The following is a 57671-nucleotide window of genomic DNA, read 5'->3' on the forward strand; positions in this document are numbered from 1 at the left end:
AAATATAACAAGAAGAAAGGCGCGATATACTAAAGGTGTAGGAAGGCAATGTAAAGATAATGAAAACTATTCTCATTATCTTGTCGGGATATAACTTATTTGTAGTGTCGCTTGCACCAGAACCAGATCCCTGAGCCGGTAAAAAAAGCTGGCAACAGAGCAACAAAGAACCATAGGAACTGAACCACAGGGCCGGCAAAATCGCCGGTATGAAACTTATATTTGAAATTCCAGACCTGCGTGGCAACGTTTGCCGAAGAGGCATCGTAACGTCCGGTTTCCTGCCCCGTCACCGAGTGAGCCCATACCCAGCTGTAAGCATGAGACTCGCCGGGATTTTGCATTCTGAAACCAATATGTTCACCGGCTTTCAGAGGGAAATAGATGCGGAATAACCGGGCATCAGGGAATATTGTTGTTGCCCGGTCATAAGCGATATCGATGGCGGCAGGCAATAACGATTCAGACGCTGTTAGCCGCGCGGGTACGGGTCGGGTTTCCACCTCTGAAAAAGTGATGGTTTCGACGACCTGTTGCGTTGGCTTTTTCCAGTTGAAGGCCATGCCGGTAAACGCAATTAAGAGCAGTGGTACCAATAAGTAGACACCCAGCACCGTATGAAGCTGATACATCAGGATGCGTAACTTTGCGCGGCGTTTGATTACCAGCCGCTTTAACCTGTTTTTCGGTTTCACCCACAGGTAAAAACCCAGTAAAAGCTCGAAGATAAGTACCAGTGCGCTTATCGAGACCCAGTTACGTAACGGCTTGCCCTTCTCTCCGCCCTCATACAATAGCCAGCGATGCAAAGCCATCGTGAAGCCGTAGATAGTGGTGTAGTAGTCATACCGGTAGACAACGCCACCGGTATAAGGATTGACACTGACATACTCATCGTTCGCCAGCTTTCCCTGCCAGGCAAGCTGTGGATCCGTTTCCGGCATCAACATGGCAAAAGGCTGCCCGGTTTCCGTTTCAACGGCGGACATCAGGCGTGAAAGAGGAAGTACTTCATCCTGTGATGACACCTGCCATTTATCAGGTTGTGAAAGAATCTGGATATCTTTGGCGTAAACCAGCAGCGCTCCGGTCACACTCAGACAGGTAATAAACAGTCCTGAAATCAGCGCCAGCACAAGGTGTAGTCTTCTAAGCCAAAGTTTCAAATGAGCAATCCCGAGTGTCCGTTCAAAGGTATGATTTTGAAGGAAGATTTTTTCTGACATGTTAGCAGGAAAGCCATAACAATCTAGCTGCGTTAAGTTGTATATAGTTGTTAATTTACCAGACTGCCCGTCCAGTTAGTTACACTTTTGTTTTAAACTTGTAAAAAATGAAATACAATCGGAAAACTTTAACAGTTAAGCTTTAAATTTTGAAAATCCCGTGAGAATCAAAAATGACGGCAACTTAAACGATAAAGACAACGATAACAAAAATTTTCAGTCTTTATATGAAAGTTTAAGCCAAAGAATGAAAACGTACGCTAAACGGTTTCTGGCACGTAGTCAGGACAGAGAAGATGTTGTTCAGGAAGCATTCAAAAAAGCTTTAGAAGCAAGGCATTTACAAAAAACAGATGTCTCAGCTTCCTATGTTTATCGAACCATCCGAAACTTATCATTAAACCATCTGCAAAAAGCTGAAACAAAGCACGCTGTTACAGGTGACAACCTCGACTATTTTGAGTTTCATCAAAGTGAATTGGATGAGTTGTTAAATTCGCATCGTCAGCTAGAAAAAGTCGCCGCTGTTGTGCAAAAACTACCGCCAAAATGCCAACAAGTATTCGTTATGAAGAAAGTGTATGGCTATACTAATAAAGAGATTGCAGCGCGTTTGAAAGTAAGTATAAAAACCGTGGAGTCTCACATGACAAAAGCCATTATTTTGTGTGGCGAGTCTCTTAGCTCAAGTAACAAAAAAGCGGCGCACTGTGATACAGTACATACGCATAAGTCTGCAAGTCGCTTTTAGTCATGAAAAATATTGTTACCCTTCCCGATAGAAAAAGCGTTCAACAAGAAGCAGCAACCTGGATAATGCGGCTTGATGAGGGGCCACTTTTAGCTGCAGAAGAAACCGAACTGCAACAGTGGGTTTCTCAGTCTCACTTGCATTATCAGATGCTGATGGAGCAGGCTGAGGCCTGGGCTCAGGCTGACGTGCTTGAACATCTTCGCGAACACATGCCTCACAAAGCTGAATTCCTCAAAAAAAAGACGGTTGCAGATCGTTCTCGTACTACCGTACTAAAGCCGGTTTGGCTAACCGTTTTCGTTTTCTTTGGTTTTTTTCTTGGCGTCAGTTTAGTTGATTACCGTTCTGCGCCTGATGTACGTGAAGTCAGTACCAGAGTGGGAGAGGTCAAAGAAGTGGTGTTAGCCGACCAAAGCATCATTACCCTCAATACCAATAGTAGAGTTCTTGTTCAATACGCAAAAAATCAACGCAAGGTTACTTTATTAAACGGGGAAGCAAGTTTTAATGTTGCCAAGAACCCTGAGGTTCCTTTTGTTGTTTATGCCGGCAAAGGCATATCCTGGGCGGTTGGAACAGAGTTTGTTGTGCGCAAATATCCGAAGAGTGTAGAAATTGTGGTAACCGAAGGTGAAGTGAAAGTATTTTCAAATCTCGATTCTGTTAAAAAAGAACACCTTTCACTTTCTTTACCTTTGGCGAAGGTTCAGTCAGAGGCCTTTATAACCGGTGGCCAAAAAATACGTTATAACGAAAACCTCGATGCAGTTGAAACGCTTGATCCAGAATCAATAGAACAGGAAGTCGCCTGGAAGCAAAGTGCCTTAATTTTTCGTGGCGAAACACTTGAAGAAGCAATTGAGGAGATTCAGCGGTATGTTGCAAAAGAAATCATCGTTTCAGATCCAGAACTGCTGAAGAAAAGAGTGGGTGGTCGATTTAAATTTGAGAATATTGATAACTTACTGTTGGCAATTGAGTCAGGATGGGGGCTGCAAATGCGAGAAACCAATGACGTTATTATTTTAGCCAGCAACCAGCTGTCTGGAGAGGAGATATAATTTAAACGTAAATTTTTTAGGGGTAAAAAGTCTCTCAACTGTTAACAACATTAAGGTTGAAAAGAGTGGTAAGCAAATCATTTGGCACACAACGAAAGCACATAAACATCATTTTATTATGTTTATTTACGTTGTGGACAATGCCGCTGTTTGCAAATGAAAACGTGTCAACACGTTTCGATATTCCCTCTCTCACAGCCTCCGATGCCCTGCCGCTCTTTGGCTCACAAGCAGATGTCATGGTGATTTATGATTATGATGACGTATCGACTCAGAGGTTAAGCGCTTTACATGGGAGTTATTCCTTAAAAAGCGGACTCGACATTATGTTGTCAAACACCTCTTTGACGTATGAGTTGAAAAAAAGCGGGGCAATTATTGTTGTTAAAAACAGTAGAGAGAAAATAATGAAATTGCCTACAGCTAAAAAGAATAAAATTGCAACCGCAATAGCCGTGCCTCTGGCTGTTATGTCTGCCAACGCCGCTGCGCAAGAGAAAGAATCTGCACAGAATGATCCTAACTATGAAGTGATTTCAATTACGTCACAGAAACGTGATGAAGATGTCATGACGACCCCCGTAACCGGAGACTTTCTAACCGCAGCTGGTCTGGAAAGAAAAAAGGTTATCGATTTAGAAAGTTTGCAGTTTGCTACTCCCAGTTTGTCTATTACTTCAGCGGGTATTACGTCGAATGTTAATATTCGCGGCATTGGCCTGAATGTTACATCTCCTGATGTTGTTCCGGGGGTTGCCATATACCGGGATGGTTTGTTGCAGCCTCCGCTAATGCCTGCTGAGCCCCTCTTTGACATGGACACGGTTGAAGTATTAAGAGGTCCGCAAGGCACATTCACTGGCGCCAGCTCTACTGGCGGCGCGATATTTTTCAGGGGCGCAGCCCCGCAATTGGATGAAACCTCCGGCTCAGCATCGTTATTGCTGGGGAGTTACGACCGGGTTAATTTTCAAGGTGTGTTGAACGCCCCCGTGGCCGAAAACGTAGCCGCTCGTATTGCGGTTAACTTTGATGAACGAGACAGCTATTTCTCATTAAACGGAGAAACCGCAGAGCTGTATCCCGGCAGCCCCGCCAGAACACCCGGTAATAAAAACCAACGAAACATCCGCCTCGGGTTACTGTGGGAGCCTACAGATTCTCTTTCAATACTCTCAACCACGACATTTAATCGCAATAATACCGACGGTTTTGCACTCATTCCCAATTTACTGAATGAGTCATATTCTGGTGTTGAATATCAACTCCAGTACAATACACCTGATACCCAGTATGATGTAGAAGGTTTTAGGCAAGCACTAGAAATCAATTACGAGTTTGATAATGGCGTATCGCTTCGATCTGTGTCTGGATACAATCGCGTTGAATTTATGCAGGTAAGCGATTTAGACTACAGCAGTCTTGAAAGTAATGTGCTTTCTAATCGGGGAACTGAGGAGGTTTTCACTCAGGAAGTAAACCTCATATCGCCGGATGAAGCGGATTTAACCTGGGTGGTAGGTGCATTTTACATGCGTGACATTCCAAAAATAAAGTTGGGTGTAAACCAGTCGCCACCACCAGATGTTGATGCACGCGTAAAAACCACTAAAACCGGTAAAGCTATATTTGGCCACGTCACCTATGATATTTCGACTTCGCTGGAAGTTGAGATGGGGGTTCGTTACACCGATTCGCGCTCTGAGAAAGAAGGGCTGACAGTCTTGTATAACCTGGCTCCTTTCCCCATAGAAGTACCACAGGCAGCGTCGCAGAGTGATGACGCGGTAACCGCGAAGTTTGCTGTGAATTGGCAGGCGTCAAAAGAGCATTATGTTTATGGCTTTTACGCACAGGGGTACAAAGCCGGTGGTGTAAATTCGCCCGGTACACCTGCATTTGAGCCCGAGTCAGTAGATGATTATGAGCTGGGTGTAAAATCGAACTGGCTCGGCGGCAGCCTCCGGACGCAAATTAACGCGTTCTGGATGGAATACGAAGACATGCAACTGGGAACGTATCTGGTGCCCGAGCCCAATACCGAATTCGGCGGTGCTACAGGCATTACCAATGTCGGTGAGGCAACCATTAAAGGGTTAGAACTGCAAGCTCAGTATTACAATCAGGGCTTCAGGTTTGATCTTGGTGTTGGTCTAACCGATTCAGAAGTAGGCAATACCCCTTATATTAATCCGGCCCTGTTACCTGGTGCCGGAAACATTCCTCTGGGGCCAAGTTGTGCGGCGGTCGGGGGTGACAATTGTTTTGATTACAGTGATGCAACCACTAACCTTGCGGGGGTGAATAACGCTTACTCCCCAGACTTAACAGTAACGTTAGGGGCTGAATACACCTTTGAACTGGCCAATGACGGTGCCTTGGTGGTACGGGCAGACTACGCCTATACCGACGAGCAGTGGGCGAGTATTCAACAGAGTGAAAATGATTACCTGGCGAGCCGCAATATTCTCAATGCATCGTTAACTTATCTCTATGAAGACTGGAGCTTAGAAGCTTTTGTCACCAATTTAACCGACGAAACGTACATTTCTGGTCAGGACGGTACAGGCTGGTTCCTTGGTCGTCCCCGGGAAGTTGCGGTTAAAGCCACTTTCTCATTCTAATTTTTGCCCTGTGATGTCTGTTGATATCACAGGGAGTCAAATCACAAGGATTACACAAAATGAAAAAAGCGATGGCTTTTTTACTCACAACAGTGCTGCTGACAATCATGCAAACAGGTAATGCGGAAGACGCTATTTCTGGTTTGGCGCTATCTAAAAAAGCATTCACGCCTTCTTCGGAAGCCCCCGAAGGAATGCAAGTTATAATGAGCGAGACAGATGCCCCCTTCGTACACTATGAGTCGGGGATTCATTATGCCGATTATGGCGATTTCTCTCCGGAGTTAAGAGTTATGATCCCAGGAGCGATAAAAACGGAGGTGGGGCCGCCCAGCTTCTCTAATCGCGAAGCGCTTCCCTTGGTAGTGTTTGTTCAGGGGTCAGCCTGGTTTGCACAAAACCTGGATGAAAAGATCCCACTGCTGATCGCCTTTGCCGAAAAGTACAATATCGCGGTAGCTACAGTACAATACCGACCATCCACAATGGCGAAATCCCCGGCCCAATTGCAAGATGTTAAATCGGCAATCAGATATCTTAAACTCAACGCTCAGACCTATAATATTGATCAGAGCCGGGTAGGGATTTGGGGAGATTCCTCGGGTGGGCATTTATCTGCATTAGTAGGTGTTACCGGCCACACGTCTCAATTTGACACAAATCAGAATGTTGGAGCCGAATCGACAGTGAAAGCTGTGGTCGATTTTTACGGACCAACAGACTTTGTGGAAATGGGAAAATACCCCAGCATTTTTGATCACAAAGCGCCCAACTCACCCGAATCCATGGTCATTGGTGGACAGCCCCATTTGCCAGAAAATGCACAAAAAGTTAACGAGTTCAATCCAATATCGTATATCTCCACTGAACGCAAGTTACCGCCATTTTTGATTATGCATGCCAACTCAGACCCTGTTGTACCATTTAATCAAAGCGTGCTGTTGTATAAGGCGCTCGAAGATAATAATCAAAATGTCAGGTTCTACAATGTACAGGGCGGAGGACACGGCTATCGTTTTTTCACACCTGCGGTGTTGAATATTGTTGGTGAATTTTTTATGACCTATCTTTAAAAATATAAGCAAACAGCGCAGATGTGTTAACGCTTCTTCCACTAACTCTGCCACGTGTAAAGGATTTTCAATTTCAGAAAAGAGATATTTCTGGCCAATACTTCTTTACAGTAAAATTACACCTGAAGAATAAAAAAGCCGCTTAGTAGCGGCTTTTCAATATAATTTTCAACATTTGTGATTTTGTCTTTGGTCAGAACGGAATATCGTCATCAAAGTCAAAATCAGGCTCGGCCATAGGCGGCTTGTTACCACCTTGCTGGTTTCCGCCCTGATTGCCGCCGCCATAGCCGCCGCCCTGGTTGTTACCCTGTGGACGTTGCTGATAACCGCCGCCCTGGTTGTTGCTGTAACCGCCCTGGTTTCCACCTTGAGGACGTTGCTGGTAGCCACCGCCACCCTGACCGCCCTGACCACCGCCATCGCGGCTGCCAAGCATTTGCATCTGGTCAACAATGATCTCCGTTGTGTAACGGTCCTGACCTTGTTGATCCTGCCATTTACGGGTCTGCAATTTACCTTCAACGTAAATTTGTGAGCCTTTCTTCAGGTATTCACCGGCGATTTCCGCCAGACGACGGTACATAGTTAACCGATGCCATTCTGTACGTTCCTGCATCTGGCCTTGTTGATCCTTCCAGCTTTCACTGGTAGCAAGACTCAGGTTTGCTACGGCGTTTCCATTTGGCATGTAACGAACTTCAGGATCATTCCCGAGGTTACCGACCAATATGACTTTGTTGACGCCTTTCGTTGCCATCGATGTCTCCTGTTAACTCTGTCTTTGTCTGTGACTTATGAATTCACAGCCACCCGCCCCGCACGCTTTTTGCGGATTTCTGGCGGATTTAACGTTGCTGCTCAACGTTGTTCCCTGCCCGTGCAGTCGCTGTAAATTTTGTGATAGTGGGTCAGTATACCTGATTTTTTTCTCTGGCTAAGGGAATATTTTCGTAAATAAAAGCTGAGGCTGCCAGTTAATTGTCGTACAAGGTTTTTTCCGGATTTATACACCCGCAGCACCAACCTGTATCTGTGCTGAGTCAAAATTTATCACACGCGGAAACGCTGTCGAGCTGTACTGACGGTCCGTTTATTACCTGACCAGTCGCGGTCATACTTCATCCCCACTTTGTATCAGCGCTATGTGTCTGAAGTGGATTTTACCGGCTTGCGGCGTGGCGTCATTGTCGAGAATAAATGTCAGATATTGATAATTACCGGCTTTGAGATACTGACCTACCGGTATAACCAACCGTTGCCAGCCGTCCTGTTCACCCAGATCATCAACAAGATGACCGTATGATTGCGAACCACCGAAGCTTAATATCACGCCGGGTCCCTGCTTTAAATTCGTATCCAGGCCTAACGCGGCGATTTCTGCAGTCCCTTCAATTTTAACTGTCGCTACCAGCCGGCTGCCGGCATCGACAGTGAACTGCCCTGCGATTTGTTTCCATGCGTTACCGGATAACGTTAATGTTGAACCATCATCGCTTATAGTCATTCCGCCATTGACGGTGTCATCCTGTTTCGCATCGTAGCTTGCCGGTGCAAACTTATTGAAATTGAGCATTTCCTCAAGTAACACATGGCTGAAAGACAGATAAGGAGCAGCGCCGGTCACCGGGCGGGTTTTTCCAGTGATCAGTGCGCCTGCGAACTTCGAAAAATTAGCAACGGTGAGACCATCAGCTATGTTCAGGGTTTTCGGCGCAGCCTGTTCAGCCAGCGACTGAGCAAAGGCGGTGTTGAGCTTAGTTGAGTCGGCAAAAGGCACAGTTATGTCAGCCTGAAACCGCTCGCTGGCGGTATCCAGATTAAACAGGTAATTACCTGTGAAGAGACTGCGGGTATCGAACTGCTTATCAAGAATGCTGAAGCCGGATACGTCTGTCGCCGGACCGGTGATAATCACATTGTTCACCGCATTTACCCAGAACCCGTCATCACCCTGGACATAGGATGCGGTGATACCGTTTCCTGAAGAATAAACGTAGTTGTTGAACAGGTTAACCTGCCCTTCAGGATTAGATGACACGCCGCCGGCCTTGATAGCTGCCCACATCATACCGCGCTCGTCGCCCATGCTGTGAACGGTGTTATGAAAAATATAAGACGGCCCGCGTCGCACCGGCGCAACACTTATTCCGCCATAACCGTGGGAAAAATCATTGTTGTATACCAGTACGTTGTGCTGACCACCATCCAGTTCGATAATGTCGTCGTTGGCGTAAGCAAACGTATTGTTATATACCGCCGAGTCCCGGATGAAACCGCCATCGCTGTTGAGGTTAAACCGGCTTTCCACCACATCATTAAAGCGCACCTCATCAGTACCGGTGAAGGTATTGTTGCGTAATATGATTTGCCCCTGAAAGGCTTCCTGCGGATGGTTGGCAAAAGCAAGGAAGGCATTGGTGCCTTTGGGGTGGCCGTTACCCCAGTGGTTTGCGCCAAACACCGGGTCGTGCACGTAGCAGTTTTCTACGGTGATCACGCCACTGCGACGCATGAAGAAGGCGGAATCGTAGTTAATCTGCCGGCCCCGGTCGTCATAAGCGATGCCTTTGCGGTACTCTGCCGGGCGTCTTCCCCACTGAGAAATGTCACATCCGTTGACCCAGATATGGTGTGCTTCTTCTGCAAAGAAACCGAGCTGACCGCCCTGCGCTATGGTGATGTCTTCGAAATACACATAACTTTGCGCACCGATGCGGATGGCCGAGAGAGCATCCTCCGGGGCTATGATGGGTGTATTAAGATCGCCTTTAATCATGGCCCATGCACCGGGCGCACCTTCGATACCCAGCGCTTCTACATCCAGCGTGCCGCCCTGATAAATATCTTTCAGATGATATATCTTCTGAGGATCCACCGGCGGCTTGTCAGCCCAGGTATGGAAAGAGTCTGTATACAAACGGGTTCCGGCGTCATCTGTCACACTCAGCTCAATGTCATAGTGTGAAGACGGCCTCAGGTACACTACGGCACCGGATAACGACCCCTTAACAGGGTCAAAGTAAAGCGGGTTAGCATCCAGCCACTGCGTAGTGCCGGTTTCACGGAAACGAAGTGTATTGTCAACATCTGCGGACTGTCCGGGCAGTTCAATCCCCGCTGATTCTATTAATGGCGTGATTGTGAGTTGTTCAGCCAGTGGCTCATCAGCACCGGCGCGGGCACTCAGCACAAAGCCGGTCAGAAAACATAACGTCAGGATACGACACATAATTGCCTCGCAAGTAAGAATAGTCAGGGGAAAACAGAACGTACGAGCAGTACCGGTGACTATGCTACCAGCGGGAAGAGTTATTTACACATTAAACTTGCACAGAAAATAAACAAAAAAACCGCCCGGAGGCGGTTTTCAATTCATACTCACCGGCGATTTATTACCACCAGGTAATGTAGAACGCAGCAGTAACCAGTGTGATTGCAATGGCTGCGATATTGAAGCCGGAGGACGTAGCAAAGCTGACTTCACCCAGTTCAATAGCATTGTCGTGGTTGCCCTTTTTCTCAGACAGAGAAATCAGCACAGCCAGACCCACACACATCAAAAATACAATGCCTACACGGTCAATGAAGGGAACGTCAGGGAAGAACATACGGCCCGCAAGGCTGAAGAAGAACGACCCCAGCGCAGCAACCAGACCACCATTTGCTGTGGTTTTCTTCCAGAACATACCCAGTGCAAACAGGGCAACTATACCCGGCGTGAAGAAGCCGGTGAATTCCTGAATATACTGGAATGCCTGATCAAAGTTACCCAGTAGCGGTTTAGCCACCAGCATAGCAATGATTAACGACACCAGACTGACAATACGGCCCACTTTCACATAGTGATTTTGCGGTTTATCCGGATTTTTAGGCTTGTAGAAATCCATGGTGAAGATGGTAGAGACACTGTTGGTCATTGACGCCAGTGAAGACACGATAGCTGCTACCAGTGCGGCGAAGATTAAACCTTTCAGACCAACCGGCATTAGTGTCATCAGAGACGGGTAAGCCTCATCAGCACGGTTCAGATCCGGCACCAGTATGACCGCAGCAATACCCGGTAACACCACAATCAAAGGCATCAGCAGTTTAAGGAATGCCGCAAACGCGATCCCTTTCTGCGCTTCTTTAACGCTTTTAGCAGCCAGAGTACGCTGGATGATGTACTGGTTAAAGCCCCAGTAAGACAGGTTCATGATCCACATACCGCCAATCAATACAGATATACCCGGCAGGCTCTTATAATGCGGATTATCTTCAGAAAGAATCATATCGAATTTTTCCGGCAGACGGTTTGTGATATCAACAAATCCCTGAATCACACCGTTACCGTCACTGATCAGGTTCAGCGCCGTGTATGACAGGAACAGACCGCCCAGCACTAACAACACTACCTGGATGATATCGGTCATGGCCACAGCCTTCAGGCCGCCGTACAGTGAATAGGCCAGTGAAAACACGCCAAGGAACAACATACCGTACATCATGTCTACGCCGGCGATGGTATTAATAGCCAGCGCACCCAGCCACAATACAGCCGTGAGGTTCACAAATACGTATACTGCCAGCCAGAATACCGCCATTACGACACGCACACGGTGATCATAGCGCTGTTCCAGGAACTGGGGCATGGTGTAAATTTTATGCTTCAGGAAGATTGGCAGGAAGAACTTACCAACAATCAGCAACGTTATGGCTGCCATCCACTCATAAGAAGCTATGGCTAAACCGATGGTATAACCAGAGCCGGACATTCCGATGATTTGTTCAGCGGAAATGTTAGCAGCGATCAATGATGCCCCAATCGCCCACCAGGGCAGGCTTGAGCCAGCAAGGAAGTAATCATTGGTATCCTTCTCATGGCCTTTCTCCTCGCGGGAGACCCACCATGCGATCCCAATAAGCGCGATGACATATATCACAAAGACTGTGATATCCAACGTCTCAATGTTCATATTATTTCCCAACAGAATGTTATTTTTATCAGAATGTCTTATGACAGTCAGGCAAACGCCCCCTGTTCAGCCGAGCAAATGTAAATGTTTTGTTTATACCCGGTTCGCGCATAATAATGTTTATTAACGGCTTCTTCTACCTGGCTCAGCAGATTTTTTGGTACCAGTGCCACGACGCAACCACCGAAGCCGCCGCCGGTCATCCGCACACCGCCCTGCTGTCCGATAACGTCACCGACAATTTCTACCAGCGTATCGATAGGTTTTACCGTGATTTCAAAGTCATCCCGCATGGAGGCATGTGAGGCAGCCATCAACTCACTGACGTCGACGGTGCGATCTTCATTGAGCGCATCAAACATCGCCAGAGTACGGATATTTTCTGTGATGATATGCCGTGCACGGCGGTATACCACTTCTGTCATTTTATCTTTCGCGGCGTCCAGCATGGCCATATCGGCTTCCCGCAGGCTTTTCACACCCAGCGCTTCTGCAGCCGCTTCACACTGCTGACGCCGCACATTGTATTCGCTGTCTACCAGACCGCGTTTCACATTAGAGTTAATGATGACAATGCTGTACTTGTCGGGGATTGGCGTATGCTGAATAGCCAGAGAACGGCAATCAAGTAACATGGCAGAATCTTTCTTGCCCATGGCTGAAATTAACTGGTCCATGATGCCGCATGAGCAACCGACAAAGGTATTTTCCGCCTTCTGGCCGAGTAACGCAGCTTCGACCCCGTTTACGTCGAGGTTGTAAAGTGCCTTGAACATTTTAACAATCGCGACTTCAAATGACGCCGACGAACTTAATCCGGCGCCTTGCGGTACGTTGCCTGTCACCACCACATCAGCCCCTTTTAAATCAGGGTAACGGGTCAGCAGCACCTTACACACACCGCGAATATAGTTCGACCAGGTCGCCTCTTTGACATGCTCAATGTTATCCAGAGAGAAAGTATTACGCTGACCGTCATAATCCAGCGCTACCACATCAATAACACGGTCATTTCTGGGCGAGGCGGTGATCCAGGTACCAAAGTTAATTGCTGCCGGAAATACAAAGCCTTCATTGTAGTCGGTATGTTCGCCTATCAGGTTTACACGGCCGGGGGCCTGTACAGTGACCGCAGGGCTGCTGCCGAAAGCCGCTTCAAAAGCGGAAATAAGTTGAGCGTTATCAGTCATGGCTTCGTGCCTTCTTATAGTGAACTTCCGGTAAATCTTTTAATCGTTGCGCTGCCTGCTCCGGGGTCAGATCCCGCTGGGCTTCAGCCATCATTTCATAACCCACCATGAATTTGCGTACCGATGCAGAACGCAGTAGCGGCGGGAAGAAATGCGCATGCAGTCCCCATTCGCCATGGGCTTTATTATCGAATGGCGCACTGTGCCAGCCCATAGAGTAAGGAAAAGAAGTCTCGAACAGGTTGTCGTAACGGGTGGTAATGTTGCCAATGATTTCAGCAAGGCTATGTTGCTGGCCGGCGGTTAAAGCGAGCAGTGAACTGGCTTCAAAACGGGGTAACAGCAGTGTTTCAAACGGCCACGCTGCCCAGTAGGGTACCACAACAGCCCAGTCATCATTTTTACAAACGACCCGTTCATCAGCCTCTGTTTCGCGCTTCACGTAATCAAGCAATAAACTGGTGCCGTATTTTTCGGTATACGCCGTAAAGCGGGCTTGTTTCTTTTCCGCCAGCGTAGGTAAATGATGCTGTGCCCACACCTGACCATGGGGATGAGGGTTTGAACACCCCATCAGAGCACCTTTGTTTTCAAACACCTGTACCCAGGTGTAATCTGCACCCAGTTCTTCAGTTTGTTTGACCCAGCATTTCACCACGTCAAGACGCTCTGCGTCGCTGAGCTCAGGCAGGGTTTTGCTGTGGTCGGGTGAGAAACAAATAACCCGGCTGCAGCCCTGTTCAGCCTGAAAAGTGAAAAGGGGATCATCGGATGATGCATCCGGCGTATCCTGTTGCAAGGCAGCAAAATCGTTCGTGAATACATAAGTACCGGTATAGGCCGGGTTCAATTCACCGTTCACGCGGGTATTGCCGGGACACAGATAGCAGGTTTCGTCGTATTGCGGACGCTCTTCATTTGAAGGCGGTTCATTCTGGCCCTGCCACGGACGCTTTGCACGGTGGGGAGACACTAACACCCACTCTCCCGTCAGCGGATTAAACCGGCGGTGAGGATGGTCGGTCGGGTCAAATGCTGTTGTCATTGCTTCTCTCATTACTCTGCTACCCTTTTGTGCCCTAAACCCGCACAAATCAGGTAAACGTTTAACCTTTTAAAATAAATATTTCCTGTGTAATCACAAGAAAGAGGATAATTATTGCGTTGAAAAACCGTATTTTATACGCGTTACATGGGCTTCCCCCGGCTCAACCCAGCCAAGCGGAAACGACGGCTGATTAGGCGTATCAGGAAATGCCTGCGGTTCCAGACACAAGGCACCGTCATCGGTAAATGTTGCAGTATCACCGGATGCGCCACTCAATCCATTAGCGCTGTAAAACTGAATGCCCGGCGTGTTAGTCCATAACGTCATCACACGGCCACTGGCTTCATCGACAACCTGCGCTGCAGGCTCATCTTCATCCGCAGGAAAAGTATCGAGCACAAAATTATGGTCGTACCCGCTGCCTGTGCGTATTTGCGCATCATCTGCGCCGATATCCTGACCAACGGGTTTTAATTTCCTGAAATCAAAAGGTGTACCGCTGACTACCTGCAATTCGCCGGTTGGCACAAATTCAGGTCCCACCGGGGTAAATCTGCCGGCATTAATCATCACTTTATGGGCAAGCACATCACCGCTTCCGGCCAGATTGAAGTAGCTGTGACTGGTAAGACTTAACGGCGATTTCGCCGTACTGTTTACTGTCATCGTCAGCAGCACTTCGTTGTCATTATTCAGCGCATAGACAGCTTCAATGTGCCGCGTGCCCGGAAAGCCACCTTCCCCGTCAGCGCAATCCAGCGACAGGGTTAACGTAGCAACCGTATCGTTGCTGTGAGTGGCAGCCTGCCAGAACTTTTTGTTAATACCGGCGCTGGCGCTGTGTAAATTATTTGTGCCTGAATTCTGCTCCAGTTCGTACACCGTGTCGCCAATAGCAAAACGGCCGTTTGCAATGCGGTTAGCGTAAGGCCCGACGAGTGCCCCTAAAAAAGCGCCATCTTTAACGTAGTCGTCAATGCTTTCAAAACCGGCGACAACATTTGCGAAGTTACCGTCTCTGTCCGGCGCCAGAATAGCCGTGACAATGCCGCCATAGTTGGTGATCTTCACGGTCATTCCGTTGGCATTTGTCAGGGTAAACAAGCTGACGGGTTTGTCATTTACTTGTCCGAACGGGGCTTGAGTTATCTTTGGCAAAATCACATTCTCTGAAAATCGTTTCTGTAAGCCCTACTGTGCCTGAAATCCGGTCATTCACACAACGCTTACGTTAAATATTAACACATACGCAACAAATAGGGTATACGTTTTCCCTCTTTTTGAAAAGGCTCTGTTAAAGGATTTTTGCCTTTGTGAAAGCATTCGTCAGGATTTTTTTAATGCAATCGGTTGAAATATTCATAAGATAGACGGCAAATAAATGAAAACATTTACCCTTAATCCGGTGAGCTAAGCGTGATTTAGTAGAACAATTCCGCTGGGCAAACCTGTACAAGGGCCGCACTGGCTACACAATGGCAACTATAAAAGATATCGCTACCGCCGCGGGCGTGTCGCTGGCAACTGTGTCACGGGTTATCAATAACGGCCCCAAAGTAGGCGACGCCACACGGGAACGTGTGAAAAAAATCATGGAAGAAATGGGCTACCGGCCGAATGCCAATGCCCGCGCACTGGTAACAAAGCGCAGTGCATCTTTGGGCGTTGTGATCCCCGAATTTCATGATCCCTTCTTCGCCACCCTGGCTCATGGTATAGAAACCGTTACCCGTAAACAGGAAGTCCAGATCCTGCTCAGTGCCGGTTCTATTGAGCAGGCGACAGAGCGCAGGGCAATTGAAACTCTGCTGGAGCACCGGGTTGAAGCCATGGTGGTGCACAGCAAAGCGTTACCGGACGAAGAGATTATTCAGTTTGCGTCTCAGATCCCGGGGTTCATGCTGATAAACCGGTATATTCCTGAAATCGCCAACCGCTGCGTCTGGCTGGATAACGAAGCCGGCGGGCAGATCATGGCTGAACACATGATAAAACAGGGTCATAGCAAACTGGCAGTAATTTCAAGCCGTTATCAAATTGCTGACCCCGCCATGCGCTTACAGGGAATACGCAATGCGATGGCAGAATTCGGCCTTTCTGTTCCCGACAGTCATATTGAATATGGTACGCCGGACCAGGAAGGGGGCGAGCAGGCTGTACAGAATTTGCTGGCAAGGGGGATCGAGTTTACCGGTATAATGGCCTACAACGACGCCATGGCTTCCGGCGCGATGTCTATGTTGCAGGATCACAACCTGGAGATTCCCGGGCAGGTGTCTGTGATCGGATATGATGACGTTCTGCTGGCAAAATACTGTCGCCCGAAACTTACCACTCTGCGCTACCCGATAGAAATGATGGCAGCCCGCGCCGCCGAACTGGCTTTGGGCTATGCCAGCGGGAATACAACAACATCAGAAGACACTTACAAGTACACCCCGACTATTGTTAAACGGGAATCAGTGGGACGCCCGCCTTCAAGGTAAAGATCAGTCAAAATAGGTAAAGTCGCTCGAAGGCTGCTGAAAAGGGTGAAATGATAACTCCGACAGTCACCGGATTGTGGCTGTCAGGGAAAACCTGAAGCCCTGTAACCCCATTACCAGCGTTTTCATGGTTTCCTGCTCTCTTTTGCGAGAATACCTCGGGCGCTTCATGCGCCCTTTTTTTGTGGCCTTTTGTTTTTTATCCGATTCCCTGACATTATGTGCTCCTGACAGCACGCGGGAAAACATCAGGAGCATTCATGGCAGAATTTGAGGAAGTCACACAGGCAGCAACAGAAGAACGTCTGGCATCACGGGGAGAAAGGTTTGCTGCGGCTGTCATTGATATAGTGATTTCGATACTCGCATCCCTTCCGTTTTTCTTCTACACAGGCCTTGAAGCCCTCGAAAACCCCGATATGACATTAGTGGTCACCGGCCTTGTTTACAGCATTCTGATTTATATCCTGATTAACGGATACCTGTTGTTTCATTTCGGTCAAACGGTAGGAAAGCGCTTTTTGAATATAAGGATAGAAGATTTACAGGACCGTCAGGCAGGTTTAGGCCGTATTCTGCTGATGCGGTTCCTGCCGGTTCAGGTTGTCACCAACATGCCTTTTATTGGCGGCATACTTGGCCTTATCAACATTGCATTTATCTTCAGGAAAGACCATCGCTGTGTTCATGATCATATTGCCGGCACCCGAGTATGCCGTGTACCGGATGAACTCAGGGTTTAATTGATCCTGCGCATATCAGGGTCTGTTCAGACAGGCACGTGCGGAGTAAGCTGAGAACTCTTTCATTCTCACACGGAATAAGTCTGTGTTTGCACTGGACGCATCCCTTCATGCCTGGTTTGTATTCGGACTGATAGCCCTGGCTGCAGCAGCCATGCTCAGCAATAAAGTGCGCTACGATTTTATTGCCATCGGGGTCATTTCAGCCCTCACCCTAAGCGGCATCATGTCTGCCCGCGAGGCGGTATCCGGCTTCGGCAACAGCGTGGTTGTACTGATTGCCGGTCTGCTGGTCATCGGTGAAATGCTGGATAAAACCGGCGTAGCCAGTATCACCGGCGACATCATTCAGTCTGCCGGCAAGAAGAGCAAACACGGCCTGCTGGCCATTATTATGCTTGCCAGCGCCTTTCTGAGTGCCATCATGAGCTCCACTGCGGTGGTGGCGATTTTCATTCCTGTCATTCTCGGTATTGCAAAACGCAATCAACTGCCTGCGTCGTCACTGTTGCTTCCCATGTCATTCGCCGCACTGGTGTCTGGAATGCTCACACTGATTGCCACGCCGCCAAATCTGGTGATCAGCGCGAGACTCAGTGAGTCCGGCTACGCGCCTTTAGGGTTCTTTTCCTTCTCGTTACCCGGCCTCCTCATTCTTGCTGCCACCATTATTTTTGTCGTTTTTGCAGGCCGCAAATTACTGCCACAGAACGATGCCGCGCAGGTTCCGAATATCTATCACCGGAAACTGGCGCATCTGATGGAAGATTACCGCAGCGACCGTGAGATCACTGATGTGATGATAAGCGCCCGAAGCTCACTGAACGGCGTGACTGTCGGGATGAGCGAACTCTATACCGGTTACGGCATCCGCATTATCGGCATTGCCCGCCATCAAAACGGACAACATCAGTATTTCACGGCGCCTCACGCCGGTTTTGTGTTATCGGAAAAAGATATTCTTCATCTTTCAGGCGATCCGGAGCAACTTCACACGGCCTGTACTTCACTTCAGCTAAAGCCAGTAACACTGTCTGCAACGCAGAAACAACAGGAAAACTGGGAGCTTGGTGCAACAGCAGTGCTTATTCACCCGAATTCCAGGCTGGCAGGAAAAACAATTAAGGATGTGCGGTTCCGCGACAGGTATCACCTGGATGTCATTGGCCTTCGCCGCAATCAGCAAGCCATACCGGCTGCAGAAGATGTGCGGCTGGCCCCGTCTGACAGCCTGCTGGTGACCGGCGCCTGGAAAAACATTAAAGCGCTGAAAGATCAGAACCACGACTTCGTTGTCCTTGAACGGGCCTCAGAAGGAGATGACGTTGCACCGGCTTATAAGAAAATGCCGCTGGCACTCATAATTGTTGCCGTGATGGTGTTGATTTCGTTGTTCGATGTCATGCCACTGGTCATCGCCGTTCTGATGCTGGTAGCGGTGGCGGTTACAGGGCGGTGCTTATCTGCTGAAGAGGCTTACAGAGCGATACACTGGCAGTCACTGGTACTGATTGCCGGCATGCTTCCCCTTGCCACAGCCCTGGACACCAGCGGCGGGACGCAAATAATCGTCGGTATGTTGATGACACTGGCGGGAGGAAAAGATCCGCAAGTTCTCCTGGTGCTGCTGTTTTTTATTACCGTAGTACTCACCAACTTTCTTTCTAATACCGCATCAGCGGTACTGATGGCCCCGATTGCCATCACCGCTGCAGAGCAGGCAGGAGTATCTCCTTATCCGCTGGCAGTGACGGTATTGTTTGCTGCCTCCGCAGCATTTCTAACCCCTGTGGCCTCGCCGGTGGTCACGCTGGTGGTAGAGCCGGGCCGTTACCGTTTCATCGATTTCATTAAGCTGGGCACACCGCTTCTTCTGATAGTTTTCGCAGTCACATACTGGTTTGTCCCCCTGGTGTTTCCCTGGCAGGGTAACGGTCCCCTTTAATCCTTTGCATTGCCGTAACGGTCGTAAATGCCGTGAATTGCGAACACAACAGGCGTTAAAGTAGGGTTCTCAACCCGCTTCCGCTACACAGGAACAACAATGAAAAATAAAACCCTGCTGGCACTGCTCACCGGTGCCTGTTTCGCGCTTCCTCTGCAAAGTCAGGCAGTCACTGACGATCAGAAAGTCATTCTGGATTTATTACAAACCAACGCAAGACAGGACAATCTGTCTTATCAGATCATCGAATCTCTGACCACAGAAGTCGGCCCCAGGCTTGCCGGGACACCCGGTTCTGAAAAGGCTGTCGCGTGGGCTCAGGACACCATGAAGCGCCTGGGTTTCGATAAAGTATGGATTGAAGAAAGTAAGGTTCCGCTGTGGACCCGCGGCGATTTAACCGCGTCAATTTCAGCCCCTTACCCGCATAAAGTCACAGCGCTGGCACTTGGCGGCAGTGTGGGAACAGACGGTAAACCCCTCGAAGCTGAAGTTGTCCGGTTTGCTACGCTGGACGCACTGAAAGCCGCTAAACCCGGTTCTCTTGATGGCAAAATAGCCTATGTGGCATACCGCATGGAACGTCACAAAGACGGACACGGCTACGGTAAAGCCGTTGGCGCCAGAGTAGCCGGTGCTTCAATTGCTGCTGAAAAAGGCGCTGTAGCATTTCTGTTACGCTCAGTAGGCACCGATGACAACCGTCTTGCTCACACCGGGGTGATGCAATACGAAGAAAACATTAAACGCATTCCTGCTGTGGCGATTTCAAATCCCGACGCAGATCTACTGGATAACATGCTGTCCCGTGATGAGCCGGTCATGTTTTCCCTCAATACGTCTGCCAGCGGACCTACGGGCCGCGTAGCGACCATCGCCAATGTTATCGGCGATGTGACCGGCAGTGAACACCCGGAAGAAGTTGTCACGCTGGGAGCACACCTGGACAGCTGGGATGTGGGTACCGGAGCCATTGATGACGGTATCGGCATCGGTATTACGCTGGCGACAGGTCACTATATTGCTGAGTTACCACAGCGTCCGGCCCGCACTGTACGGGTAATTCTGTTTGCTGCTGAAGAAATCGGACTCTACGGAGCCAAAGATTATGTTGTACAGCATAAGAATGATATGGATAAGCACGTCATTGGCGCAGAGTGGGATTTTGGTAACGGCGCTATTTACGAACTGACTCCGGGCGTTGGCACACAGGCACTGTCTGAAGTGCGCGACTTTGCTGAATACCTTGCACCTTACGGTGTGGGAATGTCAGACAAAAACGACGCTAAGGGCCAGTCAGACATGAGTGCACTGGGCGAAGCCGGTCAGCCGGCGATTAACTTCTCTCCGGACGGCAGTGATTATTTCGACTACCACCACACTGAGAACGATACGCTGGATAAAGTTGAGCCGGAAGCACTGAAGGTAAATACCGGGATCTTCAGCGCCTTCGCATTCTGGGCTGCAACCTCAGAAACCAACTTCAGAAAATAGCCTGAAACGAAAAAGAGCGGCCATGCCGCTCTTTTGCCTGTTGCGCCGCGTAGTCTTTATCTGCCGGACTTCAGCGAGCGCACGAACATCCGGTACTGCCCTTTCACATCGGGATATGTCATAGACTTGTTGTGCTTACCGCCCGGTACAACGTAAATCCACTTATCTGTGCTGGGTGACACTTCATACAACTCCCGGCTGAACGTGATCGGCGTAGTCCGGTCTTTGTCTCCTACCACCAGGAAAAGCGGCTTATCAAACTGACGGATAAAATCATCGTTTTCGATAATCGCCAGTTCCGGAGACACTTTTAGAAAGGTGAATGTTTTAGTCCAGTCCGGTACCATGTTCTGTACAACATCATTCACTTTGTTAATCGCACTGTCGAGTACCAGACCGTCGATGTCCCGCTTCACAGCTACATAGCTGGCAAAAATAGTCCCCATGGAAATGCCGTGTACCACCGTGGGTAAATCATTGGCGAACACTTCTTTGGCATAATCGTATACCAGCAGAGAATCCCGTTTGAGATTATACATTCTTGCTCTTTTGGCCTTATCGCTGGCCCCCATGCCCTGATAATCCACCCACAACACATTCGCCGGCAGCTTTCCGAATTCGTGCAACAGCGCAGAATTTTTACTGATGGTCATGCCATTGTCGGCAAACAACACAACGTTAACGATAGGGTCCGGATACGCCACAGCCACACCTTTAAGTGTCAGCTCTTCACCATTCACGATTTCTACCGTGGTAATGGTCATCGCCGCTTCATCTTTATTCACAGCCTGACTCAGTGCAGTGGTATCAAGGCCGGACGCGGAGGCATCCTGATGCAGGAAACTGGAGGAACTGACATCAATAGCACAGCCCGAAAGCTGAAAGACACATGCCAGCAAAAGAAAATTACGAACCAATCTGAACACTTAACTATACGCTCATTTAACTATCAGGGACATTACAACAGGATACATTACAGTAATCCGCTACCGCCGCAAAGTAATCAGGATACGGTAGCAACGGAAATCAGGATTAATACAGGAACACCTGAAACATCAGGCGTATTTGGCCAGCAGCGCCCGCGCGGCCGACGTATCAAATGCTTTGGTGATTTTCAGATAAACTGCACTTTCTTCACGGGAAGCCACCACTTCATGGACACCTTCCAGTTTATGCAGTTCAGTTTCCAGTACTGCAGGATCGACCTTATCGAATGATACCTGCATGGAAAGCCGCTTTAGCTTCATCACTTCTTTCAGGCCAAACAATATGACCATCCAGACACACGCACCGGTGGCGCCTGCGAGGTAAGCGGTTTTAGGTGTCCAGATGTCAGTCACGACGCCGGACAAGACACCGCCCAGGAACGCTCCGAAGAACTGAAAGCTGGCATAAATGCCCATTGCACTGCCCTTCTGCCCGGCCGGAGCAATAGTAGAGACCAGTGCCGGCAGGCTGGCTTCAAGATAGTTAAAACCGGTAAAAAACAGGATGACCGCTGCAAACACGACCCACATGTGGTGGTCCTGCATATTCAGCATCAGAAAAGCGGTCATCATCAACGCTGCAGCGGTAATCACCACGGATTTCGGCGTTTGCCCGCGGCTGATCCCCATCAGCACTATCAGACCGATAATCGAAACTGCCAATACCGGTAAATAAATCGTCCAGTGGCTCTCCAGTGTCATATCAAACTGAGTCAGAGTAACAGGCAACTGAACAAACAACAGAGTTATCATCATATGCAGCGCCATCACGCTGACATTCAGTCGCCAGAGCTGGGGTGAAACAAACAGAGATTTGATTTCAGACACATGCGGAAGGGTATCTCCGCTGGCGCTGATACTGACATCAGGCACCACCCATTTGACCAGCGGCATACAACAAATAGCAAGCACACCGGTGACACCAAATACGCCGGACAGTCCCCAGTTCTGAGCAATTAAGGGACCTACAAGCACCGCAAGATAGAATGAGAAGCCAATGGCAATACCAATGACGGCCATGACTTTGGCACGCTGGGTTTCCCGGCTCACATCAGTGGCCAGCGCCATAATTGCGCCGGCAATAGCACCCGCCCCCTGCAGGATACGTCCTGCGATCATCATCACCATACTGTCGGCTGATGCGGCGATGAAAGAGCCGGCGGCAAAAATACACAGTCCGAGCAGAATAACCGGTTTGCGGCCCCAACGGTCTGACATCATGCCCATGGGAATTTGCAGCGCTGCCTGAGTCAGTCCGTAACCACCTATCGCTAAACCCACCAGCAAAGGTGAATAATCAGGGTAATCCATCGCCGCCACGGCCAGCACGGGCATGACCATAAACAGCCCCATCATGCGCAATACATATACCAGCGCCAGTGCCAATGCGGCGCGAACTTCAAGTGCGTTCAAGTGTGTTCCCGTGCTTCTCTTTCTCAGGCCGCGAAGTGTAACACAAAACCAACATTCGCCCAGTGTCTGATAATGCTCCGGGTGTGATCCGACTAATAACTTAAACGTAGTTAATGATTAATTTTCGTGCCCGTTGTGGCATACTTTCTCTTTTGGCAATTCTCAGGCTTCAATGGATAAAATCGAAATTCGCGGTGCCCGCACCCACAACCTCAAAAACATCGATTTAACCCTTCCCAGAGACAAACTTGTTGTGATTACGGGTCTGTCTGGCTCCGGTAAATCCTCATTAGCATTCGACACACTGTACGCTGAAGGTCAGCGCCGTTATGTTGAATCATTGTCGGCGTATGCCCGTCAGTTTTTATCAATGATGGAAAAACCGGACGTAGATCACATCGAAGGGTTGTCACCGGCCATTTCCATTGAACAAAAGTCGACGTCGCACAACCCCCGCTCAACCGTTGGTACCATTACAGAAATTTATGATTACTTACGTTTAATGTTTGCGCGGGTCGGTACACCACGTTGTCCTGACCACGATGTACCGCTGGACGCCCAGACTATCAGTCAGATGGTAGATAAAGTGCTGTCTATGCCTGAAGGTACCAAGCTGATGCTGCTGGCACCGGTTATTCAGGAGCGGAAAGGTGAGCACGTCAAAACATTGCAGAATCTTGCTGCGCAAGGCTTTATCCGGGCCCGCATCGACGGCGAAGTGTGTGATTTATCCGATCCACCCGAACTGGATTTGCGCAAAAAGCACACCATTGAAGTGGTGGTCGACCGGTTTAAAGTGCGGGACGATTTGCAACTTCGTCTGGCAGAGTCCTTTGAGACAGCACTGGAACTGGCTGGCGGAAATGCCAAAGTCGCTTACATGGATGAGCCGGACGCGGACGAAATCATGTTCTCCGCAAATTTTGCCTGTCCTCATTGTGGTTACAGTTTAAGTGAACTGGAGCCACGGTTGTTCTCATTTAACAACCCTGCCGGTGCCTGCCCCACTTGTGACGGACTGGGAACAAGACAGTTCTTCGATCCGGTTCTGGTGGTCTCGAATGACGAGCTGAGTTTATCCGGCGGCGCGATCCGTGGCTGGGATAAACGAAGCTACTACTACTTTCAAATGCTGCAAGCTGTAGCCGATGCTTACAAATTCAGCCTTACAGCGCCTTTCCGCGAGCTTTCTGACGAGGCACGTGATGTGGTGCTGTACGGTTCAAAGGGTAAGTCGCTGAACTTCAAGTACATTAACGAGCGCGGCGATGTGATGGAGCGCAAGCATCCGTTCGAAGGCATCATTCCGAATATGGAACGTCGCTACCGCGAAACTGAGTCCAATGCAGTCAGGGAAGAACTGGCTAAAAACCTGAGTCAGCAACCCTGTAACAGCTGCGGCGGAACACGACTGCGTACGGAAGCGCGAAACGTATTTATTGAAGGCACCAATCTGCCGAAAATCGCAGATATGTCTATCGCCGACGCCTTTAATTTCTTCGAAACACTGAGCCTGAGCGGGCAAAGAGCGCAGATTGCCGAGAAGATTTTAAAAGAAATTCTCGACCGCCTGGGCTTCCTGGTTAACGTAGGTCTGAATTATCTGTCTATGTCCCGCAGTGCCGATACCCTTTCAGGCGGTGAAGCCCAGCGTATCCGTCTGGCCAGCCAGATTGGTGCCGGGCTTGTCGGCGTTATGTACGTACTCGATGAACCTTCCATCGGTCTGCACCAACGTGATAACGAACGCCTGCTGAAAACGCTCACGCACCTACGGGATTTAGGTAACACCGTATTAGTGGTCGAGCACGATGAAGATGCTATCCGCGAGGCGGATTACATTGTTGATATCGGCCCCGGCGCCGGTGTTCATGGTGGTCAGGTCATTGCTGCCGGCACCATGCAGGACATTCTTGACAGTGAAGACTCACTTACCGGCAAATATCTGTCTGGTCGTGAGAAAATTGAAGTACCGGAAAAGCGCAACAGTGCGAAAGATGATAAATGGTTAACGCTGACAGGTGCCTCAGGCAACAACCTGAAAGATGTAACCCTGAAGATCCCGGTTGGCGTAATGACCTGCGTTACCGGCGTATCGGGCTCAGGCAAATCGACGCTGATTAACGATACCTTCTTTAAAATTGCGCACCGCGAACTGAATAAAGCCATCACATCTGAGCCGGCTCCTTACAAAACCATGGAAGGGCTGGAAATGATGGATAAAGTGGTCGACATCGATCAGAGCCCGATTGGCCGTACGCCCCGGTCGAATCCGGCCACTTACGCAGGCATTTTTACATCCATCCGTGAATTATTTGCCGGAACGCAGGAAGCCCGTTCACGGGGTTACAAAGTGGGCCGCTTCAGCTTTAACGTAAAAGGTGGCCGCTGTGAAGCCTGTCAGGGCGACGGTGTCATTAAGGTAGAAATGCACTTCCTGCCAGACGTATATGTGCCATGTGATGTGTGTAAAGGTAAACGGTACAACCGTGAAACGCTGGAAATTCAGTACAAAGCAAAGAACATTCACGAAGTGCTGGAAATGACGGTGGAAGAGGCCAGAGAGTTCTTTGACGCCATTCCTGCCATAGCCCGTAAGCTGCAAACACTGATTGATGTGGGCTTGTCATACGTACGTTTAGGCCAGGCTGCAACAACGCTGTCCGGTGGTGAAGCGCAACGGGTGAAACTGGCAAAAGAATTGTCGAAGCGGGACACCGGCCAGACACTTTACATTCTGGATGAACCGACTACCGGTCTGCATTTCCATGATATTAAACAGTTGCTGGCTGTACTGCACCGCCTGAGAGATCATGGCAACACTGTCGTGGTCATTGAGCACAACCTGGATGTTATCAAAACCGCTGACTGGCTTGTCGATCTTGGCCCCGAAGGCGGTTCAGGGGGCGGTCAGATAATCGCAGAAGGTACACCGGAAGACATTGCTAAAGCGAAGCAGTCTCATACCGGCCGGTTCCTGAAGCCGATGCTGTAAAAAACAGCTTCTCTGAAAAGCGGCGTGATCCGTTAAGGACACGCCGCTTTTTTGTATCTTTCGTCTATCAGGCATCAGCCATCGCTGAACGGCACTTTCCCCTTCAGGGATCCATGCGATAATAGTATCTGTATCCTGAAATGCTGCCTCCGGCGACACAGTAATAACGACAAGAGTGAACTATGGCTTTATCACACAAAATCACCGCAATGCTAACTTTGATCATCTCAGTCATGGCAATACCAGCACAGGCAAACGAACCTGAAGAGGTTTACTGGGAAGATTTGGTCCCGCCGGGCTTTAACGAACTCGCTCCGCCGCCGGTTGCCAGCCACGAAAGTACCATGGCACAATTGCAGCCTGATGCGCCAGTGGTTGAAAAGTACAATGATAAGCTGGTTAAAATACCGGGGTTTGTGGTGCCGCTGGAAGGTACTGACGAACTGACCACAGAATTTTTACTGGTTCCCTATTTCGGCGCATGTATTCACGTTCCACCACCGGCATCCAACCAAATCGTGCATGTGACCTTTGAAAAGGGCGTCGCCATCGAAGATTTATACGACGCCATCTGGGTAACCGGCACCCTGTCTACCGAAGGCTGGAAAGGCGATATCGCCTCAGTGGGCTACCGTATGACCGGTGTTTCCGTCACCGCGTACTGATCCGCCAGCATAATACGCAGAAATTACTGCGTATAAATTTGTTCAGCGCGGTTGAACAGCATCCATGAAGTGAGGATGTACTTATCATTACTCACCGGAATATTGCCCCGGTGAGTATGGGTAAAGTGAGCAGGTGCAATCACCATTCTGCCCGCTTTCGGCTTGATACTTTTTCTCTGATAGTAAAAATCCGTTTCCCCGCCTTCTTCTACATCATTTAAGTAAAACATAAACAGCATAACGCGGTGCAGGGCATCATTGTGTTGAAGTTGCGGATAGACTTCTGAATGCCAGTACGGGTACCCCCCTTCTGCGGCTTTATAACGCTGGGTATTGATATCTCCGATCCTGAACAAATAATTCACCATATTGGCCAGATTCGGGCGCCCCACTTCCGCATAGTTGTCGCCGGTAAGCTTCACCGGTTGCCCGGTTTGCGGATGTCTCACTGTCAGGCCAATGGGCCCTACCAGCGCAAAGAAATACTCATCAATATACTTTAACAGTTCATTTCCCGTCTTCGTCATTACCTCTTTGTGAAAGGGTTGGAATACAGGATCCTGAGTGAAGGAAACATCTGTGCTGCGCTTTTTGTCAGTATCAATCCCTCCGCCGGTTTTGCCGGGAGCAAGGTTAGCGCTGCCATCAAATGCGGCGATGATATCTTTACATAGCTCCGGTGACAGGACGTCGTCTGTTACCGTAATAAAATCTGTGTCTTTTCCGTACATCGACTAGTCCTTCAACCAATTCTGCATCTTTTCCCTTACTGCATCAGGAACAGGTTCGGCTTTTTGCGTGTTGTAATTGAAATGCACCATAGTGGTCGTTCCCGTTGCGCAGTGCTCACCCTCCTGCCAGATCTCCTGATACACATCAAAAGAGCTGCTCCCCAGGCGCCCTACCCATGTTTTCACGGTGACGGATTTTCCATAATAAATTTGCTTCAGAAAGTCGACCTTGTAGCTGGCCAGAATCAGTGGCCAGGCGGTTAAGTCCAGGTCTGGTACAAACAGCCGGAATAAAGGGTCTCTTGCGGCTTCCAGCCATCCCACATGCACGGTGTTACCCACGTGACCAAGCCCGTCTGTTTCATAAAAGCGCACGTCAAACGTCGTTTCCATAGGTTCGGTTTTTGTCATCGTTATTCGTCCTGTCGTTGTATTGAGGAAACATACTCAGCATACCTGCTAGTTGCCGCCAGCTAAAGAGCACACCGAAAACTGCAGAAATGATAAAGGCGCTAATCAGCGCCTTTTCTCTGTTTTATTTTCGCAAATCAATCTTTATGGTCATGGTCATGGTCATGGTCATGGTCATGGTCATGGTCATGGTCATGGTCATGGTCATGGTCATGGTCATGGTCATGGTCATGGTCATCAGTATCCCGGCAGACCTCACCGGGCATTTCAAGTTCAATGGTGGTATGTGCCAGATTAAATCCGGAGAGCTTGTCGTCTATTTGCTTTTTAAGGGCCCGGGCTGTGGCGGCATCCACGTCGCAGGCCAGCTCAATGTGAGCAGTCAGCACATGCTGTTCGCCGTCAAGAGACCAGAAATGGACATGGTGAAGGTTGCTGACGTGTTCAACAGATAATAATGCAGAGTGAATTTCCTGCTGTTGTTTAGCATCCGGACTGCCCTGTAAAAATAAGCGTACTGTCTGATAAACGTAGCGGCCTACATTGAACAAAATAAACAGGGTAAACAGCACCGAGAGTAGAGGGTCAAGCACCGGCCAGTTTACGAATTGCAACACAATACCCACGATCAGTACGGCAACCCACCCGAGTACATCTTCCAGTAAGTGCCAGTTCAGTACTTTTTCATTAAGCGTGTTTCCGCCAGACAGCTTGTAAGCGGCTACGCCATTGACCACGATCCCTAAAATCGCCAGCGCAATCATGCCTTCAGTCACGGGCATTTCAGGTGCCCACAAACGGGGAATGGCTTCCGATAACACCCAAACGGAACCCACAATCAAAATCAGCCCATTGATCATCGCGCCCAGCAAACTCAGGCGCTTGTAACCATAAGTGTATTGTTCGTCGGCTTTTTTGTGCCCTACTTTGCTGAGATACCAGGCCAGGCCTATGGATAGCGAATCCCCTAAGTCGTGAACGGCATCAGCCATAATTGCCACGGAGTTAGTGAGCCAGCCGCCGATAAATTCGATGATCGTGAAGATAAAGTTAAGCCAGAACGCCCAGCCGATGCGCTGCCCGTCGCTGACATGATGATGCCCGTGGTGGTGTCCGTGATAATGATCGTGGGAATGCAAAAGCGTCTCCGGCAGTTTTATTAAAAGCTGCCCCCAGTTTGCTGGCAAACCTGTTACATTTCAATCCATTGGTCTGCAGAACACCGGATATCTTCCGGTGTGACATGGGTAGCGATAATCACCAGCGCATTTTCTGCCGCCGCAGTCAGCCCGGCGGCGACATATTGCTGATTGCCGGTATCCAGCCCTTCAAACGGCTCATCAACCAGCCAGACCTTTGGCGAAGCAAGCAAAGTCCGACTTAACGATACACGTCTTGCCTCGCCACCGGAGAGTACTCTGCCTCCCTGTCCCAGCCACTCGTCCAGTTGTGAGAAGTGCCCCAGACCGAATTGAGAAAGCGCATTATTCAGTGCCCGGTCGCTTTGAACAGACTCATCCGGCACCAGATTCATTCTTAATGTGGCCTCCAGCAATACCGGCGACTGCTCAGCATACACCCACCCCTTGCGTCTGCCGGCCGGCACAATATCACCATCAAAACGCAAATCACCTTTCGCCTGTACCAGACCGGCCAGTGCTTTAAGTAACGATGACTTACCGCAGCCGGAGGGCCCGGATAACACAACCAGACCTTTAACAGGCAAAGTTGCATCGATACCTGACAAGACATTTACAGCCTGAAAGCTTTCCAGTTGAATTTGCCCCCGGGGTTGGGTGTCGTGAATGGCCGGCAAGGCTATGGCTCCTGATTGAGCCAACGCACTTTTCGCCTGGCGGTAGCGCCCCAGGTGTGCGGCAGTCGTCACTGACCGTCCGAGCCAGTCGGTAATACTCAGTAGCAACATGGGAACAATCAGTGATGCCGGGTCGCCAAATCCCTTATCCTGATTGAAAGCAAACAAGGCCACCAGCGCCAGGATAGCACAGCCATGCAGCAACCATAATGCCCATTGCCCGGCTACGTCCGTGGCAAACTGATAACGCCACACTTTGTCCAGCCCGGGAGCAGAGGCAAAATGAGGGTTGCGACGATTAACAGATAAATGCCACAAACTGCTGCTGTTAAAGAAATGCTCTGAATCGAACCGGAAACGCTTTTCTTCAGCGGTTTGTTTCGCTGACTGATTAAGTCCGTACACTACAAGCCACAATGTTAGTACGAGCCAGAGGCCCGCCATGACCCGCATCGCCAACGTGCCGGGCAGCGCCAGTTGCGTGACAATGCCCGTTGCCAGAATAACCAGCACAACCGCGCTTGCCTTATGGGCAACCCATCCCACCCATACCGATGACAACAATTCAGTTTGGGCGGCAAGCTTTTCCACATCGCCCGCTTTTTCATGTAAAACATGGTCTTTCAGCTTGCTGAACAGTTCACTGCGAAGCACCGTGGTACGTCCCAGCAAATCGTGATGCGCCAGCCACATGTGTCCGTAGCCGGCACCAATTCGTACCAGCGCCAGGGCGCGGATGATGACTGCCGGCAGCATATAGTTGAAGTTAACCGGCATCAGTGCGCAGGCCGCAATGAACCAGCTTGAGAATATAAGAATGAGCAGTCCGGCACTGGTGTGAGCAATGGCAAGCAATAAGCTGACTACAGGGATTTGCTTCATTCGTCTGCTCCTGTTGTTTCACCCTCTGTTCCGGATAATTCTGCGCTTGCGGTATGGAAAACACGTCCATCCTTTATCAGCCAGTGCGCGCTGAACCAGTCAGATGGCAATGGCTTGTGCGATGCCCAGATGACAGTTGCATGCTGACAGTTACGATGGATAATCTGACAAATCGCTTCATGCTGAGACTGGGGCAAATGGGCGGTGGGTTCGTCCAGAAACCACACCGGTGCTTGCCGGAGTAACAACCGGGCAATGGCCAGCCGCTGCGCCTGACCACCGGATAAAGGCGGATGCTCACCCATTGGCGTATCCAGTCCCGCAGGTAACATAGTGATCCAGGCCCCCAGTTCCACACTGTCCAGTACCGCAAGTAACTGCGTGTCAGAACAGGTCATAGCCAGACACAGGTTCTCTCTTACCGTGCCCGGCAGAATAACCGGCGTTTGCGTGAGCAGAACGTAATCTGATACCGGCTTTGCTAATCCCGGGCGCTGACCGCTCAGTAACTCCATCAGCACGGTTTTTCCTGCACCGGATGCACCATTTAACCGGATCCAGTCACCGGTGTTGATGGTAAGTGTATTTGCGCTTAACGCAGGCGAACGGGTGAGCTCTCCGGCTAGTGTGATGGGTGCAGCTTCGTCCCTCGTTGCTGGCACTTCGCCATGGCTTGCGGGCACTTCGTCCGGCGGGGAATCCTGTAATAAATCCTGAATCGCCTCCATGGCAGACTCAGCCTGCGCTTTTTGATGATAAAACTGCCCAAGCTTCTTCATCTCAGAAAGCAGCAAAGGGGCCGTTAATAAGAGCCACAAACCTTGTTGAAGGTCTATTGTTTCGCCTAAATTGAACTCGCCAAGCAATGTAAACCCGATATACACAGCAATTAACGCAACGGCGAGGGTGGAGAAAAAATCCAGTACGGTAGTAGACAAAAACGCCACCGAGACCACTTTCATGGTGCGCTCTCTTAAGCTTTTGCCAGCAGTGTCTAAACGTCTGGCCTGTGCATCATGGGCGTTAAACATGGCCAACAGCGGCAACGCGGATATCCGGTCTGTAAACAGCCGCCCCAGCCGCTCAAGAGCAATAAAATGCTTGCGGTGCAATACCGCGGCACCTTTACCAACCAGTATCATAAACAGCGGTACAATGGGTAAAGTGATCAACAAACTCCCGCCCACAACTATGCTGACACTGAAAATGACCACAAGAGCAAAAAGCGGCACTACCACCGCCACCAGTTGCTGAACACGGTAATCAAAATGCCAGTTCACCACAGCAGGGATGTGCATTTGCCACAAGGTTTGCCAGTGAAAGGTTGAATGCTGACGCACTAAAGCATGTTGCTGACGGCCAAATGTGCGCAATAGCTGTTGCTGTAAGCGAAAGAGCAGTTTTAGTCTGCCGTGGTGATTCAACCAGATGCTGCAGCCCTGACTCAGCCACACGCCGGCAAGGCAAATTGCAGTAAACCATAACAGTGAGGACGAAGCGGCAACCCCGTCAATGATCCACTGCGACACCATGGCAGCAAAACCCCAGTATGCCGCAATGAGCGCAGCATCACGTAAAACGTGGAGGACAGTAAGCGCCACCAGAGCCCTGCGGGGAGCAGGATTTCCGGTGGCAACGGATTGCTGAAACCAGCTGGTGAGTGAGAGGGAACGACTCAAATTATCCCTTATTCTTCAGTATCAGGGCGGTCCATGTTCTCGGTAGACTCCAGCCACATGGCATTGATAATGCCAAATGAGCAAGCCAGTAAAATGCCAAGGATCCAGGTGAAATACCACATAATGCCTCCTAATAAATCGCGTGAGATTTATCTAAATCAGATTGTTTAACTCTTCCACGCATCACGTAGAACCCGTAGATGGTGTAAGACAGTACGATGGGTACAAATACACAGGCTACGAAGAACATCACACGTAATGTCATTTCACTGGATGTGGCATCCCACATTGTCAGACTTGCATCCGGCATGGTGCTGCTTGGCATCAGGAACGGGAACATTGAGAACCCCGCCGTTAAAATAACGCCGGCTATCATGGCAGAACTGGACACAAATGCCCATCCCGCACGGCCTGCTTTTGAAAAGGCCGCGCACGCCAGGCCACCTGCAATACCCAGTGCCGGTGCAATGATCATCCAGGGGTAAGTCCCATAGTTGTTCATCCACGCACCTGTTTCAGTGATCACTGTTTTATGCAACGGATTTGAGACGGCATAAGTGTCTGCCACAGAGTTCATCACGTAGCCGTCGATACCGAAGGCTACAAACACCCCGGCCAGAATAAATAACGCCACAGTCACCAAAGACAGGATCACTGAGGTAGCACGGGCACGCACTTCAACAAAACCGTCTGTTTTCATTTGCAACCAGGTTGCTCCGTGATTAAGCAGTAATGCAACGGATACCAGACCGGTCAGGATGGCAAAGGGATTCAATAATCCGAAGAAAGAGCCGGTATAGGTGGATTTCAACGTATTATCAAATTCATAAGGAACACCCTGCAGCAGGTTTCCGAACGCAACACCAAAGATAAGTGCCGGAACAAAACCGCCGGCAAACAACGCCCAGTCCCAACGCTGACGCCACTTTGCACCCGGCAGTTTACTACGGTAGTCAAAACCGATGGGGCGCATCCATAACGCAGCAAGCGTAAGAAATAACGCGATGTAAAAGCCGGAGAACGCAGTGGCATAAATCATTGGCCAGGCAGCAAAAATAGCGCCGCCGGCCGTAATGAACCACACCTGGTTGCCGTCCCAGTGCGGGCCGATGGTATTAATCATCACCCGGCGCTCTTCGTCGGTACGCCCGATAATCGTCAGCAGCGAACCTACACCTAAATCAAAGCCGTCGGTAATGGCAAAGCCAATCAGTAACACGCCGACAAGGACCCACCAGATCACCCGCAACACTTCATAATCGATCATGCGTTTGCTCCTTTTTCAGTTAAACCAATTACGCTTGCTTCATCCTGTTCATCGCCGGGAGGAACCGGTCCTTTTTTGGCGAATTTCTTCATCAGGTAGAAGCTGATAATGAACATCACGGTGTAGAACAAGGTATAGCCCACCATGGTGAATACCACATCACCCACACTCAGATTGGAAACAGACACGTGGACCGGCAGTACTTCTGCAATAGACCATGGTTGACGACCAAACTCGGCGACGAACCAGCCTGCTTCACAGGCAATCCAGGGCAGAGGTAAACCGTAGAGGGCTGATTTCAGTAACCAGCGGGGCTGAGTAATGCGGTGTTTAGTGCTGTACCAGAACGCTGCCGCGAACAGAGCCAGCATTAAAAACCCTGCCAGTACCATTAAGCGGAAGGAATAAAACAGCGGTGCAACAGGCGGAATACTGTAATCCACGGCACGCTCAAGCGCTTCAGGTGTAGGCCGTGTAATATCCTGCGTAAAGGGTTGCAGCAGCATGGCGTAACCCAAATTTTCTTTATTCGCGTCAAACAGCGCCTGCTCAGCCAGCGTGGCTGAACCGTCACGCACTGCTTCCATGTGCTTGTATGCCTGCACACCGGATAAAATGCGAACACGGTGCTGCTCTTTCAAATCTTTGATGCCGGTAACTTCTTCATCAAAGCTGCGGGTGGCGATGATGCCCATGGCGTACGGAATTTGAATGGCATAGTCCATGCGCTCTTCTTCGTCGTTGGGAATACCAAAGATGGTGAATGGCGCAGGCGCAGGATGGGTTTCGTACTCTGCTTCAACAGCGGCGAGTTTCACTTTCTGAACGTCACCAATTTCGTATCCGCTTTCATCGCCCAGAATAATGACTGACAACACAGACGCCAGACCAAAGCTCGCAGCGATAGCAAAAGAACGGCGGGCAAACGCAACATGCTTGTGTTTCAGTAAATAATAACTGGAGATAGCCAGCACGAACATTGCGCCTGTTGTATAGCCTGCAGAAACAGTGTGTACAAACTTCACTTGTGCCACCGGATTAAAAATAACGTCAGCGAAGCTGGTCATTTCCATCCGCATAGATTCAACATTGAAGTCAGCGCCCACAGGGTTTTGCATCCAGCCATTGGCGATAAGGATCCAAAGCGCCGAAAAGTTAGAACCGATAGCCACCAGCCAGGTAGCCATAAGGTGCTTCACTTTTGACATGCGATCCCAGCCAAAGAAGAACAGTCCGACGAAGGTTGATTCAAGAAAAAACGCCATCAGGCCTTCAATAGCCAGCGGCGCGCCAAAAATGTCACCCACGTAATGTGAATAATAAGACCAGTTCATACCGAACTGGAACTCCATGGTGAGGCCGGTAGCCACACCAATCGCAAAGTTTATCCCGAACAACTTACCCCAGAATTTAGTCATCTGTTTGTAGATTTCCTTGCCGGTCATCACGTAAACCGATTCCATGATGGCAAGCAGGAAAGTCATACCTAAGGTAAGGGGTACAAAGATAAAGTGGAACATAGCAGTCAATGCAAACTGCCAGCGCGATAACTCCAGTAATGTATCGCTCATTAGGAACATCTCCCGATTAATTAGTAATTTGGCGAAATGTCGACGATGTAGCCGAATTTAATATCACTGGCAGAGCAGAAGTCGTGCCACAGAGTAACGTTGGCAATCACAGAAGCGTGAGATAAATCAAAAACCGCAATTATTGTGCGCAGAAAGCGTGAATAACGAACACAACAGGGATGTTTGAGCCACCGGACGACTTCGGATACATCGCAAATTTCATAGCCGCTACCTTACACCCTTCGAACAGGCCGCTATTTGATCCAACGCAAGCTTTCTCACCGGAAAAATAAGGTCATTTTTGTCACACCCTGTGACATAATTGTCATAACTTGGCGAGGGGGCATGAACGTGAACATTTCTATTATTCAGTCGATGATCAATGCGATTGATAAACCGGCGATTTTTATCACGCCGGATTATGTGGTGCATGCGGTTAATCAGCTCTACCGCGACACTTACGAAGAGCACATCATCACCGGTAAAAGCACCTGCTTCAGCGTGTCTCACAACAATGCTGTACCCTGTGATCAAGCCGGAGAAGACTGCCCGCTTGCTGAATGCAAAAGTACACAAAGACCAAGCTCAGTGGTACACAATCACAAAACCCGCACAGGCGATTCTCATTGCCAGATCACAATGAAGCCGGTGGAGGACGAAGATGGCATGGTACTTGGCTACCTGGAGGTGCTGGAGCAGATCACCTTTGCTTCTCCCCGTGCCGGTAATGCGAAACTCATTGGCAGTGCGCCGTCTTTCAGGAATATGCTGCATCAAATCAGCCGCGCAGCACCGGCAGACATTGCCGTGTTATTGCAGGGAGAAACAGGCACCGGAAAAGAACTTGTCGCTCACGCTATTCACGAAAGCAGCCCTCGGAAAGACAAACCGTTTATAGTCATTGAATGCACCGGACTGACTGAGTCATTATTTGAATCAGAGCTGTTCGGCCACGAGAAAGGGGCATTTACCGGCGCATCATCGTCGAAAAAAGGACTCATTGACGTGGCCAGTGGCGGCACGGTGTTTTTTGACGAAATTGGCGATGTGCCCATGAGTATGCAGGTCAAGCTGCTGCGATTGCTGGAGTCAGGAACTTACCGTCCTGTCGGCAGCCTGAAGCTGAAGCACTCTGATTTCAGGCTGGTCTGCGCTACACACAAAAACCTTAAACAGCTGGTTGAGAAAGGCGAATTCAGACAAGATCTCTATTACCGGATTGCCGGCTTTCCCATCGCCCTGCCTTCTCTACGCCAGCGCAGGGAAGACATTCCTGCGCTATGCGGGCAATTCCTGGCGCAAGCCGGGCACACGAAGAAGACCTTTAACAAAGATGCCCTGTCCGTACTCAGCCGTTATGCATTTCCCGGCAATATCAGAGAATTGCGCAACGTCACCGAACAAGCCGCTCTGTTATCGGTAGATGAACACATCACACCGGCGGACTTACCTTCCCATCTTACTGTACCGGAAAGCGAACAGGAGTCCGGCCCGCTCCGATTAAAAACACTGGAAGAAGCAGAGGAAGCGTACATGTCTGAAATCATCTCTGCCTTCGACGGTACGCCGGAAACGCTGGCAGACGTGCTTGGCATAAGCACCAGAACACTTTACAGAAAACTCCGGCGATACGGCCTGACGCTCAGCAGGCGTTAGAGCGACATCACTGCCTGCCAGATAAGGCGCAGAGCCAGTATGGTAACGATAACTTTAAACAGTAGGGCAAAGCGTTCGTCAGACACTTTTTTCAGCACTTTCAACCCCAGCCAGGTGCCGGTAAAGCCGCTGACTACCATAGCAACTACCAGTGGCAACCATTGAAAAAAAGCAAATCCGGCAAAGCTGAAAACAAAGGCTTTAAGCAGATGCTGAAATGTCATGCAGGTAGCGAACGTACTGGTGAGGGTCATCTTATTATCGGTATTCCGGTGCACAAACCCGGCGACCAGCGGCCCTGTCGCGCCCACAAACATAGTCGCGACCGTCGTCAGCGCACCGGCAATGCAACGGCCGGTTTTGCTCAGCTCCCTTTTCGCCGGTTTGGGTCCCCACACTAAAAATAAGATAAAACCCGCTACAGTAAACTGAATGGTGATTAGCGGCAGTTGCACCACAATGAAAGACGCAGCAACAGCCCCGGCCAGCGCACCACCGCTGAACCACTTCACCATGGCCCAGTCGATGTGCGAACGGGTCAGCCACGAACGGCTCCCGTTAGAACCTAACTGAACAAGTCCGTGCACAGGGATCAACGCGGCGACCGGCACAACCGTTGCCATGGTCGCCAGCAACATAACACCGCCCCCGACACCGAATGAAGCTGTTATCATTGACGTAAGGCCTGCAAGAATAATCAGTCCCAGCGCCACAGCAGCTGACACTGCCCCGCCTCCGGTGAATAAATCTGTAAAGCTTGCTACTTCCAAGATTACTGTTTTCCTTCAATAAATTATCACTGCATCATACATTTCGCGTAATTGCGAATCGATTTAAAAAACCATCCAGCAGCCACGCCAGGCTCATAAGAAGTGACAGCGCGACGACGACAGAGGAAAAGCGGTACATACTGCTGTACAGCATGTCTGAATTGGGCTGAAGATACTGCCCGAACAAAATGCCGATGGTGGTTAAGGCACCAAAGCCCATACCTGAACCGGTGCGTTCAATCAGATGCAGCCGTGCCGTGAGCATAACGGTGATAAACATCGCAATCACAACCAGGGGAAGATAGCGGATCAGATCGTACATCAATAATTGTACGGTAATACCCAGCGCACACCCTAAGGCTACGCCTTTCGCCCGCTTCATGGAGTTTTCCAGCGAGCCGCGGAAGGTCATGGGAAACAGCACGAGTACCGTTGCTACCTGCGCAGACAGGGAATCTTTCAAATCGAAAATTTGAAAGACAACGAATGACAGCGTCGCCAGAATCGCCCCCATCAGCGTGCGGTGATTAATCTGTGCAAACGTCACGTTATGCTGTGGTGGCGGTGCGATAGGATCAGTCTCAGGAATCAGCCAGTAAAGCACCGCTGCAGAAATAACGGATATCAGCGTGGCGAGGAATGCCGCCATTGTCATATCGGTCAGTGATGCATCCGGATAGCTTGAAAAATGGAGCAACACTGAGAGTGTGACTATCCCGGAGGCCCAGAGCAAAAAGTGCGAACCTTTTGCCATCAACCTGAAATGAACAAAAAATACCGCAAACACACCCATTATCATTAAAGCCGGATGATGTTTGAAAAACACATTCAGCAGATAGATTTCCACCACATTCACCGCCACACCTACCAGGAACTGCCAGGCAATCAGGCGGTCGAACTTAGGCAACATTCCCAGTAATAACATGGGATAGACAGCAAAAAATACACCGTACGGCCAGTTCATGTATTTACTGATGAGAAATCCGGCGCAGCTGCCAAGGGCTATGCGCAACACCCGACGCTGGTCCTGCGGGGAATAATCCCCGGCAGAATTAATAAAGCGATGGTCTCCCTGCTTTTTCAGTATAAGACCGGACAATTTACTGATACCCATCTTAATAGATATAGTGCAACAGACTGACAACCTTCATCTGCGCTGCGCCTATCCAGTTAAAGATGCCGTCCTCATGACGTTGCAGCAACACCGTCGCCCGTGCGCCGCTCACCATATCGGCGGGCAATGCCTGGTCGGTTAATGCAACATACACACGGACACGCTGGGCATCACGTACCCAACGGTCGGATACGTCCGGTTCGGCCAGCTTCCCGTCCGGTAAAAGTTGTCCGGTGGCCACACCCAAATCTTTACTGACTACTGAAGCGTGAAACACTTCCCCGGGAAGGGCATCAAATACCACCAGAGCATCTGCGCTATTACCTATTTTACTCAGGCTCTTTTCGCGAAAATCGGCAACGACACGTTCTTCACCTGTGACCACCAGCGAGAGCAAAGATTGATTTGCCTGAGCCTGAATGCCCGGCGAAAGTTGCAGGTTCGAAATGACACCATCTTCTGGTGCTACAACAGTGGTACGCGCCAGATCCAGTTCAGCCTGTTTAAGTGTATTTGAAGCAATACGAAGTCGGAGGTTGTCTTCCCCTTCATCACCAAGCTCAACCTGTAACGCTTTTTTACGCTCCTGTGCAGCCTGCAGTCTCGCCCCGGCGGCTTCAACTTCAGCCATTTTCTGATCAACCAGTTGGGTACTGACCAGATTTTTACTGGCTAATGAGGCCAATCGCTTATGCTCACGTTTGTCTTCAGCAAGGGTAACTTGTGTTTCGATAATACTTGCCTGAGCTTCGGCCAGCTGGGCGTGCAAATTGTCGTTAGTCTGCTGCGCTTCCCGCAGCGCCAGGCGGGCTTTTTCCACCGCCAGTTCGTAGTCAGTACCGTCAATTTTAAACAGCACGTCCCCTTTACGGACCAGCTGATTGTTTCGCACAGCTACGCTGATCACTTCACCCGACACTCTGGGTGCCACAGTCACAACAGGACGCTGCACCATGGAATGAGGTGTCATGGGAATATTGAAATCGGCAATAAAAATGTAAGCACAAATGGCAATGAACAGCACTAATGCGCCGCGCATCCATCGGTTAAATTGTGCATCTGCAGTCATGAATTCTCCGGAGTAGAAATATGGTTTGCGTTATTGATGACTTTACTCAGCAGAACGTAAAAGACTGACCGTTCTTCATCAGACAGGCCACGCAGCATCTGCTGACGGCCCTCAAATGCTCTGGCCTCAACGGCCTGCATGAGTTCTCTGCCCTTTTCGGTAAACCAGAGGGTTTTTCGTCTGGCGTCATCGGGACAAGGCTTTCTTAGTATCAGCCCGGCCTCTTCTAACAAATTCAGCGTGCGTAGCAGCGAAGGTTGTTCAATGCCTATATCACCGGCCAGTTCCTTCTGGCTGCATCCTTCACCGGTGCGGTCGAGATGTAGCATGGCGATCCAGCGGGACTGAGTCAGGCCAAGATCCGCCATGTAGTGGTCTACGGCGTGCCGCCAGGCAAACGCCGCACGACTCAGTAACCATCCGATATTGTTTTCCATCTGCACTGCACATCCAATTAGTTAGCATGCTAACCATTTAAACATATAGTTAGCATGCTAATCAATATCACGATGGATAATTTTCGTCAGACAGGGGATTAACAGAGACAGGAGGGCGGATAACTCAAAAAACACCATGCAAAGGCATGGTGCTTTAAAGGTGCGGGAAACCGGGGCCGGCTACTTACTATGACCGGCAGCAAAAGCCAGCTCTTTCTCCGTTTTGAAGCCGAAGAATTTTCTTAACACAATAGTTGCAGGGCAAAAGCCGGTAAAGCTCTGCTGAAAGAGGTTTGCACCGATAAAAACCGTAAACCACACAAAATAGCTGCTGACGAAGTACGTGAGTGAAACACTTAATAACACCATAAAGCCTGCGAAAGCTGTAAGAGCACGTTCTGCTGACATAATTATTCTCCGAAATAGTAGCGAAATGAGACATAGACGTTAGAGGCATCTCTGAACTGACTGTAAAAGGTATGTGGTTCGTCACCATAAAACAGGTTCAGCCCGCCGCCCAGTTGCCAGGTATCCACCGGTGACCAGGTTGCTTTCAGACGCAGATAGCCATCCCCGTCAGTAGGCGAATAGAAGTTGAGAGCCTGCAACGATAAGGTTTGCCGCCAGGCTTGATAGCGTAATTGGGTGGTGAACACATGACGCCTTTGTGACGGTTCATATTGTGGCCAGAGCGAATTGGTCATCAGTGCTTCATGGTCATGATTCAGCTCTGTGTACCACTGGATCCCCCCGGTCAGATTCGCTATCAGCTCCTGCTCATACCCCACCAGAAAGCGGCTTTGATCATTGGGCAAACGGGGATCATTACCCGATGTATCTTCACCATCGTGAAAAGCGTATTCCAGTTTACCCAGCCCAGGTCCGACGGCACGTACTGCACTGAACCCGGTCACTGACAGTTCGCTGTAACGGGGCATGCCATCCACATCAGCAGCTTGCGGCAATTTACTGAAACCTTTGTAACCGTATACCGCAAGTTCAGTACCGGCAAGGGTCCGGTAGAGGCGCAGTGCAAATTCCGGTTTATCAGGTGTATTTTCATTACTGACCGACAGTCTGTCTGATGTGTTTCCACCGGTCTGCGGATTAAAGTAAGAAAAAATATCACCGCTGATGCCATTGTCAGGTTCAAACTCAGGCGTTATCACCACATCCACATTCAAAACATTGAAGTAACCACTCACTTTCATGGACAGCGAGGGATACTTCAAATAGTCATCGTCCCGCCCGGCAAAGAAGGACTGATAATCTTTCGGGAACAAATCATTGAGAAACAAATAGTCGCCGGTTCCCCAGGTAAGGATCTGCTGACCAGCTTTTACGTCGACAGATTTGCCGGCTTCTCCCAAAAATCCTAAGTTACCCTGCCAGTACAATTCCCTGATTTGAGACTGCCAGCTATCTTCCGCACCGTTGTACAACGCATCGCCGCGAAAGCTGACTTTTGATTCAGAAAACGTGTACGCCCCCTGCAACTGCATTCTCACATCGGCCAGCGTTGTATTGTCCGGATGGTAAGGATCGCTCTGCAACCGGGTACCGCCGGCAACATCGAGAAAGCCGGACCAGTTGAATGGCGATACCGTTTCATCCCAATCCCCCATGTCTTCCCACAGATCATCCTGACCGCTTTGCTCTTCCGCGAACTGCCGCGCGTAACCCGTTGTGGTTAACCCGGACATCAGGCACAGTGCCAGTGCTACGGTAGCTTGCCTGTTCATACTATTTCAGCCACTGAACAGGTGGTGTACGAAGGCTCCGTTCACTGAAAATATCATCATCCAGTCCAAGGTCATAACTCACATTTCTGAACTCCATCAGGGTGTAACCGCCTGACGCCAAATCCGTTACCTTAGAGCGGGTAACGGTGGGCTTACCCTGTATAGTCTCCACAGACACAGCTTCAACGCGGCGATAATTTTCATCGTTTCCACGATAAAAATTAATCAACACCGGTAACGTGGTTTGTTTATCAATTTCAACGACGTAATAGCTGAATTCCACAGAATCAGGTGTTTTCGGACTTGCCTTTAAGATATAACGCTCAGTGGTTTCGCTTTGCAGCGTGAAGTGATCTTCACTGACTGCCCGTCCGGATACATCTTCATAGAAGAAATGGGAACCAGTGAAAGAGGTTCGCTTGTCTCCGGCGGAAATCCGCTTGACCAGATCCAGGGCCGGCAGATATAACCACCGGTCATCTTCCTGCTGCAGGCTGGCATGTTTCTCAACACGAAAAACCGTGTCTTTCACATCTGCCGGGCGACTGAAAAACACCATCATTTTCTGATCGCCATTGTCGGCAACATCTTTTCGCAAAATAGTGAACTGACGCATTTGCTTACGTCCCTGCCCGTCCACAATCATCATTCTGGCGTCTGACCGTCCGTCATCTCCCGCATAATAGGCTGCTTTTTCCGATGCCGTTATTAAGGCGGTGACATCCACAGACTCAGCGGTGGCAAAAGCTGCCGGCAAGGTGAACATAATAGCGAACGATAACACCCTGACGTGTTTAAAATACTGTTGACCAATAAACATAAAATCTCTCCGTTATCCGGGGAACACAAAACGACGCAGCAGGCTCATGGCGGAAGGCAGCACCAGTAAAGTGACCAGTGCTGAAATTGCCATAATAGCCGCCAGGAAAATGCCTACCGTGATGTAGGGCACAAGTGGTGCAAACAGAAGCGGGGTAAATCCAAGTGCAATAACCAGCGCGTTGCGGGTGATCGCGCTGGCGGGTTCGCCAAACATTGCCTGCAAAGTGATATCAACGTTCCCGGTTTCGTTATAAATTGCGCGGGCACGTTCCAGAAAGTGAATAGCGAAATCAACAGACAAGCCCAGTGTCAGCGCTGATAAAACAGCGATTGGCATATCATAGTCTTTACCAATAAAACCAATCATGCCGTAAATCAATGAAATGGTGATGGTAAGCGGCAGCATGGCAAGCATGCCGAAGACCAGAGAGCGGAACAACACCACCATCATAATGAACACCATGACAAACGCACCGGTCAGACTTTCTGTCATGCCTTTTACCATATTGTCCTGCCAGACCACATTCAGATAAGCTTTGCCTGCCCAGTGGTATTCAATACCCTCAGGTAACGGGTTGTCTGCAAACCAGGATGCAACTTTCTCTGTTACTGCAGTCATTGCCTGGTTATCACCACTGGTGAGTTGTAACCAGAGCAGGGATTGTCTGAAATCAGGGGTCACAAAATGCCAGAGATCCCCGGGCCGGTGTGACGACTGATATTGCAACAATGTTTGCGCCACAGCCTGTTCAGAATCAGGCAGAGTGTAGTCAGTGTCTTCACCACTTCTCAGTTCACGGTTAACTACTTTCACCACGTCAGCGAGTGAATTTGATTTACCGGTCAAACCGGTTTGACTCAGGTACCCTTGCAGTTCACTGATTTGATTTAATAAATCCGGAGACTGAAACGTCTTGCTGGCAGACAGAGCCAGTTCAGTTTTACTCATTGCCCCCTCAAGCCATTCAATGGCTTCATCATCTTCTGCGGCAAACAACGCATCATCAATGGCAAAGACCAGCGCTTCAAGAGCATCGGCGCTATCAGAAGAAGTGACCTTTTTCAGCGTGTCTTCGCGCCAGGTGCTCAATGATGCAGGTACAGGAGTACTCAGCAGGGATTCGGCGTCCGGTACCGGACGGTTATCTGTTAATACCAGGTAAGCATTATAGGTACCGGCAAACTGTTCGTTCAGTACGCGATCTGCCACACGAATTTCATGATTTTCTTTAAACCAGCGTACCGGATTATCGTTAATCTGAATGGTTGTCATGCCCCAAACAGAAAAAACGAACAGGACAGTAAACAAGAAAATCCAGCCACGACGCCATGCCATAGCCGCCCTTCCGATATTTGCAGCGAACCGGGCGACTCCGGACTGAGACTGACCATCACCGTGCAGGGCCTGCTGAAGCCTTGCTAAGGATGATTCACTCATCCGCGACACGTAAGCCGGCATAAAAATAAGTGTCAGCAGAAACGCCAGCAGGATACCGCTTCCCACAAACGCGCCAAAAATCTGCACGGGCGGGATTGGCGTTAACATCAGCGAAAAGAAGCCGGCAGATGAGGTCACAGAGGTATATAGCATCGGTGTAAACAAATGGGACACCACCCGGCTAATGACATCGCCTGCATCCTCGCCGGGCTTATAACGGTCAGAAAACTCCGACAAAATATGAACTGAATCCACCACAGCAATGGGCATGAGAAAAATAGCAATCATTGACGACATGATATGAACAGTAAATCCCATACCAATCATCACGCCCATGGTCACAATGACCGTGACCATAGCAACAATCATTGGCGCAATGATAAGTGGCAGGTTGCGGAAGAAAAGGAATAGCAGGAAGAATATTGTGGCGCCGGCCAGCGGCGCAGAAATCCCCATCTGCACAAACATTTCGACACCGAACTGGTCCTCAGCAACCGGTAAGCCGGTGATATACCATGACTGCTCCGACCCCGTTTTATCAATTTCAGTACGGATAGCCGTTGCGATGCGGTAGCTTTCATTTTTATCTGCGATGGGTACGTAAATCGCCGCAGCCTTGCCAGTTTCAGCCACCAGCGTGTCGTAAAGTAACGGCAACCTTTCGATATGTTCTTTAATTCGCTCAGCACCGGCTGTATCTTCAGGTGCCTTATCCATCAACCATTCAAACCGGATTGTTCCGGGGCCGGCCTGAGTGATGTTATCCACGGTGGATAAGGACATAAGATCCGCATCAATGACCCCGTCAATAGCCAGTATTGCGCCGGTAACCTGTTTAATTTCTGCCAGTGTTTTCGGTGTGTAAATACTCTCTTCATTTTGCGGTACTACGCCCACCACAATGGCATCATGCATCGCGAAATCTTGCTTTACCTGATTGTGAAAAGCTCTTTGAGGATGACTGGCAGGCAGCATGTTTTCAGGATCGGTATCGACCTGAAGGTACGGGATCATGGCAGCAGCCGCTAATGTGATCAGCCCGACAAGCGCATAAACCCACAGAGCATGATTGACAGAAAAATTAAGAAAACGTGCTGACAGCTTTTTCACAGGATCACCAAAATAAACATAAGAATTTTATTATATAAATATTTTCTTATATTGCAACTTTTGTTTGCTTTAAGGAGTGTCAACGCAGGAGAAACAGAACACGAAGAGACAAAAAAACGCAGCCGGCTAATGTGCGGGCTGCGCTCTTAGTAAAGCAAACAGAGTGAGGTTATTTTGTCAGGTGATTGGCAAACTGACCGACGGCATCCACAACGGCACGGGCACCTTCCTGTATTTCATCAATGACCGCACCGGCCTCTTCTGCGAAAGCCAGTCCGGTTTGTGCCCGTTCATCACCTTTATTCACCAGTTCTACGGCGTCTGCGGCCAGTGTCTGGTTGTGTTTCACCACGTTCACAATTTCTTCCGTGGCTTCAGACGTACGGGAAGCCAACTGACGCACTTCATCAGCAACAACGGCGAAGCCACGTCCCTGATCACCCGCACGGGCCGCCTCAATAGCAGCGTTCAGTGCCAGCAGATTAGTTTGATCCGCAATAGCGCTGATACTGCTGATAATAGTTGCGATTTGCTGGGACTGAGAGTCCAGTGCGTGGATCCCCTCTTTCGCCTTGTCCATTTGCTCTGACAGCGTGGACATTTCCTCCAGCACTTTATTAATTACGTCTTTACCTTTGCGGGCAACAGCATCGGTGTTATTAGAGGTGTGATAGGCAATATCAGCAGCATTCGCTACCGCTTGTTCCTGCTGAACCTGAGCGGTTATTTCTGTGGCAAACTTCACCACTTTATACAAACGGCCGTGAGCATCGTGAATGGGGTTATACGTCGCTTCCAACCACAACGTATTACCGTGAGCATCTACACGCTGGAAACGACCGGCCACGAACTCACCGCGATCGAGCTTGCTCCAGAATTGTTTGTATTTCTCTGAACTTGCTTCTTCATCAGTACAAAATATACGGTGATGTTTACCTTTGATGTCTCTAAGGCTGTATTTCACCGCCCCGAGGAAAGCGGCATTCGCCTCCAAAATATGACCATTCAGGTCAAACTCGATGACCGCCGTGGATTTATGTAATGCCTCGACTAAGTCTTCATGCTCTTTCGACATGGTAATCGTTCTGGTGAGATCGTTCAGGTTAACGGAAAAGTGATGCACCCTGCCGTTATTATCTAAAATGGGCTGCATCACGCCGCGAAGCCAGGCTTCCTCACCATTTTTACGGGTAAACTCAATGGCCCCGCTGTAATGATGATTACTTTCCATCGCCTGATGCAGTTTCTTGTAATAATCTGTGCCTTTCGCAATAGACGGAACAAAATCGAGAAAATGTTTACCTTCCACTTCTGACCCGCGGTAGCCTAACTCTTCCTCGAACAGGCGGTTCACTTTTTCAATGCGACCCGCGTGATCCAGTCTCACGAAAATCATCTCATCACGAAGACTTTCACGAACCTGTTTAAGCATGTTCAGTTCTTCCCGAAGCGCTTCGTTTTCTTTGACGAGGTGACGATTAAACATAAAATTTATTTCCAGTCGTTAATGAGTTTATGACTGCCGCACGTGTCTTTAATCCCGTGATTAGCAGTAAATATAAATTTACGTGATCTTTATCGGCAGAGTGGTCTAATTTCTTGATTTATAAAATTAACCATTTTCATATGTCAGTTTCAGGACATTGAAAAAGCACTTAATAATAGCTAGGCTAAAACTGGGCAAAAATCAAACAACAGGGCAATTATGTCTACACTCCACCGTCGCCAGTTCGTCAAGCTCGCCAGTTCCGGTTTGCTCATCGCATCAGTAGTGCCGGTTTCTTCTGCGCTTGCTCTTCCCCGCCCTTCGAAAGACAAAGTGGGCGTAGCCCTGCTGGGATTGGGTAACTACAGCACCCGTCTGCTTGCCCCGGCGCTGCAGGCCACCCGCCACTGTGAACTACGGGGTATTATTACCGGCAGTCCGGAGAAGATACCAGAGTGGCAGTCAAAGTATGGTATCCCTGATAAGAATACGTATACCTACGAGACAATGAACGACATTGCCAATAACGATGACATCGACGTGATTTATGTGGTCACCCCCACGGGTACACATAAAGATTTCTCCGTTATGGCTGCCAACACTGGCAAGCATGTGTGGTGTGAAAAGCCTTTTGCTATGGATGAGGCCGAATGTCAGGCTGTGATTGATGCCTGCAGCCACAACAAAGTGATGCTTTCTATCGGGTATCGCATGCAGCATGAGCCGAATACCCGTCATTTTGCGGAGTATCATTTACGACAGCCCTTTGGTGCTTTCACCGGTTTTGAAAGTTATGCGGGCTACGCCGGTTCTGGCCGAGAAGCAAGCAACTGGCGAATGCAGAAAGCTATGGGTGGTGGTGCGCTGTATGATATGGGGGTGTATACCATTAATGGCACCCGATTCATCAGCGGCAAAGAACCTGTAGCTGTGAGCGGGTATCACGAAAAGTCTCATCCTGACATATTCAAAGAAGTGGACGAAACCACCATTTTCACCATGGAATTTGCCGATGGTACCCGTGCTGACTGTGGTGCCAGTGTTGTGAGGGGCTTCAATTATTTCAAAGCAAACTGCAAGGAGGGCTGGTATCAGCTTAAACCTATGCAAAGTTACTCAGGCGTTACGGGTACGGCCAGTAACGGCGAAACCTTACCTCCGATAAGTGCCATGCAACAAACACTTCAAATGGACAATGATGCCAGGGCAATTCTGGGCACCGGCCCCGCATTGGTTACGGCGGGGGATGCATTGCGTGACGTTAAGATCATCAACGCCATTTTTAAGTCCGCTCAAACAGGAAGTCGTATACTTTTAGAGTAATACAACAGCCAGATAATCTGTTCATAATTTTCGGCGCACTGCTGATGATTTTACTCTGACACAGAAGGCGGGTCGGACTCTGTGCGACAAGGTTGATATGAGGGGTCAGCAGATTTATCGGCGGCCTCTTTTATCAGGGCTGAAATAGCGTCTTCTTCACTGGATTGCTGCAATGCATTAAGCCAGGTATAGAAAAGTGCATGGTCATGCATCATCAAATCCAGAGCATCCGCAAGACGCGGATGGTCCGGGGTGGCATCAGCGTCCATTTCTTCTCTGACAGCATCAACCATCGCCATGTTGCCCTGCTTCGTATAAATATCGAGCTCTATATCATGACCAATTAATTTTTCTAACTCTAATGGCGCTCTTGCCACTATATCTTTTGCAGCCGCAATGCATGCACTGGCAACAGCAGGCTCGTCAGCCCTGCTCCCGCACCATGTTTTGAGCAGATTATATTTGTACGTACCGGCTGCCCATTTACCCATCGCATAAATCACTGCACCTTCAAGAGGTGCCACCTGCTCAGCTATCACGGAATCCAGCGCCAGGGAGACGAACCGGGCATAATGATTAGAATAACTTTTGGCCTGCACCATATTTTCAAGCGATGCCAGTACAGCCTCATGATCATTCTGCTTTATATGAAATAACACAAGGTTCAGCCAGGTTTCACCATCATCACGGCCAGCCTCTTCTGCCTGATGGACAAGATCACGGTTACATACTGAGTGGGAAGCGTTCAGACTGCAGAGTCGCAATATTTCCCGAAGCGCATCTGTATTGCGGGGATATTCAGACAAAAATGATTGCCACGCATTCATCGCAGCCTCATCTTCAAAGCTGGTCATCATGAGCGCGGTCAGGCGTGATTGTTCATTCTCTGAACTGAGGTTTTCTACATAAAAGGCTTCTATTTTCTTTTCAATCAGCGTGTAGTCGTCGGGACTCAACCGCGGACAGGAAGGGAAACGATCAATTACTGGCTCCGGCTTTTCAGTGCTTTCATCTTGTTCAGCAGTGACCGGAGGTTGCAGCTCTTCCGCAGGCGTGTTTATCAATATTGTTTGTGGAAGCCGGGCCGTGCTATTAGCCGGTTTATCAGGTTTTAAAAAGAAGACAACACCGGCAAGGATGACTAAAGCAAGTGTCAGTATTATTCCGTATTTTTTCACCAACCGGTTCCGTGGCAGCAAACTGATTAACGCAGCTTACTGAATGACAAGAAAGGGATAAAGCAAAAACAGTTACAGCAAGACGGGCGGGCCATTTCTGACCCGCCCTTTTATTCACCTTCCGGTTTATACATTTCCAGCACGGTCAGCAGCTCTTCAGCATCCACAGGCTTAAAGACATAATTCGAAAATCCGGCTTTCAGCGCTTTGACTCTGTCTGCGGTGTAAGCGTAAGCGGTAAGCGCAACGGCGTTGAACTCTCTGATTTCCTTATGATCACTGCCCCTAATTTTAGTGATATAACCAATACCATCCAGCTCCGGCATGCCAATATCAGACAACAGCAAATTAAACGCCAGTGGTGTTTCGTTAAGAATGCGCCAGGCAACCAGGCCATTTTTGGCCAATGTGACCTGTGCACCGTGGCATTCGAGGAACAGACGGAGGAATTTTCTGGCGTCTTCTTCATCCTCAGCCACCAGAATTCGCAGTCCGCTGAGCCTGTCGCTGTGCGCTGCACTGCCTTCTACTACATCAGTCGCTTGTCTTTTTGGCAGCGGGCTGGCAACGGGCGCGATTGGAACAGTGACATAAAACGTGGTCCCCATACCTTCACCATCGCTACTGACCCATATATCACCACCATGCATTTCTACAATGCTTTTCACTATGGACAAACCGAGGCCCAGGCCCTGCTTATTGTGAGAGGCTTTGCCTGCCCAGCGGATTGTGGTATCGACTGGTTCCCGAAACCACATGGTATAATACCCGTGACGGCTGGATACGGGAGAAATGAACAGACCTCTGACCCCGTTTAATTTGAAATTAGCTATAATGTCGTCGCTGATACGGGTCAGTGCGGTGGTTTTGGACTCACCACTGCTGTCTTTTGCATAACTGTGAAACAGGTGAGACACAGTTTCAAAGCTTGGCGTTCTGCCTATCAGATAGTGTGAGTTGGGCGTCACAACAGCAACACCGCATACACGCATGGTATTCAATAGTGCCGCCTGCACGTCTTCAATACCGTCAAGAGGGTTACTCGATGATACGGTTAAGGTGCTACTGGCGGGTCTGGTAAGAGTTTCGTTTCACCTCAATACTTTTGCCATGCATTTGATAGGTAAATACCTGACTTAAGCTTTCACAAATTAACCGCCGGCGTTGCTCAACATATTTAGGTTCACGGTGGTGGCAGGCAATCATGCCCCATAATTTGCTTTCGTAGATAAGGGACACTGAGAACGAAGCGCGGATCCCCATATTGCGCATATACTGCAAGTGCACCGGCGACACGCCCCGAATCATGGAGAGCGATAAATCCAGAGGGCTGCGTTCACTTTCACTCAGTGACGGGATCAGCTTAACGGGCGTCTCATCGGTATCATAGACACAGCGCACCATGTTTTTTACGTACAAGGCACGAGCCTGGGAAGGAATATCTGATGCGGGAAACTTCAACCCTTGAACGGCACTAACTCTTCATGGCAGTCCTCACCGATAACTTCACCGGCATAGTCTTTATATATTTTATTTTTAAAGGTCCACTCATAACTGTGCCGCCTGGCTGTGCTTCTGGCCTGCTCATATAAAGAAGACAAGATTTCCTGAGCGTTGTCCGGCATTTCTACTATTTCTGTGAAGCATGACTGACCCGGAAAAACCGGAGACGCGAGAATGTCAGATAAATTCTCACTGGTCACTTTCACCTGACAGGAAACGGGGTCAACCGCTAGCAGGTATCCGAAAGTCTGTACGGATTCAATAAGGTGAATCTGCTCATCTTCACATTTGTTTGTATTCATGGCGGCATCAGGAATAGTGGTCGACTTGTCCATTATGCATACATTTAAGACGACTGGTCGACCACGGAAAGTAAATTTCAACTAAAGTATAAATCCGGTATTGAGTAATGACTCGTTCCCCCCTCTATCCATAGTCAGTTATCTAAGTTTGTGTATGAAAATATAGACACACTGGCAGGTAAAATTTTCCCACACGGATTCTCCTCCTTTTTATCACGCCGCATTAAACACCATAAAAAACCTTAAAAACCAGTACAATAACATCATATTTAGTACAAAAGTATAATCTGGCACGCCACTGGCATTATTGTTTGCAACAGACAACGAACAGGAGAACAGAGTATGAAACGGATAATTCCCGCTTTGACAATGACAGTCATGACTGTGTTCTCAACGTCACTTCTTGCTGAAGGGATTTCAGCCTCGCCAACGCAATCTGCGACGGATGATGCAATTGCAGGCAAGGTAGAAGCGGCACTCTTGTTTAGTGGTCAATTCGATACGATGGATATTCGCACGGATGTGAGCAAGGGACAGGTTATTTTAACCGGCAAAGTTAACAGTGAAGTTAACAGGGAACTCGCACAGGAAGTTGCGGCGTCACTGGGTGGCGTAGTATCAGTTGAAAACAAGTTGGATGTTGTAAAGCCTGCATTACTGGAGGGTGACCTTGTCACCTTGCTCCATGGAGTCAGGGATGCGCAAATGGTGTCGTTGATACGCACACAACTTTTGCTGGAATCCGGACTGTCAGGCGACGACATTGATGTCCATGCTTTACGAGGGATTGTAACCCTTACCGGCAAGGTTGAATCGCTCACAGAGCGCGATTTGATCATAGCCATTGCAAAGAACACTGATGACGTTGTTGACGTTAAAAGTGAACTGTCTGTTGACAGTTAATCTCCCCTCCAGGCCTTTCCCGGCCTAACCAAAACCTCTGATTTTCTCCCGCCAAATGGCGGGAGCTTTTTTTGGTATCGGGAATACTACGCAGATATAGTTTTTCATGTCGAATAAAGCAGCAGTCAGTCCTATATTTAAAATCACAAAACAACAGAGTGCTTTCATTGTTTTGTTTCCATGTGTATTCCTAAATGTCTTTTGCCGGAACCTTTGTGTTCCGGCTTTTTTTCATTCTATTTTATCGGTTATACAGATACCCACCATTCGTAACAATGCGTTGTTTTTAAGAATTGTTCTCATTTAAAATGATATTGAATTAATAGAAGAGAAAATAAGTATGGAAAAAAGACAGCCAAGACAACCCGCCTGTCTCACAGTAAAAGACAACATTGCAATTACTCCTCATATGCGCCGTATCACCGTGACCGGCGATGCCCTGAAAGCTTATCCCGATATCGATACAACAGCATACGTTAAGCTGCTTTTTGATTTTGATGGTAATCCCTTGTCAGTGCCACCGGCGTCCTTACAAGATGCGCAGCTTCGCACGTATACCATCCGTCAACTGGATCGCAGCAACGGCACTATGGATATCGACATGGCGCTGCATGGTGAAGGCGTGGCAAGCGGCCCGGCTTCACACTGGGCAAAAAGTGCAGCACCCGGTGATCAAATTTGTGTAGGCGGACCGGGCAGCTCCAAAGGTCTGGCAGACAGCTTCGACTGGGTATTATTCGCCGGCGATATGACATCCCTTCCAGCCATTTCTACCTACCTGGAAAAACTGGGGCCGCAAACACAGGGTTATGCCGTCATCAAGGTTACCACCGCAGATGATATCCAACCTCTGGAGAAACCTGCCGGCGTAAACGTAATTTGGGTAACCGGTGCAAACAGTCTTGCAGATGAAGTGGCAGCACTGAGCTGGCTTCCGGGTACACCGGCTGCCTGGGTAGCCTGTGAGTTCTCAGATATGCGGGCACTGCGCCAGTTACTGGCTAAAGAAAGACGTATCCCCCACGACCAGCTGTATATCAGCAGTTACTGGCGTGAAGGCCGGTCTGAAGACCAGCATAAGGTGGATAAGCGTAAAGATATGGAAGAATACGAAGCCGGCGCCTAGCCAACCTCCAGGCTAACGATGATACTGTTCTTCCTCTGTATCGTTAGCCGCATGAATATGCCCTTTGATATCCACGAAGGGCATAGCATCCCCTGCACGCATATCCTCAAGATAATCTGTGAGATATAAAATCCCTGCCAGGTTGTGACACACCGTTACCGGTACGGCATTCAAATGAAAGTTGAAGCGGTTCAGCCACTCAGAAATCAACCGGCTGTCGCCATCTGACAACGCAAACAGTAAATGGTACAGGCGTATTAAAGCGACCTGAACTTCACACTCCTGCGACGTTTCCTCAAACCCCACATACAAACTCTGATCCAGAGCCACTTCTGAAATACCCAGTAAATTCGCGGCTTCCAGACGTGTCATGCCCATAGATTCATAAGCCATTACATAGGCTTTCATCACTACTGCCGGTGACGTTCCCATTGCATGCATACCCGACACTCCTCATTTTTCACTGATATTAAACAGTGACTTGCGAGAAACGTTCCAGTTTATGAATTTTTTACTGTAAAGGGGGCTTTTAAAAGAAAAGAGAGAGGATTACAGCACAGAAGCGGGAAGATGAGCACAGAATGCCTGTTCTGATTGCGCAGACGTTGAAAAGCCCGCGTCTTCAAGCCAGGCCTTTGCTTCAGAATACGTTTTGAAAAAATCGTACTCAACGTCAAGGCTGTCATACATTCTGGTGAGCTGCATGCGCGCGGTAACACTCACTGAGGATTCAGCGGTTACGATAGCCACTTTTTTCAAACCTAACGGCACAACCGCAGCTATCCGCACACCAAGCACACGCTCAGCATCGGGAATAAGCAGGCTTTCGCCGCGCAGTATCACAATATCAGACCATGTGTCTGCTTTTAACAGCTGACGTTCAATCCGGTAGGCTTCACCAAATGCCACCACGCATTCAGCATTCCAGGGCCCGTATGCCTGAGTCAGCATGATGTTGCCTGATAATGCTATATCGAATTCGCCGTGAACAAACTTCATAATTTTTACTGAGGGCAATGAACACGGCGGAATTATACCAGAAAACCGGTGGCACAGTAATCTGTGCCAGCCAGTTTATCCGGTCCGTGTCAGGCTGCAATGACGCTGGAAAGCGCCGAAAATGACGGCTGTGCTTGTATATCAAGGGGGAGGCGTAATTCTCTGGCAATATCGCTCACACTTATAATGCCACGAATCACGTGTTCCTTGCGGTCAATTACCAGACAATGCTGCTGGCCGTTGTCTTTCAGTGTTTCGATAATATCTTCCACTGTCGCCTGCTGGATCTGTTCGTAATCGAATGACTGCAAGGCTGACTTTGGCTGCATAAAGTCCGCCGCGATAAGATCGCTGCGGGACGTGCCCAGGGCAACTTTCTGCATGATACGCTGCTCGGTAAGGTCAGCCAGTGTCACGATACCCGCGAACTGGTCGTTCTTATCCAGCACAATTTTCATTTTCACATGGGACTGTTTCATCAGATGCTCCAGTTCCGTCGCTTTAGCATCGTAATCGATTACCAGCGGAACGTGCTCTTTGAAATCAGTAAAAACAGCACTCGCAGGCGATTGCAAGGTCAAACGGTTTTGCGCTGCTGGCCAGGCGAGTTTATCGACATTCTCAGTTTTGAATAAGGGTAATACGTGCATGATAATTTCCTTTGTTTATTTGGTCATGGATAGCCCGCAGTAGCGGGAGCATAAACATCAGGAAAATACCGGTGGTCCTCTGATACTGTAGGCCTGAACGAGGCCCCGCAAAGGAATCAACCGGATATCTGCATATTCGCTGAACGGCTGTATGACAATGGCGTTATGAACAGGATTTAGAATACCGTTGCCACTGTCTGACTCGGCGTCAGTGACGGTATTCTTTGTGACTTCAGGCACCTGCCCGTCACTGGCTGACATGACTGCGGCAGATTTTGCGCCCATAGCAACATCACTGCTATCACCCAAAACGGGTAGCAGAGTCAGCAACCATAGTGCAACAGCCCAGAAACGCATCGTGTTCTCCATTGATGTGAGTCAAAGAATTACCGGCTCACACTATAAACATACGACGATTTTCAAAAATTCAAACTACACTTCAGCGCAATAATCGGATACTCATCGCGTTTCGGCAAAACATAACGCCGGTGAATAACCCTGATTTTTAGTCGGGTATTCGCTACCAAAGTACCATTCCGGTTACCACTATAAGTTAATTTTCTGTAAACAGCGTCTACTCTAACCTGTGAGAAAGCACAAAAAACCGGATGCTCACCATGACTGAAAAAACATTTAGAAGAAGCTTTATCGCACTGACCGTAAGCTCAGTTCTGCCACTGACAGCACATGCAGCGGTAAACTGGGACGAGCAGGAATTGATTGAGGTAACAGGACAAACCCCGTTGTCCGCGTACAGCGACGATAACTCTCAGGTGAATGCCACCCTCGGGTCAAAAGATATTAATCTAGCCAACGGTGGTTCACTGGCAAGGTTACTGGACAGCGAATTGCTTTCAGTGTCGATTAATGATGTGACGAACAACCCTTTTCAGCCCGATGTGCAATACCGTGGTTTTACCGCTTCGCCTTTACTGGGACTACCTCAGGGTCTGTCGGTGTACCTGAATGGTACCCGCTTTAACGAGCCTTTTGGCGATACAGTAAACTGGGATCTGGTCCCCATGACTGCGCTGGACAACGTGAGCATAGTCAGCGGTGCTAACCCGCTGTTCGGCCAGAACACGCTGGGGGGCGCATTGTCCCTGCGTAGTAAAACCGGCTTCAGCTTTACAGACAATAAACTCACCGTACAGGGCGGTAATTTCGGCCAGAAAGGCGCTACCGTTGAAAGTGGCGGCAATAATGGTGAGTGGGGCTATTACGTCAATGCCAGTTTTTATGAAGAAGATGGCTGGCGGGATTTCTCCCCCAGCGAAGTAAAGCAGTTATTTGGTACGCTGAGCCGCCAGACCAAAGACAGCCGGACACAATTAACATTGTCTCTTGCCGACAACGACCTGATTGGTAACGGAGCAATCCCGGTAGACCTCATTCCTTATGAGGGCCGCGACGCCATATACACCCGCCCCGACCAGACAATGACTAACCTGACCTTTGTCAGTCTGAATCACGAATGGGACCTCAGCGATTCCGTTGAGCTTGCCGTTAACGTTTACTACCGTGAAAACGAAATTGAAACCTACAACGGTGATGACAGTGATTATGAAGAGTGTGAAACCGAATTTGGCGAAACGCTCTGCGAGGAAGGAGACGACGATGATGATGATGATGACGAGGCAGAAGAGGACGCCGTCGATGACGATGACGATGACGACGATGAAGAAGGTGACACGCCGGTTCAGTTCGTTGGCTATCTGCCGGAAGTGCCTCTGGAAGACATCAGCGATATAGACCCTGATGAACTGGACGGCACAGCCAATACATCTCTCACTCAAAATCGCAGTTACGGTGCCAGTTTTGAGCTGAGTGGCACCAAAGCCGGCGATAAGATTCACAACTGGGTGTTCGGTGGGGGTATCGACAGAGCAAACATTGATTTTAACAGCCGTACTGAGTTTGCCATTCTGGCCAACGACACCGCCGAAGATACCCGTGGCGTAACAGGTATCGGTGTCTATGATGCCGGTTCTGAGGTTTTCCTGAGAACTGATGTCACCCACTATCATTTGCTGTTAAGCGATACCATTACCCTGACTGATGAATGGCAAGTGTGGGTTTCCGGCCGCTTCAACCGCTCTGAAATAAAGATGATGGATCAAATTGAAACCGGCGAAGGCTCACTGAACGGCGACCATACGTTTAACCGGTTTAATCCTTCCGTTGGCGTGCAGTACCACCGGGATGCCCTCACACTGACAGCCAGCTACAGTCAGTCATCACGTACGCCAAGCCCGGCAGAACTGTCCTGCGCGGACGAAGACGATCCCTGTAAACTTCCTAACGGCTTTGTGGCCGATCCACCACTGGAACAGGTTGTCACAGATACTCTGGAGCTGCGCCTCGCATGGGCTGAAGATAACCTGGAACTGGCCGGTGCGGTTTACCACAGCGACTCTGAAGACGATATTATTTTCCAGCAAGCCGGTGACCGTCCTTCCGTGGGTTACTTTGTGAATGTGGACAATACCCGTCGTCAGGGTGCCGAAGTTGCAGGCCGCTATCACTTTGACACGCTTTCTCTGGGCGCCAGCGCGAGCTACCTGAAAGCCACTTTCGAGTCTGAGTTTACTTCTTTCAGTCCGCAAAACCCGCTGGGCGGCAATCGTCAGGTACAGGCCGGTGACCGTATCCCGGGCCAGCCAGCTTTCCAGACAGGATTTGATGCAGACTGGCAGGCAATGGAAAACCTTACCCTGAGTGCTACCGTTAACTACACCGGCGGACAATACTTCCGCGGCGATGAAGCTAACGAAAACCGTAAGCTGGGCGGATACACGCTGGTTGATGTATCAGCTTCCTGGCAGTTGTCAGAGGCGCTGGAACTGGGCCTCCGCGTAGACAACGTGTTCGATAAAGAGTTTGAAACCTTCGGGACCTATGGCGAAGCCGATGAAGTGCTTGAAGGCATTTATGACGATGTGGAATCCACTGAATTCGTTGGCGTCGGACAGCCCCGTACGTTCTCAGCTTTCGCCAGTTGGGTATTCTGACCTCATCTGTCATC

At 49.3% G+C, this 57671-nt stretch carries 49 protein-coding genes; 15 read left to right on the forward strand and 34 right to left on the reverse strand.

Going from position 1 to position 57671, the window contains the following annotated elements:
* Window positions 1–95: 95 nt before the first annotated feature.
* Window positions 96–1166: a PepSY-associated TM helix domain-containing protein gene (locus ACXAG2_RS03350; RefSeq protein WP_474864548.1), complete on the reverse strand. Its 1071-nt coding sequence runs from the start codon at window positions 1164–1166 to the stop codon at window positions 96–98.
* A gap of 220 nt (window positions 1167–1386) precedes the next feature.
* Between ACXAG2_RS03350 and ACXAG2_RS03355 the strand changes: the two genes are divergently transcribed.
* The 4 genes from ACXAG2_RS03355 (at window position 1387) to ACXAG2_RS03370 (ending at window position 6738) form a co-directional block, all read left to right on the forward strand.
* Window positions 1387–1977 (forward strand): RNA polymerase sigma factor, encoded by a 591-nt coding sequence (locus ACXAG2_RS03355; RefSeq protein ID WP_474864550.1) that lies wholly within the window; start codon window positions 1387–1389, stop codon window positions 1975–1977.
* 2 nt (window positions 1978–1979) lie between these two features.
* Complete coding sequence (locus tag ACXAG2_RS03360; protein ID WP_474864552.1) at window positions 1980–3041, forward strand: FecR family protein; 1062 nt, start codon at window positions 1980–1982, stop codon at window positions 3039–3041.
* A 407-nt stretch (window positions 3042–3448) separates the two neighbouring features.
* Window positions 3449–5665, forward strand: coding sequence for a TonB-dependent receptor (locus ACXAG2_RS03365; protein WP_474864554.1), 2217 nt, complete (start codon window positions 3449–3451; stop codon window positions 5663–5665).
* Window positions 5666–5724: 59 nt separating this feature from the next.
* Entirely contained in the window at window positions 5725–6738 is a 1014-nt protein-coding gene (locus ACXAG2_RS03370) for an alpha/beta hydrolase fold domain-containing protein (protein ID WP_474864556.1), read from the forward strand.
* A gap of 193 nt (window positions 6739–6931) precedes the next feature.
* On the opposite strand, the gene ACXAG2_RS03375 is transcribed toward ACXAG2_RS03370, so the two are convergent.
* The 6 genes from ACXAG2_RS03375 to ACXAG2_RS03400 form a co-directional block, all read right to left on the reverse strand.
* Window positions 6932–7498 (reverse strand): single-stranded DNA-binding protein, encoded by a 567-nt coding sequence (locus tag ACXAG2_RS03375; RefSeq protein ID WP_474864558.1) that lies wholly within the window; start codon window positions 7496–7498, stop codon window positions 6932–6934.
* A 354-nt stretch (window positions 7499–7852) separates the two neighbouring features.
* On the reverse strand, window positions 7853–9970 hold the full coding sequence (locus tag ACXAG2_RS03380) for a right-handed parallel beta-helix repeat-containing protein (protein ID WP_474864560.1): 2118 nt from the start codon (window positions 9968–9970) through the stop codon (window positions 7853–7855).
* Window positions 9971–10133: 163 nt separating this feature from the next.
* Complete coding sequence (locus ACXAG2_RS03385) at window positions 10134–11696, reverse strand: sodium/sugar symporter (RefSeq protein WP_119502886.1); 1563 nt, start codon at window positions 11694–11696, stop codon at window positions 10134–10136.
* 47 nt (window positions 11697–11743) lie between these two features.
* Complete coding sequence (gene galK, locus ACXAG2_RS03390; RefSeq protein ID WP_474864562.1) at window positions 11744–12886, reverse strand: galactokinase; 1143 nt, start codon at window positions 12884–12886, stop codon at window positions 11744–11746.
* Window positions 12879–13931, reverse strand: a complete 1053-nt coding sequence (locus ACXAG2_RS03395) for a UDP-glucose--hexose-1-phosphate uridylyltransferase (protein ID WP_474864564.1) — start codon at window positions 13929–13931, stop codon at window positions 12879–12881. Before ACXAG2_RS03395 ends, galK begins: the two co-directional genes overlap by 8 nt.
* 111 nt (window positions 13932–14042) lie before the next feature.
* Window positions 14043–15098, reverse strand: coding sequence for an aldose epimerase family protein (locus ACXAG2_RS03400; protein WP_474864566.1), 1056 nt, complete (start codon window positions 15096–15098; stop codon window positions 14043–14045).
* A gap of 311 nt (window positions 15099–15409) precedes the next feature.
* On the opposite strand from ACXAG2_RS03400, the gene ACXAG2_RS03405 reads away from it, so the two are divergent.
* The 4 genes from ACXAG2_RS03405 (at window position 15410) to ACXAG2_RS03420 (ending at window position 20602) form a co-directional block, all read left to right on the forward strand.
* A complete protein-coding gene (locus ACXAG2_RS03405; protein WP_303572168.1) occupies window positions 15410–16420 on the forward strand; it encodes a LacI family DNA-binding transcriptional regulator in 1011 nt (336 codons plus the stop codon).
* A 260-nt stretch (window positions 16421–16680) separates the two neighbouring features.
* The gene (locus ACXAG2_RS03410; protein WP_474864568.1) at window positions 16681–17163 is read left to right on the forward strand and encodes an RDD family protein; all 483 of its coding nucleotides are present in this window, start codon (window positions 16681–16683) and stop codon (window positions 17161–17163) included.
* A gap of 85 nt (window positions 17164–17248) precedes the next feature.
* Window positions 17249–19108 carry an SLC13 family permease gene (locus ACXAG2_RS03415; RefSeq protein ID WP_474864570.1) on the forward strand — a complete coding sequence of 620 codons (1860 nt, stop codon included), beginning with the start codon at window positions 17249–17251 and terminating at the stop codon, window positions 19106–19108.
* A 99-nt stretch (window positions 19109–19207) separates the two neighbouring features.
* On the forward strand, window positions 19208–20602 hold the full coding sequence (locus ACXAG2_RS03420) for a M28 family peptidase (protein ID WP_474864571.1): 1395 nt from the start codon (window positions 19208–19210) through the stop codon (window positions 20600–20602).
* A gap of 56 nt (window positions 20603–20658) precedes the next feature.
* Here ACXAG2_RS03420 and ACXAG2_RS03425 read toward each other — a convergent pair whose 3' ends face one another.
* Window positions 20659–21528 (reverse strand): alpha/beta hydrolase, encoded by an 870-nt coding sequence (locus ACXAG2_RS03425; RefSeq protein ID WP_474864573.1) that lies wholly within the window; start codon window positions 21526–21528, stop codon window positions 20659–20661.
* Between the two features lie 129 nt (window positions 21529–21657).
* Window positions 21658–23001: an MFS transporter gene (locus ACXAG2_RS03430; protein WP_474864575.1), complete on the reverse strand. Its 1344-nt coding sequence runs from the start codon at window positions 22999–23001 to the stop codon at window positions 21658–21660.
* A 172-nt stretch (window positions 23002–23173) separates the two neighbouring features.
* On the opposite strand from ACXAG2_RS03430, the gene uvrA reads away from it, so the two are divergent.
* Window positions 23174–25996, forward strand: coding sequence for an excinuclease ABC subunit UvrA (gene uvrA / locus ACXAG2_RS03435; RefSeq protein WP_474864577.1), 2823 nt, complete (start codon window positions 23174–23176; stop codon window positions 25994–25996).
* 209 nt (window positions 25997–26205) lie between these two features.
* Window positions 26206–26661 (forward strand): DUF3299 domain-containing protein, encoded by a 456-nt coding sequence (locus tag ACXAG2_RS03440; RefSeq protein ID WP_474864984.1) that lies wholly within the window; start codon window positions 26206–26208, stop codon window positions 26659–26661.
* A gap of 23 nt (window positions 26662–26684) precedes the next feature.
* Here the strand turns inward: ACXAG2_RS03440 and ACXAG2_RS03445 are convergent, their stop codons facing one another.
* From ACXAG2_RS03445 to ACXAG2_RS03480, 8 genes are all read right to left on the reverse strand, one after another.
* Window positions 26685–27392, reverse strand: coding sequence for a 2OG-Fe(II) oxygenase (locus ACXAG2_RS03445; RefSeq protein WP_474864579.1), 708 nt, complete (start codon window positions 27390–27392; stop codon window positions 26685–26687).
* Between the two features lie 3 nt (window positions 27393–27395).
* Complete coding sequence (locus ACXAG2_RS03450) at window positions 27396–27803, reverse strand: acyl-CoA thioesterase (protein ID WP_119502899.1); 408 nt, start codon at window positions 27801–27803, stop codon at window positions 27396–27398.
* 137 nt (window positions 27804–27940) lie between these two features.
* The gene (locus tag ACXAG2_RS03455; RefSeq protein ID WP_474864581.1) at window positions 27941–28942 is read right to left on the reverse strand and encodes a cation diffusion facilitator family transporter; all 1002 of its coding nucleotides are present in this window, start codon (window positions 28940–28942) and stop codon (window positions 27941–27943) included.
* A 53-nt stretch (window positions 28943–28995) separates the two neighbouring features.
* Window positions 28996–30501 (reverse strand): ATP-binding cassette domain-containing protein, encoded by a 1506-nt coding sequence (locus tag ACXAG2_RS03460; RefSeq protein WP_474864583.1) that lies wholly within the window; start codon window positions 30499–30501, stop codon window positions 28996–28998.
* A complete protein-coding gene (locus ACXAG2_RS03465; RefSeq protein ID WP_474864585.1) occupies window positions 30498–32180 on the reverse strand; it encodes an ABC transporter ATP-binding protein/permease in 1683 nt (560 codons plus the stop codon). The genes ACXAG2_RS03460 and ACXAG2_RS03465 overlap by 4 nt, the downstream gene beginning before the upstream one ends.
* An 8-nt stretch (window positions 32181–32188) precedes the next feature.
* A complete protein-coding gene (cydX, locus tag ACXAG2_RS03470) occupies window positions 32189–32302 on the reverse strand; it encodes a cytochrome bd-I oxidase subunit CydX (protein ID WP_119502908.1) in 114 nt (37 codons plus the stop codon).
* An 8-nt stretch (window positions 32303–32310) separates the two neighbouring features.
* Window positions 32311–33447, reverse strand: a complete 1137-nt coding sequence (gene cydB, locus ACXAG2_RS03475; protein WP_474864587.1) for a cytochrome d ubiquinol oxidase subunit II — start codon at window positions 33445–33447, stop codon at window positions 32311–32313.
* Window positions 33444–35018 (reverse strand): cytochrome ubiquinol oxidase subunit I, encoded by a 1575-nt coding sequence (locus ACXAG2_RS03480; RefSeq protein ID WP_474864589.1) that lies wholly within the window; start codon window positions 35016–35018, stop codon window positions 33444–33446. Before ACXAG2_RS03480 ends, cydB begins: the two co-directional genes overlap by 4 nt.
* Before the next feature lie 345 nt (window positions 35019–35363).
* Between ACXAG2_RS03480 and ACXAG2_RS03485 the strand changes: the two genes are divergently transcribed.
* Window positions 35364–36674: a sigma-54 interaction domain-containing protein gene (locus ACXAG2_RS03485; RefSeq protein ID WP_474864590.1), complete on the forward strand. Its 1311-nt coding sequence runs from the start codon at window positions 35364–35366 to the stop codon at window positions 36672–36674.
* Here ACXAG2_RS03485 and ACXAG2_RS03490 read toward each other — a convergent pair.
* The 9 genes from ACXAG2_RS03490 to ACXAG2_RS03530 all read right to left on the reverse strand — a co-directional run bounded on the left by ACXAG2_RS03490 (window position 36671) and on the right by ACXAG2_RS03530 (window position 46662).
* Entirely contained in the window at window positions 36671–37444 is a 774-nt protein-coding gene (locus ACXAG2_RS03490) for a sulfite exporter TauE/SafE family protein (protein ID WP_474864592.1), read from the reverse strand. The genes ACXAG2_RS03485 and ACXAG2_RS03490 overlap by 4 nt on opposite strands.
* A 34-nt stretch (window positions 37445–37478) precedes the next feature.
* A complete protein-coding gene (locus tag ACXAG2_RS03495) occupies window positions 37479–38558 on the reverse strand; it encodes a DUF2955 domain-containing protein (RefSeq protein WP_474864593.1) in 1080 nt (359 codons plus the stop codon).
* A 1-nt stretch (window position 38559) separates the two neighbouring features.
* Window positions 38560–39627 carry an HlyD family secretion protein gene (locus tag ACXAG2_RS03500; RefSeq protein ID WP_474864595.1) on the reverse strand — a complete coding sequence of 356 codons (1068 nt, stop codon included), beginning with the start codon at window positions 39625–39627 and terminating at the stop codon, window positions 38560–38562.
* Window positions 39624–40064 (reverse strand): MarR family transcriptional regulator, encoded by a 441-nt coding sequence (locus tag ACXAG2_RS03505; RefSeq protein ID WP_474864596.1) that lies wholly within the window; start codon window positions 40062–40064, stop codon window positions 39624–39626. The genes ACXAG2_RS03500 and ACXAG2_RS03505 overlap by 4 nt, the downstream gene beginning before the upstream one ends.
* 180 nt (window positions 40065–40244) lie before the next feature.
* Window positions 40245–40472, reverse strand: coding sequence for a YgaP family membrane protein (locus ACXAG2_RS03510; protein ID WP_474864598.1), 228 nt, complete (start codon window positions 40470–40472; stop codon window positions 40245–40247).
* Between the two features lie 2 nt (window positions 40473–40474).
* A complete protein-coding gene (locus ACXAG2_RS03515) occupies window positions 40475–41806 on the reverse strand; it encodes a hypothetical protein (RefSeq protein ID WP_474864600.1) in 1332 nt (443 codons plus the stop codon).
* 1 nt (window position 41807) lies between these two features.
* Complete coding sequence (locus ACXAG2_RS03520; protein ID WP_474864602.1) at window positions 41808–42626, reverse strand: outer membrane lipoprotein-sorting protein; 819 nt, start codon at window positions 42624–42626, stop codon at window positions 41808–41810.
* A gap of 12 nt (window positions 42627–42638) precedes the next feature.
* Window positions 42639–45176, reverse strand: a complete 2538-nt coding sequence (locus ACXAG2_RS03525) for an efflux RND transporter permease subunit (protein WP_474864604.1) — start codon at window positions 45174–45176, stop codon at window positions 42639–42641.
* A 169-nt stretch (window positions 45177–45345) separates the two neighbouring features.
* On the reverse strand, window positions 45346–46662 hold the full coding sequence (locus ACXAG2_RS03530) for a methyl-accepting chemotaxis protein (RefSeq protein WP_474864606.1): 1317 nt from the start codon (window positions 46660–46662) through the stop codon (window positions 45346–45348).
* A gap of 219 nt (window positions 46663–46881) precedes the next feature.
* Here ACXAG2_RS03530 and ACXAG2_RS03535 point away from each other — a divergent pair, with 219 nt between their 5' ends.
* Window positions 46882–47985: a Gfo/Idh/MocA family protein gene (locus ACXAG2_RS03535; protein WP_474864607.1), complete on the forward strand. Its 1104-nt coding sequence runs from the start codon at window positions 46882–46884 to the stop codon at window positions 47983–47985.
* Between the two features lie 50 nt (window positions 47986–48035).
* On the opposite strand, the gene ACXAG2_RS03540 is transcribed toward ACXAG2_RS03535, so the two are convergent.
* The 4 genes from ACXAG2_RS03540 to ACXAG2_RS03555 all read right to left on the reverse strand — a co-directional run bounded on the left by ACXAG2_RS03540 (window position 48036) and on the right by ACXAG2_RS03555 (window position 51001).
* Window positions 48036–49163: a hypothetical protein gene (locus tag ACXAG2_RS03540; protein WP_474864609.1), complete on the reverse strand. Its 1128-nt coding sequence runs from the start codon at window positions 49161–49163 to the stop codon at window positions 48036–48038.
* Between the two features lie 110 nt (window positions 49164–49273).
* Window positions 49274–50155, reverse strand: coding sequence for a response regulator (locus ACXAG2_RS03545; RefSeq protein ID WP_474864986.1), 882 nt, complete (start codon window positions 50153–50155; stop codon window positions 49274–49276).
* A gap of 70 nt (window positions 50156–50225) precedes the next feature.
* Window positions 50226–50582, reverse strand: coding sequence for a GAF domain-containing protein (locus tag ACXAG2_RS03550; RefSeq protein WP_474864611.1), 357 nt, complete (start codon window positions 50580–50582; stop codon window positions 50226–50228).
* A gap of 38 nt (window positions 50583–50620) precedes the next feature.
* Window positions 50621–51001 carry a hypothetical protein gene (locus ACXAG2_RS03555; RefSeq protein ID WP_474864613.1) on the reverse strand — a complete coding sequence of 127 codons (381 nt, stop codon included), beginning with the start codon at window positions 50999–51001 and terminating at the stop codon, window positions 50621–50623.
* Window positions 51002–51310: 309 nt separating this feature from the next.
* On the opposite strand from ACXAG2_RS03555, the gene ACXAG2_RS03560 reads away from it, so the two are divergent.
* Window positions 51311–51871: a BON domain-containing protein gene (locus ACXAG2_RS03560; protein ID WP_474864615.1), complete on the forward strand. Its 561-nt coding sequence runs from the start codon at window positions 51311–51313 to the stop codon at window positions 51869–51871.
* A 340-nt stretch (window positions 51872–52211) separates the two neighbouring features.
* Window positions 52212–52997 carry a siderophore-interacting protein gene (locus ACXAG2_RS03565; protein WP_474864617.1) on the forward strand — a complete coding sequence of 262 codons (786 nt, stop codon included), beginning with the start codon at window positions 52212–52214 and terminating at the stop codon, window positions 52995–52997.
* Between the two features lie 12 nt (window positions 52998–53009).
* Here ACXAG2_RS03565 and ACXAG2_RS03570 read toward each other — a convergent pair whose 3' ends face one another.
* From ACXAG2_RS03570 to ACXAG2_RS03585, 4 genes are all read right to left on the reverse strand, one after another.
* Complete coding sequence (locus ACXAG2_RS03570; RefSeq protein ID WP_119502924.1) at window positions 53010–53438, reverse strand: hypothetical protein; 429 nt, start codon at window positions 53436–53438, stop codon at window positions 53010–53012.
* A gap of 108 nt (window positions 53439–53546) precedes the next feature.
* Entirely contained in the window at window positions 53547–53996 is a 450-nt protein-coding gene (locus tag ACXAG2_RS03575; RefSeq protein WP_474864619.1) for a hypothetical protein, read from the reverse strand.
* 89 nt (window positions 53997–54085) lie between these two features.
* Entirely contained in the window at window positions 54086–54646 is a 561-nt protein-coding gene (locus ACXAG2_RS03580) for a CBS domain-containing protein (RefSeq protein WP_119502926.1), read from the reverse strand.
* Window positions 54647–54703: 57 nt separating this feature from the next.
* Window positions 54704–55003, reverse strand: coding sequence for a hypothetical protein (locus tag ACXAG2_RS03585; protein ID WP_474864621.1), 300 nt, complete (start codon window positions 55001–55003; stop codon window positions 54704–54706).
* Window positions 55004–55263: 260 nt separating this feature from the next.
* Between ACXAG2_RS03585 and ACXAG2_RS03590 the strand changes: the two genes are divergently transcribed.
* Entirely contained in the window at window positions 55264–57657 is a 2394-nt protein-coding gene (locus tag ACXAG2_RS03590) for a TonB-dependent receptor (protein ID WP_474864622.1), read from the forward strand.
* The last annotated feature ends 14 nt before the right edge of the window (window positions 57658–57671 follow it).

It is taken from the genome of Alteromonas sp. ABH4_456 (assembly GCF_056160645.1).

Excerpts from the sequence above, each read along its gene's own strand:
- ACXAG2_RS03530 (WP_474864606.1), bottom strand. The coding sequence starts at position 46,662 with ATGTTTAATCGTCACCTCGTCAAAGAAAACGAAGCGCTTCGGGAAGAA.
- ACXAG2_RS03590 (WP_474864622.1), top strand. The coding sequence starts at position 55,264 with ATGACTGAAAAAACATTTAGAAGAAGCTTTATCGCACTGACCGTAAGC.
- ACXAG2_RS03380 (WP_474864560.1), bottom strand. The coding sequence starts at position 9,970 with ATGTGTCGTATCCTGACGTTATGTTTTCTGACCGGCTTTGTGCTGAGT.
- ACXAG2_RS03445 (WP_474864579.1), bottom strand. The coding sequence starts at position 27,392 with ATGTACGGAAAAGACACAGATTTTATTACGGTAACAGACGACGTCCTG.
- ACXAG2_RS03495 (WP_474864593.1), bottom strand. The coding sequence starts at position 38,558 with ATGGGTATCAGTAAATTGTCCGGTCTTATACTGAAAAAGCAGGGAGAC.
- cydX (WP_119502908.1), bottom strand. The coding sequence starts at position 32,302 with ATGTGGTATTTCACCTGGATCCTTGGCATTTTACTGGCTTGCTCATTT.
- ACXAG2_RS03420 (WP_474864571.1), top strand. The coding sequence starts at position 19,208 with ATGAAAAATAAAACCCTGCTGGCACTGCTCACCGGTGCCTGTTTCGCG.
- ACXAG2_RS03500 (WP_474864595.1), bottom strand. The coding sequence starts at position 39,627 with ATGACTGCAGATGCACAATTTAACCGATGGATGCGCGGCGCATTAGTG.
- ACXAG2_RS03360 (WP_474864552.1), top strand. The coding sequence starts at position 1,980 with ATGAAAAATATTGTTACCCTTCCCGATAGAAAAAGCGTTCAACAAGAA.
- ACXAG2_RS03405 (WP_303572168.1), top strand. The coding sequence starts at position 15,410 with ATGGCAACTATAAAAGATATCGCTACCGCCGCGGGCGTGTCGCTGGCA.
- ACXAG2_RS03545 (WP_474864986.1), bottom strand. The coding sequence starts at position 50,155 with ATGCGTGTATGCGGTGTTGCTGTTGTGACGCCCAACTCACACTATCTG.
- ACXAG2_RS03395 (WP_474864564.1), bottom strand. The coding sequence starts at position 13,931 with ATGACAACAGCATTTGACCCGACCGACCATCCTCACCGCCGGTTTAAT.
- ACXAG2_RS03565 (WP_474864617.1), top strand. The coding sequence starts at position 52,212 with ATGGAAAAAAGACAGCCAAGACAACCCGCCTGTCTCACAGTAAAAGAC.
- ACXAG2_RS03375 (WP_474864558.1), bottom strand. The coding sequence starts at position 7,498 with ATGGCAACGAAAGGCGTCAACAAAGTCATATTGGTCGGTAACCTCGGG.
- ACXAG2_RS03520 (WP_474864602.1), bottom strand. The coding sequence starts at position 42,626 with ATGTTTATTGGTCAACAGTATTTTAAACACGTCAGGGTGTTATCGTTC.
- uvrA (WP_474864577.1), top strand. The coding sequence starts at position 23,174 with ATGGATAAAATCGAAATTCGCGGTGCCCGCACCCACAACCTCAAAAAC.
- ACXAG2_RS03460 (WP_474864583.1), bottom strand. The coding sequence starts at position 30,501 with ATGAAGCAAATCCCTGTAGTCAGCTTATTGCTTGCCATTGCTCACACC.
- ACXAG2_RS03410 (WP_474864568.1), top strand. The coding sequence starts at position 16,681 with ATGGCAGAATTTGAGGAAGTCACACAGGCAGCAACAGAAGAACGTCTG.
- ACXAG2_RS03580 (WP_119502926.1), bottom strand. The coding sequence starts at position 54,646 with ATGCACGTATTACCCTTATTCAAAACTGAGAATGTCGATAAACTCGCC.
- ACXAG2_RS03450 (WP_119502899.1), bottom strand. The coding sequence starts at position 27,803 with ATGACAAAAACCGAACCTATGGAAACGACGTTTGACGTGCGCTTTTAT.
- ACXAG2_RS03485 (WP_474864590.1), top strand. The coding sequence starts at position 35,364 with ATGAACGTGAACATTTCTATTATTCAGTCGATGATCAATGCGATTGAT.
- ACXAG2_RS03385 (WP_119502886.1), bottom strand. The coding sequence starts at position 11,696 with ATGAACATTGAGACGTTGGATATCACAGTCTTTGTGATATATGTCATC.
- ACXAG2_RS03570 (WP_119502924.1), bottom strand. The coding sequence starts at position 53,438 with ATGCATGCAATGGGAACGTCACCGGCAGTAGTGATGAAAGCCTATGTA.
- ACXAG2_RS03575 (WP_474864619.1), bottom strand. The coding sequence starts at position 53,996 with ATGAAGTTTGTTCACGGCGAATTCGATATAGCATTATCAGGCAACATC.
- ACXAG2_RS03535 (WP_474864607.1), top strand. The coding sequence starts at position 46,882 with ATGTCTACACTCCACCGTCGCCAGTTCGTCAAGCTCGCCAGTTCCGGT.
- ACXAG2_RS03555 (WP_474864613.1), bottom strand. The coding sequence starts at position 51,001 with ATGGACAAGTCGACCACTATTCCTGATGCCGCCATGAATACAAACAAA.
- ACXAG2_RS03560 (WP_474864615.1), top strand. The coding sequence starts at position 51,311 with ATGAAACGGATAATTCCCGCTTTGACAATGACAGTCATGACTGTGTTC.
- ACXAG2_RS03585 (WP_474864621.1), bottom strand. The coding sequence starts at position 55,003 with ATGCGTTTCTGGGCTGTTGCACTATGGTTGCTGACTCTGCTACCCGTT.
- ACXAG2_RS03365 (WP_474864554.1), top strand. The coding sequence starts at position 3,449 with ATGAAATTGCCTACAGCTAAAAAGAATAAAATTGCAACCGCAATAGCC.
- ACXAG2_RS03480 (WP_474864589.1), bottom strand. The coding sequence starts at position 35,018 with ATGAGCGATACATTACTGGAGTTATCGCGCTGGCAGTTTGCATTGACT.
- ACXAG2_RS03515 (WP_474864600.1), bottom strand. The coding sequence starts at position 41,806 with ATGAACAGGCAAGCTACCGTAGCACTGGCACTGTGCCTGATGTCCGGG.
- cydB (WP_474864587.1), bottom strand. The coding sequence starts at position 33,447 with ATGATCGATTATGAAGTGTTGCGGGTGATCTGGTGGGTCCTTGTCGGC.
- ACXAG2_RS03505 (WP_474864596.1), bottom strand. The coding sequence starts at position 40,064 with ATGGAAAACAATATCGGATGGTTACTGAGTCGTGCGGCGTTTGCCTGG.
- galK (WP_474864562.1), bottom strand. The coding sequence starts at position 12,886 with ATGACTGATAACGCTCAACTTATTTCCGCTTTTGAAGCGGCTTTCGGC.
- ACXAG2_RS03440 (WP_474864984.1), top strand. The coding sequence starts at position 26,206 with ATGCTAACTTTGATCATCTCAGTCATGGCAATACCAGCACAGGCAAAC.
- ACXAG2_RS03370 (WP_474864556.1), top strand. The coding sequence starts at position 5,725 with ATGAAAAAAGCGATGGCTTTTTTACTCACAACAGTGCTGCTGACAATC.
- ACXAG2_RS03510 (WP_474864598.1), bottom strand. The coding sequence starts at position 40,472 with ATGTCAGCAGAACGTGCTCTTACAGCTTTCGCAGGCTTTATGGTGTTA.